The organism is Gracilibacillus dipsosauri, assembly GCF_003176895.1.
GTDB classification, from domain to species: domain Bacteria; phylum Bacillota; class Bacilli; order Bacillales; family Amphibacillaceae; genus Gracilibacillus; species Gracilibacillus dipsosauri.
Genome location: NZ_QGTD01000011.1, coordinates 230,686 through 274,427 on the forward strand (window position 1 = coordinate 230,686; position 43,742 = coordinate 274,427).

At 37.6% G+C, this 43,742-nt stretch carries 49 protein-coding genes, 10 tRNA genes and 1 riboswitch (1 of these 60 running past the window's edge); of the genes, 48 read left to right on the forward strand and 11 right to left on the reverse strand.

What is annotated here, in order from left to right:
* The 7 genes from DLJ74_RS13125 to DLJ74_RS20490 form a co-directional block, all read left to right on the forward strand.
* Positions 1 to 73 carry the final stretch of a PadR family transcriptional regulator gene (locus DLJ74_RS13125; RefSeq protein WP_054861632.1) on the forward strand. It extends 260 nt beyond the left edge of the window, so only the last 73 of its 333 coding nucleotides appear in the window; its start codon lies off the left edge, out of view; it ends in the stop codon at positions 71 to 73.
* Complete coding sequence (locus DLJ74_RS13130) at positions 73 to 1,050, forward strand: permease prefix domain 1-containing protein (protein WP_109984812.1); 978 nt, start codon at positions 73 to 75, stop codon at positions 1,048 to 1,050. The genes DLJ74_RS13125 and DLJ74_RS13130 overlap by 1 nt, the downstream gene beginning before the upstream one ends.
* 476 nt (positions 1,051 to 1,526) lie before the next feature.
* Positions 1,527 to 1,678, forward strand: a riboswitch (FMN riboswitch).
* Positions 1,679 to 1,840: 162 nt separating this feature from the next.
* Positions 1,841 to 2,929, forward strand: a complete 1,089-nt coding sequence (gene ribD / locus DLJ74_RS13135; protein WP_281269929.1) for a bifunctional diaminohydroxyphosphoribosylaminopyrimidine deaminase/5-amino-6-(5-phosphoribosylamino)uracil reductase RibD — start codon at positions 1,841 to 1,843, stop codon at positions 2,927 to 2,929.
* Complete coding sequence (gene ribE / locus DLJ74_RS13140) at positions 2,929 to 3,564, forward strand: riboflavin synthase (RefSeq protein ID WP_054788203.1); 636 nt, start codon at positions 2,929 to 2,931, stop codon at positions 3,562 to 3,564. The genes ribD and ribE overlap by 1 nt, the downstream gene beginning before the upstream one ends.
* A 10-nt stretch (positions 3,565 to 3,574) precedes the next feature.
* Positions 3,575 to 4,795: a bifunctional 3,4-dihydroxy-2-butanone-4-phosphate synthase/GTP cyclohydrolase II gene (locus DLJ74_RS13145; RefSeq protein ID WP_109984813.1), complete on the forward strand. Its 1,221-nt coding sequence runs from the start codon at positions 3,575 to 3,577 to the stop codon at positions 4,793 to 4,795.
* Position 4,796: 1 nt separating this feature from the next.
* Entirely contained in the window at positions 4,797 to 5,264 is a 468-nt protein-coding gene (ribH, locus tag DLJ74_RS13150) for a 6,7-dimethyl-8-ribityllumazine synthase (RefSeq protein ID WP_109984814.1), read from the forward strand.
* Between the two features lie 70 nt (positions 5,265 to 5,334).
* Positions 5,335 to 5,484: a hypothetical protein gene (locus DLJ74_RS20490; protein WP_181397565.1), complete on the forward strand. Its 150-nt coding sequence runs from the start codon at positions 5,335 to 5,337 to the stop codon at positions 5,482 to 5,484.
* Positions 5,485 to 5,641: 157 nt separating this feature from the next.
* Here the strand turns inward: DLJ74_RS20490 and DLJ74_RS13155 are convergent, their stop codons facing one another.
* The 4 genes from DLJ74_RS13155 to DLJ74_RS13170 form a co-directional block, all read right to left on the reverse strand.
* Positions 5,642 to 6,121: a glutathione peroxidase gene (locus DLJ74_RS13155; protein ID WP_054788202.1), complete on the reverse strand. Its 480-nt coding sequence runs from the start codon at positions 6,119 to 6,121 to the stop codon at positions 5,642 to 5,644.
* A 48-nt stretch (positions 6,122 to 6,169) separates the two neighbouring features.
* A complete protein-coding gene (locus DLJ74_RS13160) occupies positions 6,170 to 6,820 on the reverse strand; it encodes a hypothetical protein (RefSeq protein ID WP_109984815.1) in 651 nt (216 codons plus the stop codon).
* 97 nt (positions 6,821 to 6,917) lie between these two features.
* Positions 6,918 to 7,892, reverse strand: coding sequence for an oxygen-dependent tRNA uridine(34) hydroxylase TrhO (gene trhO, locus DLJ74_RS13165; RefSeq protein WP_109984816.1), 975 nt, complete (start codon positions 7,890 to 7,892; stop codon positions 6,918 to 6,920).
* Positions 7,893 to 8,031: 139 nt separating this feature from the next.
* A complete protein-coding gene (locus DLJ74_RS13170) occupies positions 8,032 to 8,913 on the reverse strand; it encodes an NAD(P)-dependent oxidoreductase (RefSeq protein WP_281269931.1) in 882 nt (293 codons plus the stop codon).
* A 97-nt stretch (positions 8,914 to 9,010) separates the two neighbouring features.
* On the opposite strand from DLJ74_RS13170, the gene DLJ74_RS13175 reads away from it, so the two are divergent.
* A complete protein-coding gene (locus DLJ74_RS13175) occupies positions 9,011 to 9,355 on the forward strand; it encodes a TraR/DksA C4-type zinc finger protein (protein ID WP_054861489.1) in 345 nt (114 codons plus the stop codon).
* 32 nt (positions 9,356 to 9,387) lie between these two features.
* Here DLJ74_RS13175 and DLJ74_RS13180 read toward each other — a convergent pair whose 3' ends face one another.
* Positions 9,388 to 10,644, reverse strand: coding sequence for a S1C family serine protease (locus DLJ74_RS13180; RefSeq protein ID WP_109984818.1), 1,257 nt, complete (start codon positions 10,642 to 10,644; stop codon positions 9,388 to 9,390).
* 242 nt (positions 10,645 to 10,886) lie between these two features.
* Between DLJ74_RS13180 and DLJ74_RS13185 the strand changes: the two genes are divergently transcribed.
* The 4 genes from DLJ74_RS13185 to DLJ74_RS13200 all read left to right on the forward strand — a co-directional run bounded on the left by DLJ74_RS13185 (position 10,887) and on the right by DLJ74_RS13200 (position 15,224).
* Complete coding sequence (locus DLJ74_RS13185; protein ID WP_109984819.1) at positions 10,887 to 11,576, forward strand: response regulator transcription factor; 690 nt, start codon at positions 10,887 to 10,889, stop codon at positions 11,574 to 11,576.
* A complete protein-coding gene (locus DLJ74_RS13190) occupies positions 11,573 to 12,928 on the forward strand; it encodes a sensor histidine kinase (RefSeq protein ID WP_109984820.1) in 1,356 nt (451 codons plus the stop codon). The genes DLJ74_RS13185 and DLJ74_RS13190 overlap by 4 nt, the downstream gene beginning before the upstream one ends.
* An 80-nt stretch (positions 12,929 to 13,008) precedes the next feature.
* The gene (gene typA / locus DLJ74_RS13195; protein WP_109984821.1) at positions 13,009 to 14,838 is read left to right on the forward strand and encodes a translational GTPase TypA; all 1,830 of its coding nucleotides are present in this window, start codon (positions 13,009 to 13,011) and stop codon (positions 14,836 to 14,838) included.
* 107 nt (positions 14,839 to 14,945) lie between these two features.
* Positions 14,946 to 15,224: a YkvA family protein gene (locus DLJ74_RS13200; protein ID WP_109984822.1), complete on the forward strand. Its 279-nt coding sequence runs from the start codon at positions 14,946 to 14,948 to the stop codon at positions 15,222 to 15,224.
* Between the two features lie 22 nt (positions 15,225 to 15,246).
* Here DLJ74_RS13200 and DLJ74_RS13205 read toward each other — a convergent pair whose 3' ends face one another.
* Both DLJ74_RS13205 and DLJ74_RS13210 read right to left on the reverse strand, forming a co-directional pair.
* Positions 15,247 to 16,584 (reverse strand): ABC transporter permease, encoded by a 1,338-nt coding sequence (locus DLJ74_RS13205; RefSeq protein WP_054788954.1) that lies wholly within the window; start codon positions 16,582 to 16,584, stop codon positions 15,247 to 15,249.
* Positions 16,581 to 17,273 carry an ABC transporter ATP-binding protein gene (locus tag DLJ74_RS13210; protein WP_054788953.1) on the reverse strand — a complete coding sequence of 231 codons (693 nt, stop codon included), beginning with the start codon at positions 17,271 to 17,273 and terminating at the stop codon, positions 16,581 to 16,583. The genes DLJ74_RS13205 and DLJ74_RS13210 overlap by 4 nt, the downstream gene beginning before the upstream one ends.
* A 183-nt stretch (positions 17,274 to 17,456) precedes the next feature.
* Here DLJ74_RS13210 and DLJ74_RS13215 point away from each other — a divergent pair, with 183 nt between their 5' ends.
* From DLJ74_RS13215 to DLJ74_RS13255, 9 genes are all read left to right on the forward strand, one after another.
* Entirely contained in the window at positions 17,457 to 18,632 is a 1,176-nt protein-coding gene (locus tag DLJ74_RS13215; protein ID WP_109984823.1) for a CapA family protein, read from the forward strand.
* A gap of 48 nt (positions 18,633 to 18,680) precedes the next feature.
* Complete coding sequence (locus tag DLJ74_RS13220; protein ID WP_109984824.1) at positions 18,681 to 19,493, forward strand: DUF368 domain-containing protein; 813 nt, start codon at positions 18,681 to 18,683, stop codon at positions 19,491 to 19,493.
* Positions 19,494 to 19,563: 70 nt separating this feature from the next.
* The gene (locus DLJ74_RS13225) at positions 19,564 to 19,884 is read left to right on the forward strand and encodes a thioredoxin family protein (RefSeq protein ID WP_109984825.1); all 321 of its coding nucleotides are present in this window, start codon (positions 19,564 to 19,566) and stop codon (positions 19,882 to 19,884) included.
* A gap of 101 nt (positions 19,885 to 19,985) precedes the next feature.
* Positions 19,986 to 20,678: an ABC transporter ATP-binding protein gene (locus DLJ74_RS13230; protein WP_109984826.1), complete on the forward strand. Its 693-nt coding sequence runs from the start codon at positions 19,986 to 19,988 to the stop codon at positions 20,676 to 20,678.
* Positions 20,675 to 22,072 carry a hypothetical protein gene (locus tag DLJ74_RS13235; protein WP_054861496.1) on the forward strand — a complete coding sequence of 466 codons (1,398 nt, stop codon included), beginning with the start codon at positions 20,675 to 20,677 and terminating at the stop codon, positions 22,070 to 22,072. The genes DLJ74_RS13230 and DLJ74_RS13235 overlap by 4 nt, the downstream gene beginning before the upstream one ends.
* A gap of 110 nt (positions 22,073 to 22,182) precedes the next feature.
* Positions 22,183 to 22,647: a MarR family winged helix-turn-helix transcriptional regulator gene (locus tag DLJ74_RS13240; protein ID WP_054861497.1), complete on the forward strand. Its 465-nt coding sequence runs from the start codon at positions 22,183 to 22,185 to the stop codon at positions 22,645 to 22,647.
* A gap of 101 nt (positions 22,648 to 22,748) precedes the next feature.
* Entirely contained in the window at positions 22,749 to 22,988 is a 240-nt protein-coding gene (locus DLJ74_RS13245; RefSeq protein WP_109984827.1) for a glutaredoxin family protein, read from the forward strand.
* A 69-nt stretch (positions 22,989 to 23,057) separates the two neighbouring features.
* The gene (locus tag DLJ74_RS13250; RefSeq protein WP_054788948.1) at positions 23,058 to 23,399 is read left to right on the forward strand and encodes a YppG family protein; all 342 of its coding nucleotides are present in this window, start codon (positions 23,058 to 23,060) and stop codon (positions 23,397 to 23,399) included.
* A 217-nt stretch (positions 23,400 to 23,616) separates the two neighbouring features.
* On the forward strand, positions 23,617 to 24,348 hold the full coding sequence (locus DLJ74_RS13255; protein WP_109984829.1) for an alpha/beta hydrolase: 732 nt from the start codon (positions 23,617 to 23,619) through the stop codon (positions 24,346 to 24,348).
* Here DLJ74_RS13255 and DLJ74_RS13260 read toward each other — a convergent pair.
* Entirely contained in the window at positions 24,345 to 25,250 is a 906-nt protein-coding gene (locus DLJ74_RS13260) for a DMT family transporter (RefSeq protein ID WP_109984830.1), read from the reverse strand. The two genes, DLJ74_RS13255 and DLJ74_RS13260, sit on opposite strands and share 4 nt — an antisense overlap.
* Positions 25,251 to 25,884: 634 nt before the next feature.
* Between DLJ74_RS13260 and cshA the strand changes: the two genes are divergently transcribed.
* Positions 25,885 to 27,351 carry a degradosome RNA helicase CshA gene (gene cshA / locus DLJ74_RS13265; protein ID WP_109984831.1) on the forward strand — a complete coding sequence of 489 codons (1,467 nt, stop codon included), beginning with the start codon at positions 25,885 to 25,887 and terminating at the stop codon, positions 27,349 to 27,351.
* Positions 27,352 to 27,394: 43 nt separating this feature from the next.
* Here cshA and DLJ74_RS13270 read toward each other — a convergent pair whose 3' ends face one another.
* Entirely contained in the window at positions 27,395 to 27,841 is a 447-nt protein-coding gene (locus DLJ74_RS13270) for a hypothetical protein (protein WP_109984832.1), read from the reverse strand.
* 47 nt (positions 27,842 to 27,888) lie between these two features.
* Positions 27,889 to 28,653, reverse strand: coding sequence for a rhomboid family intramembrane serine protease (locus DLJ74_RS13275; protein ID WP_109984833.1), 765 nt, complete (start codon positions 28,651 to 28,653; stop codon positions 27,889 to 27,891).
* Between the two features lie 150 nt (positions 28,654 to 28,803).
* Here DLJ74_RS13275 and acpS point away from each other — a divergent pair, with 150 nt between their 5' ends.
* The 15 genes from acpS to DLJ74_RS13350 all read left to right on the forward strand — a co-directional run bounded on the left by acpS (position 28,804) and on the right by DLJ74_RS13350 (position 41,527).
* Positions 28,804 to 29,172 carry a holo-ACP synthase gene (acpS, locus tag DLJ74_RS13280; protein WP_054788946.1) on the forward strand — a complete coding sequence of 123 codons (369 nt, stop codon included), beginning with the start codon at positions 28,804 to 28,806 and terminating at the stop codon, positions 29,170 to 29,172.
* 45 nt (positions 29,173 to 29,217) lie between these two features.
* A complete protein-coding gene (locus tag DLJ74_RS13285; protein ID WP_109984834.1) occupies positions 29,218 to 30,717 on the forward strand; it encodes an NAD(P)H-hydrate dehydratase in 1,500 nt (499 codons plus the stop codon).
* 54 nt (positions 30,718 to 30,771) lie between these two features.
* Positions 30,772 to 31,788 (forward strand): LolA family protein, encoded by a 1,017-nt coding sequence (locus DLJ74_RS13290; protein ID WP_054861504.1) that lies wholly within the window; start codon positions 30,772 to 30,774, stop codon positions 31,786 to 31,788.
* Between the two features lie 145 nt (positions 31,789 to 31,933).
* Positions 31,934 to 33,049: an alanine racemase gene (alr, locus tag DLJ74_RS13295; protein WP_109984835.1), complete on the forward strand. Its 1,116-nt coding sequence runs from the start codon at positions 31,934 to 31,936 to the stop codon at positions 33,047 to 33,049.
* A 126-nt stretch (positions 33,050 to 33,175) separates the two neighbouring features.
* Complete coding sequence (locus DLJ74_RS13300; protein WP_054788944.1) at positions 33,176 to 33,457, forward strand: CopG family ribbon-helix-helix protein; 282 nt, start codon at positions 33,176 to 33,178, stop codon at positions 33,455 to 33,457.
* A gap of 3 nt (positions 33,458 to 33,460) precedes the next feature.
* Entirely contained in the window at positions 33,461 to 33,811 is a 351-nt protein-coding gene (locus tag DLJ74_RS13305; protein WP_109984836.1) for a type II toxin-antitoxin system PemK/MazF family toxin, read from the forward strand.
* A gap of 328 nt (positions 33,812 to 34,139) precedes the next feature.
* Positions 34,140 to 35,006 carry an RsbT co-antagonist protein RsbRA gene (locus tag DLJ74_RS13310; RefSeq protein ID WP_054861506.1) on the forward strand — a complete coding sequence of 289 codons (867 nt, stop codon included), beginning with the start codon at positions 34,140 to 34,142 and terminating at the stop codon, positions 35,004 to 35,006.
* Between the two features lie 13 nt (positions 35,007 to 35,019).
* Positions 35,020 to 35,376 carry an STAS domain-containing protein gene (locus DLJ74_RS13315; protein ID WP_109984837.1) on the forward strand — a complete coding sequence of 119 codons (357 nt, stop codon included), beginning with the start codon at positions 35,020 to 35,022 and terminating at the stop codon, positions 35,374 to 35,376.
* 2 nt (positions 35,377 to 35,378) lie between these two features.
* Positions 35,379 to 35,783: an anti-sigma regulatory factor gene (locus tag DLJ74_RS13320; RefSeq protein WP_054788943.1), complete on the forward strand. Its 405-nt coding sequence runs from the start codon at positions 35,379 to 35,381 to the stop codon at positions 35,781 to 35,783.
* A gap of 134 nt (positions 35,784 to 35,917) precedes the next feature.
* On the forward strand, positions 35,918 to 36,928 hold the full coding sequence (locus DLJ74_RS13325; RefSeq protein WP_109984838.1) for a PP2C family protein-serine/threonine phosphatase: 1,011 nt from the start codon (positions 35,918 to 35,920) through the stop codon (positions 36,926 to 36,928).
* Positions 36,929 to 37,097: 169 nt separating this feature from the next.
* Complete coding sequence (locus tag DLJ74_RS13330; protein ID WP_054788941.1) at positions 37,098 to 37,433, forward strand: STAS domain-containing protein; 336 nt, start codon at positions 37,098 to 37,100, stop codon at positions 37,431 to 37,433.
* Between the two features lie 2 nt (positions 37,434 to 37,435).
* Complete coding sequence (rsbW, locus tag DLJ74_RS13335) at positions 37,436 to 37,912, forward strand: anti-sigma B factor RsbW (protein ID WP_054788940.1); 477 nt, start codon at positions 37,436 to 37,438, stop codon at positions 37,910 to 37,912.
* A complete protein-coding gene (gene sigB / locus DLJ74_RS13340; RefSeq protein ID WP_109984839.1) occupies positions 37,884 to 38,675 on the forward strand; it encodes an RNA polymerase sigma factor SigB in 792 nt (263 codons plus the stop codon). Before rsbW ends, sigB begins: the two co-directional genes overlap by 29 nt.
* Positions 38,675 to 39,280 carry a SpoIIE family protein phosphatase gene (locus tag DLJ74_RS13345; protein WP_109984840.1) on the forward strand — a complete coding sequence of 202 codons (606 nt, stop codon included), beginning with the start codon at positions 38,675 to 38,677 and terminating at the stop codon, positions 39,278 to 39,280. The genes sigB and DLJ74_RS13345 overlap by 1 nt, the downstream gene beginning before the upstream one ends.
* A gap of 78 nt (positions 39,281 to 39,358) precedes the next feature.
* Entirely contained in the window at positions 39,359 to 41,527 is a 2,169-nt protein-coding gene (locus tag DLJ74_RS13350; protein ID WP_109984841.1) for a Tex family protein, read from the forward strand.
* A gap of 85 nt (positions 41,528 to 41,612) precedes the next feature.
* Here DLJ74_RS13350 and cmpA read toward each other — a convergent pair whose 3' ends face one another.
* On the reverse strand, positions 41,613 to 41,726 hold the full coding sequence (gene cmpA, locus DLJ74_RS13355) for a cortex morphogenetic protein CmpA (RefSeq protein ID WP_109984842.1): 114 nt from the start codon (positions 41,724 to 41,726) through the stop codon (positions 41,613 to 41,615).
* Between the two features lie 102 nt (positions 41,727 to 41,828).
* Between cmpA and DLJ74_RS13360 the strand changes: the two genes are divergently transcribed.
* From DLJ74_RS13360 to DLJ74_RS13410, 11 genes are all read left to right on the forward strand, one after another.
* A complete protein-coding gene (locus tag DLJ74_RS13360) occupies positions 41,829 to 42,284 on the forward strand; it encodes a SprT family protein (protein ID WP_054788939.1) in 456 nt (151 codons plus the stop codon).
* A 169-nt stretch (positions 42,285 to 42,453) separates the two neighbouring features.
* A tRNA-Asn gene (locus tag DLJ74_RS13365) sits at positions 42,454 to 42,528 on the forward strand.
* 1 nt (position 42,529) lies between these two features.
* Positions 42,530 to 42,620 (forward strand) — tRNA-Ser (locus tag DLJ74_RS13370).
* A gap of 10 nt (positions 42,621 to 42,630) precedes the next feature.
* Positions 42,631 to 42,702, forward strand: a tRNA-Glu gene (locus tag DLJ74_RS13375).
* A gap of 76 nt (positions 42,703 to 42,778) precedes the next feature.
* Positions 42,779 to 42,855, forward strand: a tRNA-Asp gene (locus tag DLJ74_RS13380).
* 4 nt (positions 42,856 to 42,859) lie between these two features.
* Positions 42,860 to 42,934 (forward strand) — tRNA-Gln (locus DLJ74_RS13385).
* A 111-nt stretch (positions 42,935 to 43,045) separates the two neighbouring features.
* Positions 43,046 to 43,121, forward strand: a tRNA-Lys gene (locus DLJ74_RS13390).
* A gap of 21 nt (positions 43,122 to 43,142) precedes the next feature.
* Positions 43,143 to 43,226: transfer RNA gene (locus tag DLJ74_RS13395), tRNA-Leu, on the forward strand.
* A 69-nt stretch (positions 43,227 to 43,295) separates the two neighbouring features.
* Positions 43,296 to 43,372 (forward strand) — tRNA-Arg (locus DLJ74_RS13400).
* A gap of 4 nt (positions 43,373 to 43,376) precedes the next feature.
* Positions 43,377 to 43,453: transfer RNA gene (locus DLJ74_RS13405), tRNA-Pro, on the forward strand.
* A 214-nt stretch (positions 43,454 to 43,667) separates the two neighbouring features.
* Positions 43,668 to 43,741 (forward strand) — tRNA-Gly (locus DLJ74_RS13410).
* Position 43,742: the final 1 nt, after the last annotated feature.

Below are 43,742 nucleotides of genomic sequence, written 5' to 3' on the forward strand. Positions count from 1 at the left end.
TAAAGAGAAATGTCGCGAATGGGAGCTAACAAAAGAAGTGATGAATCGATTTATTAAGGAGGAGTTTCGATAATGGACACCATTATGAATTATTTAGAAAACATGTTTGCTTCAATGCCAAAATCTAAACAGATGCAGCAATTAAAAGATGATTTGCTAGTGCATATGGAGGATAAATATCAAGAATTAAAACGAGCTGGAAAATCAGAAAATGAAGCAATCGGTGTAGTGATTGGAGAGTTCGGAAACATGGAAGAAATTATGGACGAATTTGGTATTGATTTAGATGATGATAGAGCTAATGAGCCTTTTTTAATGGATGAAGAAATAGAAGAATATTTACATGTGAGTAAAAAAACAAGCATTTGGATTGGTATAGGTGTCGGTTTGTGTATAATAAGTGCTGCGATGTTTGTGTTTATAGCAGGATTACAAAACAATGGTTTTTTAAATGAAATTCCAGTAAAAACAGCTAATATTATTGGAGTTATTTGTTTAATTGTATTTGTTGCCATTGCTGTTGGTTTGTTCATTTATAATGGCATGAAGATTGAAAAATATGATTATATTCATACAGAGCATGCCTTTCAATTATCGTTTGAACAGAAAAATAGTATTCAAACCCGTAAAGAAGCTCATCAACCAAAGTATCTTGCAGCCCTAATTTGTGGGATTGCCCTTATTATTCTTTCACCAGTTGTCCTTTTCACCACTCTAGCAATAAACGAGCAATTCACTCATTTTGGTGTTGTTGGACTATTATGGATAGTAGCTATAGGAATATTCCTATTAATTTTTTTCACTACGGAGATGGACGCATATAAAAATCTGTTAAAGGAAGGGGTAGCCTCCAAGTCTAAAAAGAATGAGAAGCGAGACAGAATAACAGGAGCAGTAGCTGTAATCATTTGGTCATTAGCTACTATCATCTTCCTAATAAGTGGTTTCCTCTACAATCAATGGCATATAAATTGGCTCGTATTTGCGATTGCTGGTATTTTTATCGGAATGTTCAATGCAGCTTATTCCATTCTAACAAAAAATGAATGAAAAGGAACTGGCATTCAGAGCACGATAAGTTCTAAAATGCTGGCGATCTCTATTAGTATGGCAGTAATAATGAGGATAAGTACCAAAATGCCAGAGTCAGCATCTCAAAATGGCACTTATAACAAGGATAAATGCCAAAATGCCAGAGATCCCGCTCGAAATGGTACTTAAAATGAGAATAAGTACCAAAATGCCAGAGTCAGCATCTCAAAATGGCACTTATAACAAGGATAAATGCCAAAATGCCAGAGATCCCGCTCGAAATGGTACTTAAAATGAGAATAAGTACCAAAATGCCAGAGTCAGCGCCTCAAAATGGCACTTATCAAACGGATAAAGCCCAAAATACCGGTGATCCCGCTCAAAACGGTAGAACAAGCGATTAAAATGCTCGCACAAATGACCATGTATAAGCTAATTTTTTGCAAATCATTTCAAGATTCTATATAATAAAATCACTAACTAAATAAACGCATGTATTCCTTTGGGGCAGGGTGTAATTCCCGACCGACGGTGATAAGCTAAGGAGCTTTTAGTCCGTGACCCGGATCATTTTTCATTAAATGTGAAGGTGGATTTGGTGAAATTCCAAAGCCGACAGTGAAAGTCTGGATGGGAAAAGGAATGGTGGAGAAGTGGTTATTTTTTCTATGGAATAAGCATTGTTTATTGCTGATTCTGTCGAAAATTTCTTGATTAATTCAAGGCTTCTTTGCTATGAATGAAAGACTATCCAGCCCTAGGGTCATTATCCTAGGGCTTTTCTTATTTTAATATAGAAGGTGATGAAGTGAGAACAAAGGAAGAATGGATGGAGCTCGCTTTAACGATGGCCGAAGCTACTACTGGTCAAACTAGCCCAAATCCGTCTGTTGGGGCGGTTGTCGTCAAGGATGGTGTACTGCTTGGGGTTGGTACACATTTAAAGGCAGGAGAACCGCATGCAGAGGTCCATGCTATCGCGCAGGCTGGTGAAAAGGCAAAAGGTGCTGATATCTATGTAACGTTAGAGCCTTGTGCCCATTATGGCAAAACTCCTCCATGTGCGGAATTACTAGTAGAGAAGGGAATTAAAAAGGCTTATATCGCATCGGTTGATCCAAACCCAAAGGTAGCTGGAAAAGGGGTAGCAATTCTTGAAGCAGCAGGAATCGAAGTGGAAGTAGGATTATATGAAGAAAGAGCGCTCCAATTGAATAAGCACTTCTTTCATTTTATGAATAAAAAACGACCATTTATCACCTTAAAAGCAGCGATGACATTGGATGGGAAGACAGCGACAGTGACAGGGGATAGTAAATGGATCACATCAGCCGAAGCTAGACTAGATGTGCATAAGGAAAGACATAAGCATGATGCGATATTAGTTGGCAAGGGAACGGTCGGGGCTGATAATCCAAGCCTGACAACTCGCTTACCTCAAGGTGGAAAAAATCCAATTCGGATTATCCTTGATACTAAGCTATCATTGCAAGAGGAATTTGCGATCTATGATAAAGAAGCAACTACCTGGGTTTTTTGCGGAAATGAAGCAGATCCGATTACTTTTCAAGAAAAACATCCTCACATCAAGGTGGTTCAGTTAAAAACAGAAGATATTCAATTAGAAGATGTCATGAACGAATTAGCACAAAATAAAATTCAATCATTATATGTCGAAGGTGGCGGAACCATCCATCAAGCCTTTCTACGGGAGAACCTCGTAGATGAATGTCATTGGTATATTGCACCAAAGCTTTTAGGTGGCCAGGATGCTAGATCTGTTATAGCAGGGAATTCGCCACACTGGATGGAAGATGCAAAGGAATTAACTTTCATTGATTTTGAGAAGCTGGGACCAGATCTGAAGATTATTGCAAAACCAAAAGGGGGATTCTAATGTTTACTGGTATTGTCGAAGAAAAGGGTAAAATTGAAATGATTAAACAATCCAATCAAGCATTACAACTGAAGATTCAAGGCGAAAAAGTGACAGAGGATGTGGCGATTGGCGATAGTATTTCCGTAAATGGTGTTTGCTTAACCGTGACTAACTTCACTAAGGAGTGGTTTACAGTAGACGTCATACCTGAAACATTTCGTAGCTCCTCTTTATCCACACTAAAAGCACAGTCCATGGTTAATTTAGAGCGCGCCATGCATGCAAACGGAAGATTTGGTGGTCACTTTGTGTCAGGACATGTCGATGCAGTTGGTACAATCGAACGAACTTGGATCGAAGATAATGCAAAATATTATTACATCACTGTCCCGGAAACACATTATGTGACTCTAAAGGGATCAGTAGCCGTAGACGGCACTTCATTAACTGTATTTGGAGTAGACGATAATGGGTTCACTATCTCCTTAATTCCAGAAACACAAGCAGCGACCATTCTAGGTGATAAAAAACAAGGGGATATCGTGAATGTGGAATATGATATGTTAGCAAAATATATGGAGCGATTACTTCGTTCCTCCCATCAACAGCCACAAGGAATAACAGAAGAGAAATTGACGCAATTGGGTTTTTAGGGGGCCAATAATGAAACATTCAGTAGATGAAGCAATAGAAGCATTAAAAAAAGGTGAAATTGTGATCGTTGTAGATGATGAAGACCGTGAGAATGAAGGAGATTTTGTTGCACTAGCGGAAAAAGTAACACCTGAAATTATTAATTTTATGGCAAAAGAAGGACGTGGATTGATTTGCACACCTATGTCCCAAAATTATGCCGATCGTTTCCAATTAGGTGCAATGGTAGCACGTAATACAGATGATCATGGCACCAATTTTACAGTGAGCATTGATTATCATACCACTCATACAGGGATTAGCGCTCATGAAAGATCGTTAACGATTGAAAAGTTAGTCGATGAAACAACGACTGCTTATGACTTCAAACGTCCAGGGCATGTATTTCCTTTAATTGCAAAAAATGCAGGAGTTTTGGAACGATCTGGACATACCGAGGCAGCCATTGACTTAGCCCGTTTATCCAATTCAAAACCGGTTGCAGTTATTTGCGAAATTATGAATGAAGATGGCACTATGGCTAGACAGGATGATTTAGAAAAAATTGCTGAAATCCACAGTATGCCAATGGTCTCCATTCAAGAGTTGATTCAATACCGAAAGAGATATGATAAATTAATCACGAAAGAAACAGAAGTAAATATGCCAACAGCTTATGGTGGATTTAAGCTTGTTGCTTATACAGAAAAATATACTGGTAAGGAGCATGTCGCCTTATATAAAGGGGAATTAACACCTGATGAGCCAACCCTTGTCCGTGTCCACTCTGAATGTTTAACAGGTGATGCATTTGGTTCGCAGCGATGTGACTGTGGCCCACAGCTTAAAAAAGCGTTAGAAGAAATCGAAAAAGCAGGACGCGGTGTGTTAGTGTATATGCGCCAAGAGGGCCGAGGCATTGGGTTAATTAATAAAATGAAGGCATACAAGCTTCAAGAGGAAGGCTACGATACAGTGGAAGCAAACCATCAGCTAGGCTTTCCAGATGATCTTCGCGATTATGCCATAAGTGTTCAAATTTTAAGAGATTTAGGTGTCGGGAAAATTCATTTATTAACAAATAATCCTCGCAAGCTTTCAAGCATGAAGGAATATGGTTTAGAATTAGTAGCACGAAAAGCGATTGAAATCCCCGCTAATAAGAATAATGAAAAATATTTACAAACGAAAGTAGAAAAGCTTGATCATTTATTACACATTGAAAGTAACCGAGATGGGGGAGGAATTTAACATGGGGAAAATATATGAAGGTAATTTAGTTGGTACAGGTTTAAAGGTTGGTATCGTTGTAGGAAGATTTAATGAATTTATTACCGGGAAACTGCTAAATGGTGCAGAAGATACATTTAGAAGACACGGTGTTGCTGAAGAAGATGTAGAAGTAGCTTGGGTTCCAGGAGCATTTGAGATTCCGCTTGTCGCGAAAAAAATGGTAGAAACGGGTAAATATGATGCCGTAGTTACATTAGGAACGGTTATTCGGGGCTCTACGCCACACTTTGATTATGTGAGCAATGAAGTGTCAAAAGGGGTAGCAAGTGTTTCTATGGATGCAGGAATCCCAGTCATTTTTGGTGTTCTAACTACTGACACCATCGAGCAAGCAATCGAACGTGCAGGAACAAAAGCAGGAAACAAAGGAGCAGAAGCAGCGATATCAGCAATTGAAATGGCTAATCTGTTGAAAGATATTGAATAGAGCACAATGGCAGTGTGGCGGGTAAATCAATCTCGTCACACTTTTTTATACGTTTGAAAAAACGCACATTTTGGATATCGGAGAAAATGGAGGTATCGCATCTAGAGGTGTCGAATATAATCGGATATCAGACAAAATGCGTGGTGCTGCATCTAGAGGTGTCGAATATAATCGGATATCGAACAAAATGCGTGGTGCTGCATCTAGAAGTGTCCAATAAAATCAGATAAAGGACAGAATAAATGGTGACGAACCCATATCTGTCCAATATATAATTGGTTCACCCCAATCACTTTACATCTGCTTTCACTTTCGATATGAAATTTACAGCGCCAAAGAGGAATCACCAATTCCCCTTTGACAAAAACTCATACAACTCACTTATTAAGTAATGTTTTAATATCATCTTCTATCTTCTCTGGTTCTGTTTTTGGAGCATATCGTTTTACTACATTGCCATCTTGATCGATGAGAAATTTTGTGAAATTCCATTTGATTTGGTCAGACACGATGCCTGGAGCCTCTTTCGTTAAATACTTATATAATGGATGTGCATCTTTGCCGCGAACATTAATTTTGGCAAACATCGGGAAGGAAACTCCAAAGTTTAATCGACAGAATTCCTCTGCCTCTTCACTCGAACCAGGCTCTTGATTCATGAATTGATTGCAAGGAAAGCCTAGTATCTCTAATCCTTCTTCCTTATACTTCTGATATAGCTTTTCTAGACCATCGAACTGAGGGGTGAAGCCACACTTACTTGCTGTATTGACGATAAGTACTGCCTTCGCTTGAAACTCAGCTAATTCCTTTTCTTTTCCCTTTACTGTTTCAACCTTGAAATCATATATAGACATAAAAAAAGCCTCCTTACTATAAGATTAGCATAAGGAAGCAAAAATTGTTTAATCAGAAGTTCTAAACAGATAGTAATTCGTTAAAACGAGAGAAAGTAGCAATATTGCTTCACCTATATTCGTCATTGCCTTTGTGGGGATAGGTAATTGAACAATGCTGGTAACACTAATAATCAAGCAACCAACAAAGAAAAGATAGAATCCAGTTTTTCGCCAAACAATAATAGAGGTTAAAAGTAGGATGATACTAATTGCAATAACCATAATCGGCAATCGATCCTCTGTCTCTTGATAACTGAGAATGCCATATTCCCATACTGGCTCTAAATCAATCGTTAGTATACCAATTATTTCCGCTAAAATTAAACAAGCTGTGATCAGAAAAGTCGCTAATTTGGCAAGGGAATGTTGAGCAAAATGAACGTTTATCCTTTTTAAAACGGCATATGAATATAACACAAGAAGTGGTGTAAAGAATGCATGGAGCCAATATCTTAATTCATTCCATTTCTCCAACCAACTACTTTCTCCAATGAAACGCCCTACTGTTAGTATTCCATTGTCATAGATTAAACCAACAATAACTAGAAGAATAACATTTAGCAGCGATCCCCATCCAATCCATTGCGCTTGACGTATCACAACAATCCATAACACTACATAAAAAAACGTTAGTAATGCATATAAATAGAGCTCCATCATATCACCACTTTTCTTATTTCGTTACTGTCATTATTATAACCAAATAAGAAAAAAGATGCTTCCTTTCATTAAAAAGGAAACATCTTTCAGACTATTATTCTTGTGTAACCCCATCTTCTTCGGCAATACGATCAAGGCGTGCTTGGATTTCTTCCTCTGTTAGGTTATGTTCCGCGATATATAAATTACGAGGATGGGTACGGCATTCATGAGAACAGCCGCGCATATATTTGTGTTCATTTTCTTCTGAGCATAGCATTTGTCGATTACATTCAGGATTTGCGCAATTCACATAGCGTTCACAAGGTTCCCCGTCAAAATAATCCTTTCCAACAACGACATGTTCTTTGCGATTTACTGGTACAGAAATACGTTCATCAAATACGTAAAGCTGTCCATCCCAAAGCTCCCCTTGAACTTCTGGATCTTTACCATACGTTACGATACCGCCATGTAATTGTCCGACATCCTCAAATCCTTGTTTTACAAGCCAACCAGAGAACTTTTCACAACGGATTCCACCAGTACAATAGGTTAGAACCTTTTTACCTTCTAATTTATCTTTGTTTTCCTCCACCCATTTAGGAAGCTCTCGAAATGTTTCGATATCAGGTCTAATCGCTCCACGGAAATGACCTAGCTCATATTCATAATCGTTACGAGCATCTAAGACTACTGTATTCTCATCACGCATAGCTTCATAAAATTCTTGTGGTGACAAATATTTTCCAGTTGTCTCTCTTGGATTAATATCCTCTTCAAGACGTAGGGTAACTAACTCTGGGCGAGGTCTAACGTGCATTTTTTTGAAGGCATGTCCATCTGCTTCATCTACTTTAAACACCATGTCCTTAAATCGAGGATCATTATGCATTGTCTCCATATACGTATTCGTTTGCTCGACGGTACCGGAAACTGTTCCATTAATACCTTCATGTGCAATGAGAATACGGCCTTTAAGTCCTAATTCTTTACAGAACTTTAAGTGCTCATTTGCATAGCCTTCTGGATCCTCCAAATCTACATAGTGATAGTACAATAATACTTGGTACTTTTCCTTTTTTTCCATTCTTTCTACCACCTATCAATTCATATTTGCAAGATATAAATGTGTTTAGGTTGGTTTATACTTTTATTATCTTGCAACACTTTATTCTATCATGTTTTTTCTCTCTTCACAATGCTAGTAGGAGGAGTCATACTCCACATTATCCTTGCTCAAACCACTTCATCAATGCTTGCGTTCCTTTGTCGCCTTCTCCAGCTTGCTCTAGCTCTGTATACAGCTTTAACGATAATTCAAGTCCTGGAGTGGTTAAATCCATTTCCTTAGCAGACTCAAGCGCAATTTTCATATCTTTAATAAAATGCTTGATGTAAAATCCTGGTTGATCATCCCCGTTAATCATTCGAGGTGCTAGGTTGGATAACGACCAGCTCCCTGCTGCCCCTGTTGAAATACTTTCTAATACTCGAGTAGGATCTAGTCCAGCTTTTTTCGCGTACATTATCGCTTCTGTTACACCAATCATGTTGGAAGCAATTGTGATTTGATTAGCCATTTTCGTATGCTGGCCAGCACCTGCTGGACCTTGAAGAACAATGTTTTCTCCCATTATTTCAAAAATAGGTAGCATGGCATCAAAGTCTTTCTGTTTCCCACCTACCATAATCGCTAGTGAGCCATTCCTTGCGCCGATATCACCACCAGAGACAGGTGCATCTAGAGCGTGTAACCCTTTTTCCTCTGCAGCTTCCGCAATCCTTTTGGCAAGCTTTGGATTAGAAGTTGTCATATCAATTATATAGGTGTCGGTGCTTGCATTTTGGATAATCCCATTTTCTCCGAAGTAAATTTCTTCTACATCAGAAGGGTAGCCAACAATGGAAATAATGATATCTGATGATGTAGATAATGCTGTTACACTGTTCTTCCAGATCGCTCCTTGTTCTACTAGATCACTGGCTTTTTCTTTTGTTCTTGTGAAAATCTGTACATGGTAGCCTTCCTGCATTAAATTCCTCGCCATACTTTTTCCCATCACACCAATACCAATAAAACCAATCGTTTTGTTCATTGAGCATTCCATCTCCTTTTTCTTCTACTTTATCATGGTGGGATGGCCGCTACAATAATGTTTTTTATGATAGCGAAAGTGGAATATATGCAATAGGAGGAGATAAATCATGACACAAGATATTTGGAAGGAATGTAAAAGCATGCTGGAAAAAAGGAAGAAGGAGCTACTTGAAAATAAAGATGATGGCCTCGAGCAATCATTAGAGGATACTGTTGGAGAATTGTCCACCTTCGACAACCATCCAGCAGATATGGGAACAGAATTGTTTGAAAGAGAAAAAGAAATTACGTTAAATGAACGGAAGAAGCAAGAATTAGAGGAAATTGACCAAGCGCTACAAGCTATGAAAGACGGGACATATGACCTTTGTCAGGAATGCGGGAGAAAGATCAAGGAAGAAAGACTTCTTGCAGCACCAACTACTCGTTATTGCTTTGAGCATGGAAAATAAAAAATCCGAGCACTGCTCGGATTTTTCTTTGATTACTGTTGCTCTTCTTGTTCGGCTAGCTTCAGTGTAGTCGTATCCTCTTTACCATCACGATAGTACGTTATGTTAATTTCTTCACCAATGTTTGTATTGTTATACAAATAGGTTTTTAATTCAAGCATGGACGTAATTTCTTTATCATTAATTTTCGTAATGACATCATATTTTTGTAAGCCTGCTTCTTCTGCTGGCGATCCAACTTGAACCTTTGCTAAGACTACTCCATTTTCGACATCTTCATCTAAATTCAATGTTCCCTGTTTATGTTGTTCTGGCACGGTATTTAAATCAACGGCACTAATACCGATGAATGGGCGAGTAACCTCTCCATCTGTTTCTAATTGCTCGATTACTGGCTTAGCATCATCAATTGGGATCGCAAATCCAATCCCTTCCACAGCATCTAAGGCGATTTTCATTGAATTAATACCAATCACTTCACCATCGGAATTAATCAAAGCACCACCACTGTTTCCTGGATTGATGGCAGCATCTGTTTGAATAACCTGAGTTGTCCAATCTGGAGAACCATCCTGGTTTAAGTCAACATCAACGGCACGTTCTAGTCCACTAATGATACCCCTTGTTACAGAGCCCGCGAATTCTGTTCCTAATGGGTTACCGATTGCAATAGCTGTTTCCCCAACTGTTAGTTCTCCTGATGAGCCGAGTGGGGCAACAGTTTCTACTTGCTCACTGGATATTCGTAGTACCGCCAAATCTGTTAGAGAGTCTTTACCGAGAACATCTGCTGGAACCTTCTCCCCATTAGTAAGAATAACCTCTACTTCTTGAGCTCCTTCGACAACATGATTATTGGTAACGACGTATGCATATTCTCCTTCTTTTTTATAGACTACTCCAGAACCAGTACCAGCTGCATCCGTTTCTTCCCACAAACTCGTTTGTTGTATATTAGATACCCCTACGACAGCATCTGATACTCGATTAATTGCTTCACTCAAGGAGTCGATGTTTTCATTTGATACATTGGATGTTGGAACAGATTCTTTATTCTCGTTCGTTTCCTGTTGTGTTTCTTCACTTATATCTTGTTCTGTTTGTGCAGATTGTGCTTGGTTATCCTCATCATTTAGTATAGATAGGAAGATACCACCACTAAAAAGGGCAACAATTAATCCCCCTGCAATACCACTGAGTAGCATGCCGCCAAAATTTTTATCCTTCGATTTATGATTGCTATTTTCGGTTTTTACTTCATTTATTTCTTGCTTTTCGTTTTCATCCATTGTGTTCCCACCTTTCTGTTCAGTTGATTATTTTTGGATTGTAACCTTATTATAAAAGAGAGTTACGGAACAATCATGTGACAAATGTAGAAAATCTGTGTAAGAATAGCAGAAAACCGTCACTTAATTTTTTTTAGAGAATGTGCGAAAATAAGTTAATGATATATTCCTTTATAGGGGCTCTATGTACTTTATACCCCAAAACCAAAAAATTAATCTGTTATTAGAAAGGTGGTTGCATCTTGAACCAGCATATATATATCGTGGAGGATGATCCTAATATTCGGGATATCGTAAAAGCGTATTTAATAAAAGAAGGCTATCAAGTAACCATGATGGAAACAGCAGAGGACGCATGGGAAAATGCGAAAAAGCAACAGCCTAACATGTGGATATTGGATATTATGCTACCAGGGATGGATGGTTATGAATTATGTAAGAAAATTCGTGCAAGAAGTGAAGTACCTATTATCATTATTTCAGCAAAAGATGAAGAGGTTGATAAGATTCTTGGATTGGAGCTAGGAAGTGATGATTATCTCACGAAACCATTTAGTCCAAGGGAATTAGTTGCTCGAGTAAAGCGATTATTTAAACGCTTAGAGAATAGTCCTATGGTTCAGAAAAAAACGAATACTGTGGAGATCGATGATTTGAAGATGGACCAAGCTGCAAGACAGGTGTTCTGGAGGGATCAAGAAATAGATGTAACCACAAAGGAATTTGATATGCTTGAAATCTTTGCTAAAAGGCCTAATCGTGCTTTTGCACGAGAAGAGCTGCTCTCCTTAGTTTGGGGAGAGGATTATTTTGGCAGTGATAGAGCCGTCGATGATCTTGTAAAAAGGCTTAGAAAAAAATTAGAAGGGCTACCAGTGGAAACCGTCTGGGGCTATGGTTATCGATTGCATATTGATGAGGAGCAATCATGAAGCTTCAATACCAATTAACGATAGCATTTACAACTCTTTTAATTGTCATCATGACGGTAACGGGAATCACCCTCTATTCTCAAATGCTTCAAATGTTAATTCAGGATGAACAACGCCAATTAGAGGATAAAGGGGAATTAATCGTAAATTTTTTACTATATGAAGATTTAAACAGTACGTATAATGTACAGCGTTTAGCAGAAATGTTAGATAAATATAGCCTGCAGGTTTTTGCGTATGACGAAGGTTCAGACCAAATCATTTTTACTTCAATAGCAGATCTTCAAGTGATTGAAAAATGGGTGGACCGCTATGATATGGACAAGGCGGAACAACCATTATGGCAAAACGGTAACGAAAAATACGTTGTATCGATCATCCCCTTTTATGGTGCTGTATCTACTCAGCACTTGGTATTATTAACACCATTGGATGACCTACAAGAAGTTAGACAAATTATAATGGAAAGGCTGCTCTTAATCTTTTTCATTGGAATCGCGGTCGCTGTGCTTCTTAGTCACTATTTAACAACGAAGTTAGTCACACCATTGACAAAGTTAAGGCATCAGTTAAAGAAAATCGAAAAGAGAAATTTTAGTGAGATGGAAGAAATCAAAGCCACTGGAGAAATTAAAGAAGTAGAGCAGAGCCTCAGAGATATGGCGAATGAATTGAATAGCTTTATACAGACACAACGACACTTTTTCCAGAATGCTAGTCATGAGCTGAAAACCCCTTTAATGACCATCCAAGGATATGCTGAAGGGATTAAGGACGGCATATTTGAAGGAGAGGAAGCAAAGCGCGGTTTAAATGTCATGATTGAAGAAATAAACCGTTTGAAAAAAATTATTAATGAAATTATATTGCTAGCAAAGCTCGATAGTGAGGCCAATATTTATGAGGAAGAGCAAGTTAACTTACAGGAATTCATTGAGCAAGTCATGGCCCGAGCAGTTCCGATTGCCAATGAAAAAAATATATCAATAGAACTAAAGAATTCTGTTCCATATATGGTCTATTTTGATTATGATAAAATGCTGCAAGCAGTAATGAATATTGTAGCAAATGGAATTAGGCATGCGACTCATAAAGTAGAAGTTAGTGTTTATGCTAAGAATAAACAGGTTATTATGGAAGTAAGAGATGACGGAGAGGGTATTGAAGAGGAACTGTTAACCAAACTATTTCATCGCTTTGTAAAAGGAGAAGATGGAGAAACAGGGCTTGGTTTAGCGATTGCTAGAGCAATTGTAGAACGCTCTGGTGGAAGTATTCGAGCAACTAATCATGAGGAAGGTGGAGCTGTATTCCAAATTCGGTTCGTAAATTTTCAAAAAAATACCGATTAAATTGTAGTATTTACTTCCTTTTATGTTATAATCATTAAGTTGTTAAACTATTGAACGCATCATTAAGAGGAGAGAATGAGATGACGCAGGTAAGAGAAGATCTTCGCAATATTGCAATCATTGCCCACGTAGACCATGGAAAAACAACTTTGGTAGACCAATTGCTCCATTATTCTGGAACCTTCCGTGAAAATGAGCAAGTAGCGGAGCGAGCAATGGATTCGAATGATATTGAAAAAGAACGCGGAATTACAATCTTAGCTAAAAATACAGCCATTAATTATAAGGATACACATATAAATATTTTAGATACGCCTGGACATGCGGATTTTGGTGGTGAAGTGGAACGAATCATGAAAATGGTGGATGGGGTGTTGTTAGTTGTCGATGCCTTTGAAGGCTGTATGCCCCAAACCCGTTTTGTTTTAAAGAAAGCACTTGAACAAAAGCTACGTCCAGTTGTTGTATTAAACAAGATTGATCGACCAAATGCACGACCTAGTGAAGTAGTAGATGAGGTGTTAGATTTATTCATTGAGCTTGGTGCAGACGATGATCAGCTAGAGTTTCCTGTTGTCTATGCCTCTGCATTGAACGGAACATCCAGCTATGAACCTGATGCTCAAGAGGAAACAATGCAGCCGATTTTTGATACGATACTAGAGCATATTCCTGCACCGATAGATAATCAAAATGACCCACTACAGTTTCAAGTAACCTTACTCGACTATAACGATTATTTAGGACGTATCGGTATTGGCCGTGTATTCCGAGGAACGATTCAAGTGGGGCAACAGGTAGCTTTAATGAAAACAGATGGAACGGTCAAAAACTTCCGTGTGTCAAAACTGTTTGGCTTTATTGGTCTAAAGCGCGTAGAGATAGAAGAAGCAAAGGCGGGAGATATTATAGCAGTTGCCGGGATGGAGGACATTAACGTCGGGGAAACGGTTTGTCCAATAGAGAACCAGGAAGCACTACCAACCCTTCGTATTGACGAACCGACCCTGCAAATGACGTTTGTTGTAAACAATAGTCCTTTCGCTGGAAGAGAAGGTAAGCATATTACTTCAAGAAAAATCGAAGAGCGTTTAATGTCCCAATTAGAAACAGATGTAAGCTTAAGAGTAGATCCAACCGCTTCTCCTGATGCATGGATAGTTTCTGGACGTGGCGAGCTTCACTTATCTATTTTGGTAGAAAATATGCGTAGAGAAGGCTATGAGATTCAGCTATCCAAGCCAGAGGTCATTATTAAAGAAATAGATGGAGTAAAATGTGAGCCGATTGAACGCGTTCAGATTGATGTTCCTGAGGATTATACTGGCCCTGTCATGGAATCTCTTGGTACTCGTAAAGGAGAAATGGTTGATATGATCAACCATGGGAATGGACAAGTTCGAATGGAATTTCGAGTACCATCTCGTGGGCTGATTGGATATGCAACAGAGTTTATGACCCAAACTAGAGGATATGGAATTATCAACCATACCTTTGAAGAATATGCGCCATTTGTAAAAGGTCAGGTTGGCGGAAGACGTGAAGGTGTTCTGGTCGCATTAGAAAATGGTAAAGCATCCACTTATGGAATTATGAACTTAGAGGATCGCGGCATTATCTTCGTCGATCCTGGGACAGAAGTGTATGCAGGTATGATTGTTGGGGAGCATAATCGCGAGAATGATCTTACGGTTAATATTACAAAAGAGAAGCATTTAACGAATGTTCGATCCGCAACAAAGGATCAAACGGCAACGATACGAAAAACACGCACGTTATCATTAGAAGAGGCTATCCAGTACTTAAATGATGATGAGTATTGTGAAGTAACACCTGAATCTATTCGTCTCCGTAAGAAAATTTTAAATAAGAGTGAACGGGAAAAGGCAGCAAAAAGAAAAACTAATTAAACAAAAACCAGCGGATTGTTAAGATCTCCGCTGGTTTTTTCGCTAGAGTAGATAGATACCAATAAATTAAGCTATCATTTATAATACAAGAAGGAGGAGGAAATATCATGCGTTTTTGGCGTCGTTTAATGTTTATATTTAAGTTTCATCGGTCCATTCCATTTTTTAAGGATTTTTTCATTTCAAATGAGATTACAATAGGAAAGAAGCTGATTTCTATTCTATTGATCGTAGGTTATATTATATTTCCATTTGATGCAATCCCTGATTTTCTACTCTTTTTTGGCGTGCTCGATGATGTAATGGTAGCTACGCTAATTTTACAGCAAATCGTCAAAATGGCCCCAGCTTCTTTAAAGGAAAAATATAAAGTGAATCTTCCATAAATAGAGATCACAGGTGATCATTTTAAATCTCGCGGCGCATAGCTTTTAATACATCTATCTTTGTTGCTCGTTTTGCTGGTTTTAAGCCAGAAACAATGGTAACTAACAAACAAATAGCAACAGATATGGCAATCAGACTCCAAGGGATTGCTGAGAACTGAAAGCCTTCTGGTAGTTGTTCATCAAAGGCGTTCTCTACAATCACAGGAAGGAATAGATTCACTAAGAAGCTAATTAGATAAGCTACAGCTATTCCTACAACGGCACCAAGAATACCGATATACCCACTTTCTAATAAGAAAATTTGTTTAATTTTCTTTGGATGTGCACCAAGAGCCTTCATGATACCTATGTCAGGGGTTCTTTCCGTAACGGCCATTGTCATCGTATTATAAATACCAATGGAAGCAATAATAATGGCAATTGTACCAATAAAAATGAGTCCTGCCTTGGCAATAGTGAAAACAACATCCATACTTTTTAGTTCATCCGCTGCTGAATAGACTAAATAACCTTGATCCTTTAATTGCTCGGAAATATCGCTCACCTCTTCCATATTATGAGCATATCCCCTTACCTCGTCATAGCCTTCTGGTTCTTCTATCCCTTGCATGTCAGGTTGAGTAATCATACCTCTAGCGGTTTTAGTAAATGCTTCGACCTCTTTTAATATAGAATCAGATATAAAGACGGTTTGATCCATCATCCAATCACGTGCAGGCTTCTCGGTAATACCAGTGATGATTAAAGGGATCGTATGCTCCTTCTGTTCTCCATCAACGGTTTGCATGACCGTCATCTTAAGTTCTTTGCCAATCACTTCTCCATCATATTGAAATTCCTTTTTTAACATTCCATCTTCACCATACATATCCTCTGTTTCTTGTTGCTCACTAGAGACGAGGGTTTTCACAAAGTCATGGCCAACTATAATTTCATTTTCTTTTTCTGGTAAACGTCCTTCTGAAAGCTCAAGACCCGCATCTATCTCTGAGGGGAAATGGGCCATCACTGTTTGAACACTTCCTTCATATTGATCCAATTGAAATAAAGGAGTTTGTTGCAGGTTGATTCTTCTTGTCACTGCCTTCATACCATCTTTTTTTTCTAATTCTTCTATCTCTTTATCTGTTATTGGTTGGTATTTTCCGTCTACTTCCATCCCGCCAATCTGTAGCTGGGTAACAGAACGAGATTCTAGAATATCCTTTGCAAGAGATTTATGTAGTCCAAATCCTACCGATGCTAATACAATAAGGAATGTAACCCCCATAGCAGTAGCTAAAACAGTCATAAAAATCCTTGATTTACTTCGTTTCATATTGCGGCGGACGAAACGCCATCTATCCTTCATATTCATATTGCAATATCTCCTTTCAATACTTCACCATCATGTAAGTGGATCTGTTGATGACCAATACTGGCAACCTCATTGTCATGTGTAATAATGACGAATGTAATGCCATATTTTTGATTCAATGATTGAATGAAATCTAATATTTCCTTTTCCGTTTCACTGTCTAAACTACCAGTAGGTTCATCTGCTAGAATAATGGGTGGTTCAATAACTAATGCTCTTGCAATACTTACTCTCTGTTGTTGTCCACCTGATAACTCGCTTGGATAATGATTTTTATAATCGATTAAACCAACACGCCCAAGAGTTTGATTGGTTAATTCTTCTCTTTTCTTTTCAGCTACCCCTTTTAAAACTAAAGGAAGTTCAATGTTCTCATATGCTGTCATTGTAGGAATTAACTGAAAGTTTTGAAAGATAAATCCGATGTGCTGTAATCGAAAATCTGCAAATTCTCCTTCACTAAAGCTTGTAACCTCTGTACCATCGATGAATATCCTACCGTGTGTAGGTTTCATAAAGCCACCGATAAGGTTGAGCAAGGTCGATTTCCCTGACCCACTCCTACCTGTGATAACAGCAATATCTCCTTTTTTAACCTCAAAGGAAATATCCTTAAGTACATTAAGCTCTGTTTGATTATTTTTCTTTCCTAATAAAAATGTTTGGTGTAATGATTGTACTTTGATCATATAGATCCCCCTTCTTTTTGCTTTTCAATAATATGGACGAATTGTATTCGAAAAGTATTACATTTTTTTTAAAAAAGATTTTATTGTCTATGAAAAGGTGGAGACCAATTAGCTGGCATTACGAAAAAAATTTAGGAATATGGTAAAATAGTAAAGAATTGAACAAAAAAGGAGATTTACAGCATGAGAAAGCGACTTATACCCATTATTGTGGTACTTATTTTACTGGTTGGCTGTATGGGAATATCCCAATCTGAAAGTGCTTCTCATTCCAAACATAAAAGCTTATTAACAGAAAAAAATCAAAACGGAGAGCTATTCACCTCGTTAGCACCTGTATTGACAGAAATTGATATTACTGCAATTGGTGATTTGTTAATTCACTCACGGGTTTATGAAGATGCAGAAGTGGATGGGGGCTATGATTTTAGGCCAATGCTTCAATCCGTCGAGAGCTACTTGAAAAGTTCGACCATTACGATCGCCAATCAAGAAACTATTACAGGTGGTGCTGAAATAGGTTTGTCCACTTATCCTTCTTTTAACAGCCCTTATGAATTAGCGGATAATCTGAAGGAAGTCGGTGTGGATTTAGTAACAATGGCAAATAACCATACACTTGATCGTGGGGAAGAAGCGATTCAAAATGCTATTACGCACTATGAGGAAATTGGAATGAAGTACACAGGAAGCTTCAAAGATAAAGAAGACAGAGAGAAAATTCGTGTAATCGAGACTGATGAGAATATATCTGTTGCATTTCTGAGCTATACATATGGCACAAATGGCATCCCTGTTCCAGAAGGGAAGGATTATTTAGTCAATCTTATCGACGAACAACGAATCAAAGCAGATGTGAAAAAGGCAGAAAAGCTAGCCGACGTAACCGTGTTAAGCTATCACTTTGGTAATGAATATGAACGGATGCCTAACGGTTATCAAAAAGAGCTAGCACAATTTGCTTCAGATTTAGGGGTCGAGGTGGTTATAGGACATCATCCACATGTACTGCAGCCAATTGATTGGATCGAAGGCAAAAATGGTAACCACACATTAGTAGCCTATTCTTTGGGAAATTTCCTTTCTGGACAGGATAAGCTCTACCGACGTATTGGTGGAATATTCCAGTTCAAGGTGGAAAAGAAAGTAGATCAAAAGTCTGAATCGATCCGAATACATACTCCTGCCTTTTTACCAACCTTCGTACAGTATGAGATGAATGGTGGTAGAATGACAAACTTCGCTGTGTTACCATTTCATGAAGTGACAGAGGAACAATTACCTGATCATCAAGTGAAATGGGATGAAATAAAAGCCCATATGTCCCAATGGGTTCCTGACTTAACCATATTAAAATAATGAGATTACGAGGATAGGTAAAATTTTAAGATAGAGGAGAATAGTTGAATGGAATGGAAGAATATTTATAGAGGATTGTTAATGGGTGCAAGTGATGTAATTCCTGGAGTTAGTGGTGGTACAATAGCTGTATTGCTCGGGATTTATGATCGTTTGATTGAGGCGATTAACGGTTTTTTTAGTAAGGATTTAAAAAAGCATTTGATGTTTTTAATCCCGCTTGGAATAGGGATCTTAACAGCCATTTTTCTATTAGCGGGCGTGATTGAATGGCTTTTTGAACATTATCCAAAACAGACACAATTTGCTTTTCTTGGGCTCATTATAGGGGTTTTACCTTTCTTATTCCAAAAATCAAATGCAAAGGTAAATTTTAAAGTTCCCCATTATTTATTTATTATAGTTGGGGTAATAGTGGTCGCTTCGATGGCTTTTTTTAATACTGGTGAGCCTGAAGCAGTAACTCATTTTACTACATCTACCTATCTCTGGCTTTTTGCATCTGGCTTCATAGCGAGCTCTGCCATGATTCTACCAGGTATAAGTGGTTCCTTTATGCTCTATGTAATTGGTTCCTATACAACGATTATAAGTGCGATCAAGAACCTAGATATAGTAGTCATTGGCGTAGTTGGTGTGGCCATTCTATTAGGAATAATAGTGATGAGTAAGATTATTCATTATTTCTTAGACCATTTTCCATTTGCCACCTATGCGGTTGTTATTGGCATGGTAATCGGCTCTATCTTCGTCATGTTCCCAGGTTGGCCAGTGAATACGGGTGAGATGATTTTCTGTATCCTCACTTTTGCAGGAGGTTTACTTTTTGCTTATTTATTAGGCAGAGTAGAATATAAGTAAAACAAATGATTTGCGAAAATAATATAAACATGCTAGATTTCACATATAGAGCAAAAAAGGAGACTTTCATATGGAAGCAATTCAAACAGTGGAACAATTTAATGAAGTGATCCAATCAGATAAGCCAGTCATCATTAAATTCTATGCAGACTGGTGTCCTGATTGTAAACGAATGGATATGTTTATCGGAGATATTATGGAACAATATAATCAATATGATTGGTATCAAGTTAATAGTGATGAAGTAGAAGGATTAGCGCAAAAGTATGAAGTGATGGGGATTCCGAGTTTATTAATTTTTGAAAATGGTGAAAAAACCGCCCACCGCCACAGTGCTTATACTAAAACACCAGATGATGTCATAGAATTTCTCCAGCAGGAATTAGATTAATTCAAACGCCAAGGCCTAAAAGCTTTGGCGTTTTTTACTTTTCTTTAAAATAAGAAACCTATTTAACTGCTCAATCGTACTTCTTTTAGGGGTGATCTCACATGAGTCAATTAGTTGTTGAAAATGTTACGGTAGCCATTGGACAAGAATCGATTTTGAAGAATATTCACTTTACGGTTGAAACTGGCCAATTAATTGCGTTAATTGGCCATAATGGTGCAGGGAAATCTACGTTGATGAAAACGATTATGGGGTGGCAAGAAAAACAAGAGGGTAATATTTCTGTACAGGGTATCGACCAAGATCAGGAATTTCTACACTATAAGAGGCAAATAGCTTACATACCTGAAGAACCTTTTTTGCTTTCTGAGTTAACTGCGATGCAGCATTTTCAATTATACGGAAAAAGCTACCAACTATCCGAAGAGAAGCTTAATCAAAAGGTAGAGGAACTTACTAATCTTTTTGAAATTAAAGATAAATTAAACGTATATCCTGAATCACTTTCCAAAGGAATGCGACAAAAGGTACAAACGATTTGCGCTTTATTGCCAGAGGTAGATTTACTACTTATTGATGAACCATTTATGGGCCTAGATATTCATGCAGCAGCAGCTTTACAGCAATTATTATTAGAAAAGACACAGGGTGGTACTAGTATTTTACTAACTTCCCACCAGCTTGATAGGATAAATCAAGTTGCGGACAAGTATATTTTACTCGATAAAGGCGAAATCAGGGAATATGATGAAATGGCCAATTTTGATACGATTACGAGGAGAACATCTCAATGAGTCAAGCGTGGAGTGTATTTCTATTTTTGCGGAAAAACCGTATAAAGAAAAAGCAAAAGCTTTATAACCTTGCCCTCGGTGTTGCCTTTGATTGGACAATAAGTATTTATGTAGGTTTTTATATCGTTGTCTTAATGGCAATGGTCTATGATGCAGTTAGCCAATTCGAGAATTGGTTTTACTCTATAGAACAGTTAGCCGATCAATGGATACCGTTAATGGTGGTAGCACTTATGGTTCGTACTATTATACTTTCCTTTCACTCTCCTGGTATATCCTTTTCAAGTGCAGATTGGAAGGCAGCAACATTACCTATATTACGCCAATATGTTTGGCTTTTTACCTATTTCGAAGCGATCCTAAAGACGGTTATATGGAGTTTCGGTTTATTCTTGCTAGCATTTATTTTAACACCTTTATCAACCGGATTCTTATTAAAATGTTTGATGATCTTGATTCTAACAAACTGTTTACTCCTTTTACCTCAATGGTATTTATATCAAATAGAAGGAAAGAAAAAAGTCATTATCTTTCTACTTGTTACGGTTATGCTTGCTATTATTCGTTTTGTCTATTTATTTGTCTTACCATTTGAAGGCTTTTTATATAGCTTGCTTGCTATTATCTTTTCCTTTAATTTGGTAATTTGGAATAAAAGGTTGGAAAAGATAAACTGGCAAAGCGTTATCGAAGTCGTTGATACAAAAATTTGGAGTATGTTTTTTATTCAAAAAATGAGTAAGACAGAAACGAAACCAGTACAAAAACCTATTCTTCCAGCTCTTTTTCGGTCCGCAAAAGAGAAATTACCATTTCCGTATCATCATGAGACAATGATTTATCGTAAGCTATGGAAGATTAATTTTCGTCAGGAGAAGGCATATTTTGTTCAAACATTAGGTGTTAGCATCATTTGCTTAGTGCTCTTGAGCTTTAGAGGAGACTTGGTCCAAGGCGTTTCAGTAGCGATCGCTATATTTTTGTTCAATAAAATGTCTACAAGTTATTTTCAAGCAGGATTTAAAGATCGTCTACTGCACGCTATACCATGGGATATGAAAGCTATAAAAAAAGCCTACCTACAACGCATGACAGTGTTCATGGGCTTGATCATGGTAGTACTTGCGACCCTGTTAGTTATAACCGAGCACTTAAGTATTTGGGTGTTTTTACAGCTGTTACTTTATGGTACTTCATTATATGTATTGTTGGAGTTGAAGCTTCATATAACTGTGAAAAAAATGAATGATAAATGGTATACTCCGACCATATTAGAGCAACTAATCAGTCCCATTATTTATATCTTGCTTATTAGTAGTTTTGCCTACAATTTAGTAAGCATATTTGTTATAATTCTTTTGTTATATTTCTTTCTACCTAAGAAAGCGATATAAGTGATGTCTTTTCGTTATACAAAAATGGGGATTATTTCCTTTTGTGTTGACGAATGTGAAATCTTTCCATATAATACGTGCATATACATAAAGAGGAGAGGATGAAAGGGATGGATGATCGAACACGATATTTAGAAAAAAAACAAGACCCTTCCCTAAAGCTGTTTGTTGTCTTATCAAAAGCTTATCGAGCCTTGATGGATCAAGTAGCCGAAGATATTAGAGGTCATGGCTTGAATATAACAGATTTTGGTGTAATGGAATTACTATACCACCAAGGAGAACAGCCCTTACAAAAAATAGGAGATAAAATTCTCTTAGCTAGTGGAAGTATTACATATGTTGTTGATAAACTAGAGAAAAAAAATTACGTAAAGCGCATACCGAGTCCGACTGACCGAAGGATAACATATGCATCTCTAACGGAAGCTGGTGAACAGCTACTCAACGATATTTTTCCAGAGCATTGGAAACAAATTGAGGCTGTTACAGCAGGCTTATCGAAAGAAGAAAAATTAGAGGCAATAGATTTATTAAAAAAATTAGGTCTTTATGCGAATGCTCTTTCATCCTAATATTGACTAGTATCTCCTTATCATATTTTATTTCGTTTATCCAAACCGAAAAAAGGGTATAAATGACTAGGAAATGATTTTTGAAGTTTGGAGGAGCAACTATGAGGAAGCAGCATGTGATAGTCTATATTAGTGATGATTGTGAAGCCTGCGATCATCTCGTGGAGTTTTTAAGAAACCACAAGGTAAATTTCACATTGAAAAATACTTCAGAGGATAAAGTTTTTTTAAAAGAACTCCAGCAGAAAAATATTTATGTTACACCTGCAGTATTAATTGGTGACAGCCATAAGATATTGGGGTTTGATAAAGAAAAACTAAGAAGGATACTCGGGTTCTGATTTGAACCGATTTCCCCCTATTTGCATAGCCTATATTAGAAAACATAGATGGAGAAATGGGGGAATAGTATGTATAATTGGCAGAATCAACAGCATTCCACGTATTATCCTAATTATTATGGTGCCACACCGTTCCAATCAGTACCTAATACTTCTCAAAATTCTTATACACCATATCAATTTTATCAAAAACCATTATTGCCTGTGCCGCAGCAAAATAATTCACAAATGCCACCATTTTCTTTTGGCAAACAAACAAACCCAATGTTGAGCTATTTCCAGGATAAAAACGGTGAGATGGATTTTGATAAAATTTTCAAAACCGTTAATCAGTTAGCGAATACTTATCAGCAGGTTTCACCATTAGTTAAAAATGTTGGAAGCATTGTGAAATCATTTAAGGGGTTATAATATCCGTCAAACCGAAATCCTTGTCATTCGCTTGACAGGGATGTTTCATTTTAACAACATACTGTCGGTTTGAAGGCTTGATTAATTTTTGCGAATCATAAGCGGGATGAGGCCTGTTGTTGGAAGTCTCCTTAGTGATAGTGGATAATAGTGTAAAAGGAGTAAAGATCCTTCATATGGGTAAACTAACGGCATATTAATAGAAGGAGGATTCACGATGAGTGGCTGTCTTATCATTCATGGCTTTACAGGAGGGCCATATGAGGTGGAGCCATTAGCAGATCACTTACATCAAGTGACAGATTGGGAAATTGTTTCTCCAAGATTACCTGGTCATGGTTTAGGTGAAAACGGGAAGGAATTAGAATTGACAAAAGTCACCTACCAAGAGTGGATTCAAACATGTGAACAAGCCTATTTAGATTTAAAGAAAAGACATGAGAAAATTTATTTAATTGGGTTTTCCATGGGAGGGATGATCTCTGCTTTTTTAGCTGGAAAGTATTCTTGCGAGAAGCTTGTACTTTTGTCGACTTCAAGGAAGTACATAAGCATCCCGCGAATGGCGTTAGATATCATTGGCTTTGGACAGAAAGCTTTACAAAGAAAGCTAAAAACAGACCCACTATTCGTTCACTATATGGGAAAGTATGGTTCTGTACCAATTAGGGCAACTCTTGAATTTTTGAAGTGTATGAGGTTTACGAAGCCATACTTGAAGAAGGTTCATTGCCCAGTCTTTATCGCACAAGGAATGCAGGACGGTTTAGTTCCATATAAAACGGTTCATTATTTAGATAAGGAAATTCCGGGTGAAACAGAGATCATCTATTATTACGACTCCAAGCATCTTATCTGCCTAGGGGAGGATAAAGAAGTGGTAATTGATGGAGTCCACCGTTTTTTAATGCGTCCTACTACTACCAAAAACGCCTTAGCAATGAGCTAAGGCGTTATTGTCATTTTCATTTTGCGTTTTCTCCTTGTACTAGCAATAAAAAGTAGTAAGCCAAAAATAATAATCGTACCACCTAACCATTGAGACCATGTGATAGTCTCCTCTAGAAGGAAATAGGCTAGAATAGCTGCACCTACAGGTTCAAACACAATTCCCATAGAAATGACAGAGGAGCTCACCCATTTTAGTGACCAGTTCAGCAGATTCAACCCAAAAATGGTTGGAATGATAGCAATGAAAACAAATATACTCCATTCAAAGCTAGTATAGTGAAAAAACGAATTTTTTAGAATCATATTATACATAATAAGCATAATCGCCCCGATAGAGTATGCGATACAGGTATAAGTCATCATTGATACTTTTTTTCTGACCCTTTGTCCAAATAAGAAATATGCTGTGATAAATATAGCGCCTAATATTGCTAAAAGATCACCATACAATGCTTTACCAGCTATTTGAACGTCTCCCCATGCGATAATAATACTGCCAAATATCGCGATAAACATACTAATAATGGTACCTGATGAGAAACGCTCATGAAAGAAAAAGTAAGTGCCAATAAAGGCGAAAATCGGTTGTAAGGTTACTAAAACGACCGAACTGGCAACAGAGGTATACTGTAATGATTCAAACCAGACAATGAAATGGATCGCAAGGCTGATTCCTGCTAAAATCGTTAGAATCCATTCCTTCTTTTTTAGCATTTTTATTTCCTGTCTTTTTTTAACCACAACATAGGGGAGCATTAAGAACGCCGCCAATAGTAGGCGGTAGTTGGCGATAATGGAAGGTGGTACATCCCCAGCTAACTTAACAAATACTGCAGCAGTTGATAGAGATATGACGCCAATCACAATTGCAATATATGGATAAATTTGATTGTCTCCCATTCTGACACCTTCCGATATACAGATTTTTTATAGATAATCATAGTATAACAATATTTATGGAAAATAAAAAAAGAATCCATGTATTATTGTTATGTTTTTGTTATCCGAAACAGCAATGTTTGAAACAAAAGGAAAATTTTTATAGAATAAAAAAGAAGAGTGTGTTATGATATAATAATCCATTGAATGGTCATTATAAGCCTCTTCCAAATGTGGAGGAAGGCTTTTTTCATTGTTATTTATTACAGCTCTAAAGTCGTTCGTGCATCTACTTGAAGATTGAATAAATCAAGAAGCTAAATGCAATTGGCGGACGAATATCCTAAGATGTTCCGTTATCCATCTTTATACTGAGGAGACTTTTATAGGCATAGCACAATAATCAAAAGCGGTTATTGGGAAATGTAGTATGATTGAATCCTTATCGGGCAATTTAAGAATAGATAGCTACCTCTTAATAATCGAAATGCGTCCTAATTTAATTTATATAAAAGTTCCCTAAGAACGATTTTACTACCACTTTTACTATAAGTGGGATTCGTTTCTATTTGTGAATTATAGGGTACACTGTAGATAACGAAGAAAAATGATAATTGATGAGATTTTTAAAAGAAAAAAGGAGTAGAAAAAAATAGTGACAAATTTTAGTGAACTAGGTATTTCAGAATCAATCATGAAAGCATTAGAAAAAATGGGATTTGAAGAGGCTACACCAATTCAAGCACAAACGATCCCATTAGGAATTACAGGGAAGGATGTAATCGGTCAAGCACAGACTGGTACAGGTAAAACGGCAGCATTTGGTATTCCAATGATCGAAAAGATAGATCCAGGTCTTCGCAAAATACAAGGATTAGTAGTAGCTCCGACGAGAGAGCTTGCTATTCAAGTCTCAGAGGAGCTTCACAAATTAGCGAAGTTTAAAGGTGTGCGTACACTGCCTGTCTATGGTGGACAGCATATGGAGCGCCAAATTCGTGCATTAAAGGATCGCCCACATATCGTGGTTGCAACTCCAGGTCGTTTATTAGATCACCTTCGTCGCCGTACGATTCGTGTCGGAGATGTGCATACAGCAGTACTGGACGAAGCAGATGAAATGTTAAATATGGGCTTTATTGATGACATTAGAGATATATTAAAGGCGATTCCAGAAGACAGACAAACCCTACTATTCTCCGCTACCATGCCAAAGGAAATTCGTAATATTGCCGCAACCTTAATGAAAGAACCTGCAGAGGTTAAGGTAAAAGCGAAGGAGATGACAGTTTCCAACATTGATCAATTTTTTGTGGAAGTACATGAGAAGCAGAAATTTGATACATTAACTAATTTGTTAGATGTTCATGTTCCTGAGCTTGCGATTATATTTGGTCGTACGAAAAAACGTGTCGACGAATTAACGGATGGACTACAAGCAAGGGGATTCCGTGCAGAAGGCATACACGGTGATTTAACGCAAGGAAAACGAACCTCTGTCTTAAACAAGTTTAAGTTTGGTCGGATTGAGATTCTAGTAGCGACAGACGTTGCGGCACGTGGGCTCGATATTTCAGGTGTAACCCATGTTTATAATTTTGATATTCCTCAAGATCCGGAAAGCTATGTTCACCGCATAGGTCGTACAGGACGTGCTGGAAAAACTGGTGAGGCAGTCTCCTTTATCACACCAAGAGAATTGCCACATTTGAACTTGATTGAAAAAGTAACAAAAAGCAAAATGAAGCGCATGACACCACCTAGCTATGATGAAGCAAAGCGTGGTCAACAACAGGTAACAGTACAGAAGCTTACATCTACCATTAAGAATAAGGATTTAAAGGATTACAGAGAAACAGCGACAGAACTATTAGATGAATATGATTCTGTAACGATTGTTTCGGCTGCTTTGAAGCTTTTGACGAAAGAACGTCGTCAAACACCAGTTACATTGTCCTCTGTTCAGCCAGTTAGTGTAAAACAAGCAAATAAAGGTAAGAATAGTAACAAAAAGTTTAGAAATGATAATAAACGAGGATATGGTGGACGAAAAGGAAAGCCGAGCGGAAGAAACCGTAAATTCCAAAATAAACGTTCGAATACTAAGCAAGGTCGTCGATAGACATAAAAAAACTGCGTTCCCTATATTAGGGATGCAGTTTTTTCTAATTGATCAAGAGGATAATTCCGACAATGGAAATAACGGGGATACATAATATCGTGGAAAAACCGATTAACACAATTGTATTGATGTAGCTTTTCTCTGACTTTCCAATATCAGGATGAGACAATACTTCTTGTTTCGATGACCAAATCTGACTGATACAAATCAAAATAATTCCAAGTATCACAATCAATGGAATGCTTAAAGAAACGAGGCTTGCTTCATTATCCTCCATAAACATAAACCCGAGCACGAGTAAGAAAATCGGTATTGCTTCAAATAGTGCCACTTGGATAAAGTATCTTGTTTGATCCTTTTGTAATCCTTGTTGATTAAATTCCTTCCGCTCCATTCGATAAGATAACCCTCTTAGTAATTGTTTGAATGCAAATAAAATACCAAGACCTGCAATAATTGCTGCAGAAGTAAATAGCCATGCTGCTGTCATTTTCCCACTCCCTTTTCTCTATCTTTTTCACAGCGATGAAGGGCATTTTATAAGATGGAAGATAGTAAACCTAATAGAACAAGTATAATCAAAATTGCTGTAATAATAGGTTTTAGGTATGGCTTCCATTTATATCTCTTTTTATTCCATCGATTAGGATCGAAGCCGATATCATCATTTCCGTGACTCACTCTTCTTGTATTTTTCCATGGTGAAAAAGGCTGAACATTTTTTAAGATGATTGGACCTAAAGCAAACCCAGCAATAAAGCCGAATATATGTGCCTCGACATTTATATTTGCTCTTATCAACGTCATGATTAGTCCAAGTATAGAAACAATTAATATTAACCTTGCATTATTAGGATCAATTAATCTTTTTTCAAAAAACACCATGAATAAATAGAGTCCTAATAATCCATAAATCGCACCAGATGCTCCAAGATGGGTATAACCAAGACTAGGTTCTACGACAAATGTTAGAATATTTGCCACAATACCAGCAAAAAAATAGGTGAAGATAAATTTCCCTTTACCGAGCATTTGTTCAAGTGCTGGAGCAAAGATAACAAGTGCAAAGGAATTAAATAAAATGTGTCCGACACCACCGTGTAAGAAAATTGGTGTAACGAAACGCCAATACTCTCCCATACTGATAGCATAATGAAAACCAATGCCAAAATCAATGATCATTTGACCGAGAGGTGGGATGATCCAGTTGAGGAGCCAAATACCAATTTGCAGTCCAACAATACAAGCGGTCACGGGGTAAAAAGAAAGAAAATCTTTAAAGCTTTCTGTTCGTAAAAACATCTCACACTTCCTCTGAAAAATTGATGCCTATATTTTAGCATAAATCCCTTACTATATATAGTTAGATATATGACCATTAGCTTCTTCTTTAAAAATAGGGTAGTAGTAGGCTATACTAAAAAAAAGACTAAAAAGAGGTTGAAGACGAAGATGATAAAAGGGATTGGTATCGATATAGTGGAACTAGACCGTATTAGAGAAATGGCAACAAAGCAACCGAGATTCATTAGTAGAATTTTAACAAAGAAGGAACGGGACCTATACGAAAATCTAAGCTCTGATAAAAGGAAAATAGAATTTTTAGCAGGTAGATTTGCAGCAAAGGAGGCATTCTCCAAAGCAATTGGAACAGGGATAGGAAAGGTAAGTTTTCAAGACATAGAAATATTAACAAATTTAGAAGGTGCGCCTATTTTCTATTCTAATATTACTGAAAAAGATAAAATCTTTGTTTCGATCTCTCATAGTAAGGCTTATGCAACTGCACAGGTAATAATTGAAGCAGATTCGGCATATTAAGAGAGGTTGTCTCATACTATTTTAATGCGGGTAGGAGGGAACAAGATGTACATCGTAACCGCGGAGGACATGTACGAAATCGATCGATTTGCTATCGACCAGGGGGGAATAGATGGAACGATTTTAATGGAGAACGCAGGTCAGGCAATTGCTAAGGAAATGATGATCGCTGAAGAAAAGAGTTGTCATATGGCTATTTTAGTAGGCAGTGGAAACAATGGTGGAGATGGCTTCGTTATAGCTAGATATTTAAAAAATGAAGGCTATCCAGTGAAGGTTTTGCAATTAGTCCCAAATGAAAAAATAAAAGGTGATGCCGCATACCATAAACAGCTATTGATTCACCAAAAAGTTCCTATCCAAGAGGTGTTAACTACCGATAAGTTACTGGAATGCTTAGTGAATGTCGATATCGTGATTGATGCGATCTTAGGTATTGGTGTAACCGGAGAGATTCGTGAACCATTAAGAGGGATGATTTCTATTATAAATGAACAAAATGCACGTATCTACTCTGTTGACATTCCAAGCGGATTACCTGCCAATGAGAATCATACCATCGATATCGCGATAAAAGCAGATAGAACCTATATTGTAGAAGCACCAAAGCAATCCTTATTCTTGGAGAATACAGCTCCTTACTACGGAGAATGGAAGGTAATCCCTATCGGAATTCCGATTGAGGCGTATGGGATGATACCAAAAGTGAGAAGCTGGAATTTAAAGGATGTTAAAGTATCCTTTCCAAAGAGAGCAACTTTCTCTCATAAAGGATCTCATGGAAAAGGACTAGTTATTGGTGGACAGGAGCTAATGCCAGGCTCCGTTGCACTTAGTTCACGGGCTGCCCTAAAAGCAGGTGCAGGTTTAGTAACGGTTGCTACAATGGAACGGAATATTCCAGTTATCGCTAATTACTGCATGGAAGCTATGTACCAGAACCTAAGCAATTTCGGTCATATAGATTTAGCTGGTTTTGATGGTGTAGCAATAGGGATGGGAATGGGTAGGAATCGTACTGCCAAAACCTTCGTAGAAGATGTGTTGGCACAGGAAGATGTACCAGTCATTATCGATGCCGATGGATTATACCATCTGAAAGAGCTTCTGGGTATGCTACAAGAGCGAAGATCTCCTACCATCTTAACACCACATTATGGTGAAATGGCAATGCTGACAAATCAAGAGATAGAGACAATTAAAAAAGCCCCATTTACTATGGCAAAAGAGTTTGCACAGGAGCATCAAGTTTATCTAATTCTAAAAGGCAAATATACGATTATAACAGCTCCAGATGGCACGCAAATGGTAAATGCCACGGGCAATGCCGGTCTTGCCAAAGGGGGAACTGGAGATGTTTTATCCGGAATCCTTTTAGCCTTCATTATGCAGCATGAATCTGTGTTAGAGGCGATGAATAATGCTTGTTTTATTCATGGTATGTCGGCTGATTTGCGTATAGAAAGTGGACAAAATACGGTAATTGACCTGCTTGCTTCTGATGTGATTGATGGTCTTACAAATGTTTTTCGTACAATGTCCTAGCGCGTAATCGTGTTCCCTTTGTCCTCTTATTTGAGACAAAGGAGAGTTGTCGCGATGAAGAAATATATCATCTTTTTTATGAGTGTTTTGTTTGTTGTGTTTTTAGCTGCATGTGGGGAAAAGTCAAAGGACGATGTTTTAGAAAAGCTTGAAAGCACTGCTGATAAGATGAATGCTTATCAAACACAAGCATTAATGACATTACAAACCGGTAACGAGGACCAGGCTTATCGTATTGAAGTAACACATAAGAAAAAGGACTTTTACCGTGTTTTGTTGAAAAATGAGCAAGACGAGGAGAGTAGTCAAATTATTCTTCGAAATAAAGAAGGAGTATTTGTACTCACACCAGCATTAAATAAAAGCTTTAAGTTCCAAAGTGAGTGGCCAGATAATAAGAGCCAGCCATACTTATACCAGTCATTAATCCAAGACATTAAGGATGACAGTGAAGCAACCTTTACCTCAACGGATGATTATTTTGTTTTTGAAACACGGACAAACTATGAAAGTAATAGTAACTTACCATACCAAACGATTTATTTCGATAAAAAGACTTATGCACCAGTCCTTGTTAAAGTACTAGATAATGATAAAAAATCAATGGTGGAAGTAGAATTTACCTCCTTTGAATTCGATCCAGAGCTACCTGAAGATACTTTTAACATGGAAAAAAATATGACAAGCAGTATTTTTGGTGTGCCAACAATGGCACAAGAGGACTTACCTAGTGAGTTACAGATTTTTTATCCAGCGGAACAGTTAGGTGCAGAGCTAGTCGAAGAGAATAGGATGGAAACAGAGAATGGTGATCGAGTGATGCTGTCCTATGAAGGAGAGAGAAATTTCACGATTATTCAGGAAATGGTGACAAGCTATCCAACTAGTGCCCAATCTCCAGAGCTAGTGAACGGTGATCCAGTTGATCTAGGCTTTACGATGGGAGCCATGTCTGAAACAACGTTAGAATGGCAATATAATGGAATTAATTATTATTTGGCAAGTGAAGATTTAACGAAGCAAGAAATGATTGATGTCGCAACTTCGATACACCAAACAGCAGAAAAATAATAGAGAAAAAGCTTTAGCTAATAGGCTAGGGCTTTTTTGTTTGTTCTCAAGAAATACACAGTCTTTGTTCCACCAATGTTTATAAGTTATAATGAAGTGTAGTCATTCAAAAGATAAGTAGTTCACTGAGGAGATTAAGGACATAATGAAAGAATTTTATCGGGATTCATGGGTAGAAATAAAATTAGCGCATATTGATTATAATATAAAGCAGTTGACGAAAAGACTGCGAAAAGAAACCAATATATATGCAGTGGTCAAGGCAAATGGTTATGGACATGGTGATATCGAAGTAGCGAGAACAGCGATCGATGCTGGCGCAAAACGACTTGCGGTAGCTTTGTTAGATGAGGCTATTAAGCTAAGGGAGGCAGGAATCCATGTTCCGATTTTAGTAATGGGAAGGGTTCGCCCAGCCGATGTCCCTGTTGCAGTAAAGTATGAGATTACCTTGACGTGTTATCAAAAAGAATGGTTAGAGGAGGTCCGGCAGCTTGAGCTCGAAAAGCCGGTTACCGTCCATTTGAAATGGGATACAGGCATGGGGAGAATTGGGATAAGAAGTACAACCGAGCTTTTAGACAATTTGAAATTATTAAAACATAAAGCTTTTTATTTAGAAGGAATTTTCACTCACTTTGCCACTGCAGACGAAGAAAACCTCGGACATTTTGAATCACAGTTAGTCCATTTTCAAAGGCTTCGAGAGGTTTTTGAGAAAAACTGGCAGGAAAAAGTATTATTCCATACGGGTAACAGTGCTGCTAGTATGCGATTTCCAGATAAAATGTTTGATTTCGTTCGATTTGGAATTAGTATGTACGGACTTTACCCTTCGCCAACCGTTAAGTTAGAACAACCAATAGACTTAAAGCCAGCCCTATCATTGCAGAGTAGATTGATCCATGTTAAAAAGGTGGAGCCTGGTACAACGATTAGCTATGGAGCGACCTATACCGCGCAGACCGAGGAATGGATTGGTACTGTCCCATTAGGATATGCAGATGGGATCAGGAGAGGATTGCAAGGCTCAGAAGTATTAGTCAATGGCAAGAGATGTGAAATAGTTGGTCGAATTTGTATGGATCAATTTATGTTAAGATTAACAGAACAAGCGAAAGTAGGAGATTTAGTTACCGTAATAGGTAAGCAAGATCAAGAAGAAATTGAAATGGATGAGCTTGCAGAAAAGCTAGAAACCATTAATTATGAGATTGCTTGCATGATTAGTTCAAGGGTTCCCCGTATATATGTTGACTAATTGTGACATAATTTATAAGGACAGGAAAAATTCAAAAAATCGTTAAAACCCCTTTGCAAGCATGTTAGAGAATGGTATGATATTAGTGGATAATTATTTTAGGCTTGTCAATGTTGGTGGAGGTGTATGGTTTTGTCTGAAGACTTACAAGAAGTTGCGGTGAGATTACCAAAAAACCTACTGAATGAGGTGGATGGCTTGATGAAGAATGAGGATAGTAATTTAAGTGATTTTATTTGTCAAGCAACAAAAACATATTTGCGTGAGAAGAAGAAACGTCATATTCAGGAATCCATGCAAAGAGGATATCTCGAAATGGCAAATATCAACTTAAACATTGCTTCAGAAGCTTTTCAAGCTGAAGAGGAGGCTGAAAATACCCTTGGTCGCTTAGTGAGCGGGGTGTAGGTTTTGATTGTAAAAAGGGGCGATGTTTACTTCGCCGATCTTTCTCCTGTAGTTGGCTCTGAGCAGGGAGGGGTTAGACCAGTACTTGTTCTCCAAAATGATATTGGGAACCGCTTTAGCCCCACCGTTATTGTAGCGGCGATCACTGCACAAATTCAAAAAGCTAAGTTGCCAACACATGTCGAAATTGATGCCAAAAAATATGGATTTGAACGGAACTCTGTTATTTTATTAGAGCAGATTCGCACAATAGACAAACAAAGATTAACAGACAAGATTACTCATCTAGATGGCTATATGATGGAGCGAATTAATAAAGGATTAGAAATTAGTTTAGGCTTAACTGATTTTTAGCGCCTTTACTCCAATTTAATGACAGATATTTAATGGGAGAAACCCAAGAATAGATCCTCAAGGAAAAAGCACCCTGTCTAATGTGGAGGCAATGGGTGTTTTTATATCTCATGACCTATTGTCATATTGCAAATTTTGTCAAATAAGTCATAAACAATAGAAAATAATCGTAAAAATAAGTATTATCATGTAGAATTATGATAATACTTATTTTTTACATGTTAGGAAAATATAAAATTTTCACATGGATTAGTGAAAATTTTGAAGTCCTAAGTACATAAGAAGAGCTAATGCGAGTTTTTCTAAAAATAATATCGGAGGGGTAAGTATGCCTGAAACCATGCGCAGAATTGTGATTGAAAATAGTGATGAAATCTCAAAGAAATGGCTAGAGGAAGTGGCGAAAAAAAAGAATGAGGATTATACCTCTACTATATCCGAAGAACTCTATGAATCGACAAACCGAGAATTTGTCAATGTTATTTTTGCGAGTATTAATAAGCAGCAAAACCTTAAGGTATTAACAGAATTCTCTGATCGATTAATTAATTTAGGGTGGCCACTTAGCTATATAACAGATGGTTTACAGACATTTCGCCGTGTAACTATTGATTTCATTCTGAATCAGTCTGAAAAAGTTGATTCTGACTATTTGTCAAGAATATTAAATGTTGTCGATGATTGGGTAGAGCCAATTATCAAACAACTAGTTCGTGAATACTCTGGTAGCTGGGAACATACTGTTTCTCTTCAACGATTAGCTTTACAAGAATTATCAGCACCATTAATTCCTGTAATGGAAAATATAACGATCATGCCACTTATCGGTACGATTGATACTGAAAGAGCCAAGCTCATCATGGAAAACTTATTAGATGGTGTGATTAAAAATAATGCAGAAGTGGTACTTATTGATATAACCGGTGTACCAGTAGTAGATACAATGGTAGCACACCACATCATACAAGCAGCTGAAGCTGTTCGTTTAATCGGAGCAACTTGTATATTAGTTGGTATTCGACCAGAAATTGCACAAACGATTGTCAATTTAGGTATTGATTTAAGCAAATTCCCTACAAAAAGTTCCTTGCGTAAAGGATTTAACACAGCATTGAAGTTGACTAATCGTGATATTGTTAGCTTGTCTGATGATAAGGATCAAGATATTAGTAATCTACTAGATTCGTTAAAATAAGGGGGTGCTAGGAATGAGAATACCAATTCTAAAACTTCACAATTACTTGTTGGTATCCATTCAAGTAGATTTAGACGATCAAACAGCAATTGAGTTTCAGGAAGATTTATTGAGCAAAATCCACAAAAGTGGTGCAACAGGAGTTGTTATCGATCTTACTTCTGTAGATATTATTGATTCCTTTATAGCAAAGGTACTCGGTGATGTCGTATCTATGTCAGATTTAATGGGGGCAAAAGTCGTCTTAACAGGAATTCAGCCTGCTGTTGCGATGACATTAATTGATTTAGGAATTCATCTACAAAATGTACCAACAGCACTTGATTTAGAGCAAGGGTTGATTAAACTTCGCCAGGAATTGGAGGAGTGATTATGAAGGCTCAATCCTCTGTGCAAATTAATAAAGAATGGGATATTGTCGGGGCAAGACAAATGGGACGTGAAAAAGCGAAAGAATTGGGATTTGGTAGCGTCGATCAAGCACGGATTGCCACTGCGATTTCAGAACTAGCACGAAACATCTATCTATACGCTCAAAGAGGTAGAATTCATGTTGAAGTGATCAATGATTTAAATAAAAAAGGCCTAAAGATTATCGCGCAAGATGAAGGACCCGGAATAGCAGATATTAGTAAAGTGATGGAGGATGGTTACTCAACATCAGGTGGTCTGGGAGCTGGTTTGCCAGGTGTGAAAAGATTAATGGATGAATTTGATATCCTTTCTGACAAAGAAAAAGGAACGACAATTAGTGCGATCAAATGGGTAAGATCATAATGGAAGGCTGCTTTAAATAGATTTCGATTTCAAAATAGGAGAACAGCCTTGTTTATACATATTGCTTCCTAAAATTAATCGCCTGAATTATATGATGTATGGAAATGTTAAAGTCATAATTAGGAGGTAATTCAGTGGAGCTAAATAAATTCGATTTTAATAATTACCGTGATTTATTAGATCGTTATATTCTTAAACAAGATGAAAGTGCGTTATACCAAGCAGAGCAATTTACCAAATTATCAATGCAGAATAACATTTTGCCAGAAGAGTTTATTAACATCCACATCCAAGCATTGAAGGAATTGTATCCGGATCTTCCCAAAGAAATATGTGCATCTCTAAACTTCTTATTAGAGACAATGATTTCGTATGGTTTAGCATACCAAGAATTTCAAACATTAAGAGAAAAGCAAGGAGAATTAGAGTCAGAAATTTCTGTTGCTGCAAGTATGCAACAAACATTACTATCGACAACAAAGCCAGAAATTTCTGGTTTAGATATAGGAGCAATTAGTGTCCCGGCTAACAGAATGAATGGGGATTATCATCACTTTGTGAAGGATGAATCAAATAATCTTGGGATTGCCATAGCTGATGTGATTGGGAAAGGCATTCCAGCAGCGTTAGCGATGTCCATGATTAAATATGCGTTAGATAGCTTTCCTGAATCCCAGCTTAGCCCGAGCGTAATCTTAGAGAACTTAAACAGGGTAGTAGAAAGAAATGTCGATACCAATATGTTTATTACGATGTTTTATGGATTTTTCGATTCGAAAAACAGTGTGTTACAATATGCCTCAGCAGGTCATGAACCTGGCTTCTATTACTGTGCGAAAGAAGACAAATTTATTGAAATAAAAGCAAAAGGCTTAGTATTAGGAGTAACACCTGACGCTATTTATGAACAATTCGAGCTAAAGCTAGAAAAAGATGATATTGTTATTCTTCTAACAGATGGAGTTACAGAGTGTAGAATTGGAGAACGTTTTATTGAAAGTGAAGAAGTGCTCCATGTTATTCGTCAATATATCCACCTACCTGCACAAGAGGCTGTCGAAAAAGTGTTCAAGTATTTTGAGAGAATCCAGGATTTTCACCTAAGGGATGACTTCACCTTAATATTTTTGAAAAAAGAGGTTTAACGATAAGTGAATGAGGGTAAATCTGTAGCATACCCCCTGTATTCATATAGATCGTTTTCATTCACTTTATTTACACTTACTTATATTCGTTTATTACTGGTATTAGCAAAGGGCTGATGCCAGTATAATTTCCATAACAGGGATAGGTTTTTTAAGGAGGAATAGCACGGTGGATTTAAATATTAACATTCTGGGAAATGTCGAAGGTACGAAGCAGATTTTGAAATTAACTGGTGAGATTGATGCATACACAGCACCTAAACTGAAAGAAGCTTTACTACCGTTAGTGAAAAAAGATGGGGAGCTTGTCATCGTTGATTTAGAAAATGTGTCTTATATGGATAGTACTGGATTAGGTGTTTTTATTAGTGCGCTAAAAGCAACAAAGGAACATAACAGTGAATTACGACTCGTATCGCTACAAGACCGTGTCGAACGATTGTTTGAAATAACAGGTTTAAATAGTATCATTAATATCGATTCAACTGTACAAGGTGGGAATTAAAAATGGAATCCTTTGACTTCATTGAAATGAAAGTGCCAGCAAAAGCAGAATATGTAGGTGTCGTCAGACTAAGTACATCTGGAATAGCAAATCGTATGGGATTTAGCTATGAGGAAATAGAAGACTTAAAAGTAGCCATTTCGGAGGCTATGTCTAATGCTACGACTCATGCCTATGATGAAAAAGATGGTGGAGAGGTTACTGTTGGCTTCGGATTATATCCAGATCGTCTCGAGGTCATGGTCGCAGATCGAGGTGGAAGCTTTGATTTAAATAAAATCAAGGCAGATATAGGTCCATATCAGAATAATCAATCGATAGAAGATTTGCGAGAAGGAGGGTTTGGACTTTTTCTGATCGAAGCATTAATGGATAAAGTCGAAATTAAGAATGATTATGGCGTAATCGTCCTAATGACAAAATACCTCCGCGAAAATGAGGTGGATATCAATGACGACCAAATCTCAACCACACAGTAATCGTGAGGATGAGATTTACCAGTGGATAAGAACTTTTCAACAAAATCCTGATGATAAAGATACCCAGGAAAAAATCGTTATGACCTATCAAAAACTTGTAAAATCCTTAGCAAGGAAATATGCTAAAAACAGTATGATATACGAGGATCTAGAACAGGTAGGCATGCTCGGTTTGCTAGCAGCGATCAGAAGATATGATCCTGACATTGGTAAATCCTTTGAATCTTTTGCTATTCCCACGATCATTGGTGAAATCAAACGATTTATTCGTGATAAAACATGGAGTGTTCATGTTCCTCGAAGAATTAAAGAACTTGGACCTAAAATCAAAAATGCCATAGATCGGTTAACACAAGAGAATCAAAAATCTCCATCTATTAAAGAAATTGCCAATTATCTAGAAGTTTCCGAAGAAGAAATCCTAGAAACCATGGAGATGGGGCAAAGCTATAATGCCCTTTCTGTTGATAGAAAAATTGAAGCAGATTCAGATGGTAGTGAGGTTTCAATACTAGATATCATCGGAAAAAGTGATAAAGGCTATGAGGACATTGATCGAGAACTATTACTGGAAAAGATTTTGCCAATACTGAGTGAAAGAGAGCAACAAATATTACGGCATACCTATTTCGAGAACAGAAGTCAAAAAGAAACTGGTGAATTATTAGGTATTTCCCAAATGCATGTATCAAGAATCCAAAGAAATGCGCTTAAGAAACTAAGAGAAGCGTTGCATGCAGAGAATCTGGAGGCCATTCGCTAATGCAAAAAAGTCAACAAGTAGAAGTTTCGGTTTTTCAAAAAGCAAAAGATGATAACTATTATTGTGGTGATAGTTATTTCTATAAAGAAGTAGATGGAACCTTTATTTGTGCATTGGCGGATGGGCTTGGAAGTGGTAAATATGCTAATGAATCTTCCCAGCTTGTAGTAGATATTATTAGAGAGTATAGTACCCTTCCTTTAAAATTAATAATGAAAAAGTGTAACGAAAGCTTATTTGGGAAGCGTGGTGTAGTGTTAGGAATTCTACAAATTGATTTAGAAACACAGGAGTATGCCTACACCTCGATTGGGAATATAGGTTTGATGACAATTACTGCTGATTCGATCAAAAAAAGAACCATTCCACAAGCAGGATATTTAAGCGGATATGAACGTCCGGTTAAGATAGTCAAGGATCGAGTGGAGGATGGAATGATTTTTGTGATGTTCTCAGATGGAGTAACGTCTAAAGAAATTTCCAATTCCTACTTTTTACATAAAGAAGTAAACCACATCACAGATACTTTTGCCTATTTATACCAGAATAAATTAAATGATGATACAACCTTAATAGCAATGAAATTTGTAGCTGGGACCTCTTGATTCAATTCAAGGGGTTCTTTTTACGAATGCGCATTGTTTTGATAAAATGATAAGGATGAGTACGAAGGAGGAAATAGTGTGTCGGATAAAGAGTCGAAACAATTATTAGTTCAAACGGTAGCGGATAAGACGAAGCTTGGAACGAAGTCGATTACCAGTGTTATTGCATTATTAGAAGAAGGTAATACAGTTCCTTTCATCGCAAGATATCGAAAGGAGCAAACAGGTTCATTAGATGAAGTTCAAATAAAGGATATACAAGAGGCATGGAATTACGCAAAGGCCCTATCTGATAGAAAGCAAGAAGTCATACGCCTTATTGAAGAGCAAGGAAAAATGACCACAGAACTAAAAGCGGATATTGAGAAGGCTACGCAATTACAAAAAGTAGAGGATTTATATAGACCTTATAAGCAAAAGAGAAGAACAAGAGCTACAATTGCAAAAGAGAAAGGATTAGAGCCACTAGCAAAAGAAATCTATCAACAGCAGAATATCTCTTCTATAGAAACAATAGCAGGAGACTATCTATCAGAGGAACATGAATTACATACAACGGAGGATGTCCTATCAGGAGTGAAGGACATTATTGCTGAGTGGATAGCAGATGAGCCTACCTATCGAGAAATGATTAGACAGCAAATTTCTCAAAAAGGATTAATTCAATCATCTGTGAAAAAAGCAGAATTAGATGAGAAGAAAGTATATGAAATGTACTATGAGTACAGTGAAGCAATTCGATCGATTGTTTCTCACCGGATTCTAGCATTAAACCGTGGTGAAAAGGAGAAAATACTTAAGATATCAGTGGAAACACCAATCGAAGCAATTATTTCATATTTAGAGAACCAAGTAATTAAGAAAAATGCCACCTCGCTTGTAAAAGAGCTTTTGCAGCAGACCATCGAAGATAGTTATAGTCGGCTGATTCAACCATCTGTTGAGAGAGAGATTCGATCAACTCTTACAGAAAAAGCGGAAGCTCAGGCAATTGAGATATTTTCTAAAAATCTTAAAAATTTACTGCTACAGCCGCCACTTAAAGGGAAATATGTTTTAGGAGTGGATCCAGCATTTCGAACGGGCTGTAAGCTTGCTGTTATTGATGAAACGGGCCAAGTGAAAGCAATAGATGTGATGTACCCAACAGCTCCTAGAAATGATGTAATAGGTGCGGAGAAAAAGGTGCGAAAGCTGTTAGCGGAATTTCCTGTTGAGCTCATTGCTATTGGGAATGGTACGGCATCAAGAGAAACAGAACAATTCATTGCTGATACGATTAAAAAGAATGAATTAAATATTGCTTATATAATCGTTAATGAAGCAGGAGCGAGTGTTTACTCTGCTTCGAAGCTAGCAAGAGAGGAGTTTCCTGATTTACAAGTAGAGGAACGAAGTGCTGTTTCGATTGCTAGAAGGGTTCAAGATCCATTAGCAGAGCTCGTAAAAATCGATCCGAAATCGATCGGTGTTGGGCAGTATCAACATGATGTTAGTCAGAAACAATTAAATGAATCCTTGGTATTTGTTGTAGAAACGGCAGTGAACCAGGTTGGAGTGAATGTTAATACTGCTTCCTCCTCCTTATTGCAACATGTATCGGGATTAAATAAGACCGTTGCGAACAATATCGTAAAATATCGCAATGAGAATGGTAAGTTTAAGAACCGAAAAACATTGAAGGATATACCAAGACTTGGTAATAAAACCTATGAGCAAAGTATTGGGTTTTTGCGTGTGATAGAAGGGGATGAACCATTAGATAGAACACCAATTCACCCCGAGAGTTACCTGGCAGCTAAGCAGTTGTTAACAGAATTAAATTTATCTACTGAAGACCTTGGAACTGCTCCGTTAAAGACAGAGTTGAATCATATAGATAAGAAGCGAATGGCAGAAAAGCTAGGAATAGGTTTACCTACATTAGATGACATGGTAAAAGCTTTAATTAGTCCTAATCGAGATCCACGTGATGATTTGCCACAACCACTATTGAAGAAAAGTGTATTATCCATGGAGGATCTAACAGAAGGAATGGAATTGCAAGGTACGGTGCGAAATGTAGTTGACTTTGGTGTATTTGTCGATATCGGCGTCAAACAGGACGGGCTTGTTCATATTTCAAAAATGTCTAATCAATATGTGAAGCATCCTATGGATTTAGTATCTGTCGGAGATGTGGTCACCGTATGGGTGGATAGTGTTGATCAACATAAGCAAAGAATTGCCTTGACGATGATAAAATGAAATGACCTTTAGTGGGGATTTTAACTTCCCCGCTTATGAATGACAAATAAGGCTTTTCGCTTTACAAAATATGTAGTGAAAAGCCTTAATCATTTTCTCGTGTACAATAGAAAAACCAACATTGATTAAGCAAGCGTATTTGATATTTATCCTTTTGTAAAAAGGCACCTGTCAATTGTTTTTTTAGCCATGTAGGCATCGGATCTCCCTCCAGGTTTATTTTATACTATACTATGTTTATCCATTGAAGGTGTGAATGTTTGTTAGTTGCAGATACATAATCGTGAAAAGGTGAGGACAGATGGATCTTTTAAATGAACAGGAGCTAGTAACCATGGTGGAACAGTTATCCAAAAAGTATTTCAACAAACCTTTTGTAGATACTGTTACTTATAATCCCAGATTAAGGACTACTGGCGGAAGGTATATACCGAGCAAAAGAAGAATTGAGTTAAATCCGAAATATGCGCTTGAATTTGAAAAAGAAGAGCTTATCGGTATAATAAAACATGAATTGTGTCATTATCACCTTCATATAGAAGGTAAAGGTTATAAGCATCGTGACAAGGACTTTAGGGAATTATTGAAGAAAACAGGTTCCCCTAGACATTGTCGACCACTGCCATCTTTAGAAAGTACTTATCGATATCATTACGAATGTAAAGATTGTCAGCAATCTTTTCCGAGAAAAAGAAAAATCAATCTTTCACGTTATCGTTGCGGTAAATGTCATGGTAAGCTACAATTAATAGAATAGAAGAAATATGCTGCATTCTATTGACGAATATGCTTTTTCTATGTTAAATTATATAAGCCTTATACAGCGAAGTGATTTTTCGTGTATACATATTAAAAAAGTTGCGAAATCTATTGACAAACATTCTTGTTTGTAGTAATATTTTTAACGTCGCTGATAAAAAGATTATTCCACAGTAGCTCAGTGGTAGAGCAATCGGCTGTTAACCGATCGGTCGTAGGTTCGAATCCTACCTGTGGAGCCATGGAGAAGTACTCAAGTGGCTGAAGAGGCGCCCCTGCTAAGGGTGTAGGTCGTGTAAGCGGCGCGAGGGTTCAAATCCCTCCTTCTCCGCCATTTTTTAATTGGCCCGTTGGTCAAGTGGTTAAGACACCGCCCTTTCACGGCGGTAACACGGGTTCGAATCCCGTACGGGTCATTTCTTTAGTTGATTAGATACTTGGCGCTATGCCAAGTTTTTCTATCACATTTAAAAGAGAATATGTAGATGAGTTGGTCCGGTAGTTCAGTTGGTTAGAATGCCTGCCTGTCACGCAGGAGGTCGCGGGTTCGAGTCCCGTCCGGACCGCCATTGTTGGGCTATAGCCAAGCGGTAAGGCAACGGTTTTTGGTACCGTCATGCGCTGGTTCGAATCCAGCTAGCCCAGCCATTTTGTTTTTTGTTTTCTATTCGTTTATTAGAATATTACTGCACGACAAAGTTTGATCGTCTTTTCACAAGCTATTCTATTATTTAATGTTTAGTTCAGATGCGATCAGAAGAGCCATTAGCTCAGTTGGTAGAGCATCTGACTTTTAATCAGAGGGTCGGAGGTTCGAATCCTCCATGGCTCACCATTTCATATACTGTGTGTTTATGCGGTCGTGGCGGAATGGCAGACGCGCTAGGTTGAGGGCCTAGTGGGAGGTAATCCCGTGGAGGTTCAAGTCCTCTCGACCGCATTTAAAATAAATATCTCATTGACAGAGTCATTCGCTTTATGATATAATGATAGATGTCGCTTTTGTTGAGCGCCCGTAGCTCAATTGGATAGAGCGTTTGACTACGGATCAAAAGGTTAGGGGTTCGACTCCTCTCGGGCGCGCCATTTCCGGGAAGTAGCTCAGCTTGGTAGAGCACTTGGTTTGGGACCAAGGGGTCGCAGGTTCAAATCCTGTCTTCCCGACCAGTCGATATTTATTACTAGATTGTGAAGAACACATTTTATAAACTTTCATATATTATTTGCGGGTGTAGTTTAGTGGTAAAACCTCAGCCACGAGCGAAACATCTTCCGATTAAACATCGAGTTGTTCCGAAGCATCCATCATCTTTGAATTAACAAGGAGATGCAGGAACATGTCTTGCGTCAGAGGTTATTTTATAAAATTTATATTTCACATGCGGGTGTAGTTTAGTGGTAAAACCTCAGCCTTCCAAGCTGATGTCGAGGGTTCGATTCCCTTCACCCGCTCCAT

What these genes read in the sequence shown, in the direction of transcription:
- DLJ74_RS13130 (WP_109984812.1), top strand. Translation starts at nt 73, where the DNA reads ATGGACACCATTATGAATTATTTAGAAAACATGTTTGCTTCAATGCCA.
- ribE (WP_054788203.1), top strand. Translation starts at nt 2,929, where the DNA reads ATGTTTACTGGTATTGTCGAAGAAAAGGGTAAAATTGAAATGATTAAA.
- DLJ74_RS13145 (WP_109984813.1), top strand. Translation starts at nt 3,575, where the DNA reads ATGAAACATTCAGTAGATGAAGCAATAGAAGCATTAAAAAAAGGTGAA.
- ribH (WP_109984814.1), top strand. Translation starts at nt 4,797, where the DNA reads ATGGGGAAAATATATGAAGGTAATTTAGTTGGTACAGGTTTAAAGGTT.
- DLJ74_RS13155 (WP_054788202.1), bottom strand. Translation starts at nt 6,121, where the DNA reads ATGTCTATATATGATTTCAAGGTTGAAACAGTAAAGGGAAAAGAAAAG.
- DLJ74_RS13160 (WP_109984815.1), bottom strand. Translation starts at nt 6,820, where the DNA reads ATGGAGCTCTATTTATATGCATTACTAACGTTTTTTTATGTAGTGTTA.
- trhO (WP_109984816.1), bottom strand. Translation starts at nt 7,892, where the DNA reads ATGGAAAAAAAGGAAAAGTACCAAGTATTATTGTACTATCACTATGTA.
- DLJ74_RS13170 (WP_281269931.1), bottom strand. Translation starts at nt 8,913, where the DNA reads ATGGAATGCTCAATGAACAAAACGATTGGTTTTATTGGTATTGGTGTG.
- DLJ74_RS13175 (WP_054861489.1), top strand. Translation starts at nt 9,011, where the DNA reads ATGACACAAGATATTTGGAAGGAATGTAAAAGCATGCTGGAAAAAAGG.
- DLJ74_RS13180 (WP_109984818.1), bottom strand. Translation starts at nt 10,644, where the DNA reads ATGGATGAAAACGAAAAGCAAGAAATAAATGAAGTAAAAACCGAAAAT.
- DLJ74_RS13190 (WP_109984820.1), top strand. Translation starts at nt 11,573, where the DNA reads ATGAAGCTTCAATACCAATTAACGATAGCATTTACAACTCTTTTAATT.
- typA (WP_109984821.1), top strand. Translation starts at nt 13,009, where the DNA reads ATGACGCAGGTAAGAGAAGATCTTCGCAATATTGCAATCATTGCCCAC.
- DLJ74_RS13200 (WP_109984822.1), top strand. Translation starts at nt 14,946, where the DNA reads ATGCGTTTTTGGCGTCGTTTAATGTTTATATTTAAGTTTCATCGGTCC.
- DLJ74_RS13205 (WP_054788954.1), bottom strand. Translation starts at nt 16,584, where the DNA reads ATGAATATGAAGGATAGATGGCGTTTCGTCCGCCGCAATATGAAACGA.
- DLJ74_RS13210 (WP_054788953.1), bottom strand. Translation starts at nt 17,273, where the DNA reads ATGATCAAAGTACAATCATTACACCAAACATTTTTATTAGGAAAGAAA.
- DLJ74_RS13215 (WP_109984823.1), top strand. Translation starts at nt 17,457, where the DNA reads ATGAGAAAGCGACTTATACCCATTATTGTGGTACTTATTTTACTGGTT.
- DLJ74_RS13220 (WP_109984824.1), top strand. Translation starts at nt 18,681, where the DNA reads ATGGAATGGAAGAATATTTATAGAGGATTGTTAATGGGTGCAAGTGAT.
- DLJ74_RS13225 (WP_109984825.1), top strand. Translation starts at nt 19,564, where the DNA reads ATGGAAGCAATTCAAACAGTGGAACAATTTAATGAAGTGATCCAATCA.
- DLJ74_RS13230 (WP_109984826.1), top strand. Translation starts at nt 19,986, where the DNA reads ATGAGTCAATTAGTTGTTGAAAATGTTACGGTAGCCATTGGACAAGAA.
- DLJ74_RS13235 (WP_054861496.1), top strand. Translation starts at nt 20,675, where the DNA reads ATGAGTCAAGCGTGGAGTGTATTTCTATTTTTGCGGAAAAACCGTATA.
- DLJ74_RS13240 (WP_054861497.1), top strand. Translation starts at nt 22,183, where the DNA reads ATGGATGATCGAACACGATATTTAGAAAAAAAACAAGACCCTTCCCTA.
- DLJ74_RS13245 (WP_109984827.1), top strand. Translation starts at nt 22,749, where the DNA reads ATGAGGAAGCAGCATGTGATAGTCTATATTAGTGATGATTGTGAAGCC.
- DLJ74_RS13250 (WP_054788948.1), top strand. Translation starts at nt 23,058, where the DNA reads ATGTATAATTGGCAGAATCAACAGCATTCCACGTATTATCCTAATTAT.
- DLJ74_RS13255 (WP_109984829.1), top strand. Translation starts at nt 23,617, where the DNA reads ATGAGTGGCTGTCTTATCATTCATGGCTTTACAGGAGGGCCATATGAG.
- DLJ74_RS13260 (WP_109984830.1), bottom strand. Translation starts at nt 25,250, where the DNA reads ATGGGAGACAATCAAATTTATCCATATATTGCAATTGTGATTGGCGTC.
- DLJ74_RS13270 (WP_109984832.1), bottom strand. Translation starts at nt 27,841, where the DNA reads ATGACAGCAGCATGGCTATTTACTTCTGCAGCAATTATTGCAGGTCTT.
- DLJ74_RS13275 (WP_109984833.1), bottom strand. Translation starts at nt 28,653, where the DNA reads ATGTTTTTACGAACAGAAAGCTTTAAAGATTTTCTTTCTTTTTACCCC.
- acpS (WP_054788946.1), top strand. Translation starts at nt 28,804, where the DNA reads ATGATAAAAGGGATTGGTATCGATATAGTGGAACTAGACCGTATTAGA.
- DLJ74_RS13285 (WP_109984834.1), top strand. Translation starts at nt 29,218, where the DNA reads ATGTACATCGTAACCGCGGAGGACATGTACGAAATCGATCGATTTGCT.
- DLJ74_RS13290 (WP_054861504.1), top strand. Translation starts at nt 30,772, where the DNA reads ATGAAGAAATATATCATCTTTTTTATGAGTGTTTTGTTTGTTGTGTTT.
- alr (WP_109984835.1), top strand. Translation starts at nt 31,934, where the DNA reads ATGAAAGAATTTTATCGGGATTCATGGGTAGAAATAAAATTAGCGCAT.
- DLJ74_RS13300 (WP_054788944.1), top strand. Translation starts at nt 33,176, where the DNA reads ATGGTTTTGTCTGAAGACTTACAAGAAGTTGCGGTGAGATTACCAAAA.
- DLJ74_RS13310 (WP_054861506.1), top strand. Translation starts at nt 34,140, where the DNA reads ATGCCTGAAACCATGCGCAGAATTGTGATTGAAAATAGTGATGAAATC.
- DLJ74_RS13315 (WP_109984837.1), top strand. Translation starts at nt 35,020, where the DNA reads ATGAGAATACCAATTCTAAAACTTCACAATTACTTGTTGGTATCCATT.
- DLJ74_RS13320 (WP_054788943.1), top strand. Translation starts at nt 35,379, where the DNA reads ATGAAGGCTCAATCCTCTGTGCAAATTAATAAAGAATGGGATATTGTC.
- rsbW (WP_054788940.1), top strand. Translation starts at nt 37,436, where the DNA reads ATGGAATCCTTTGACTTCATTGAAATGAAAGTGCCAGCAAAAGCAGAA.
- sigB (WP_109984839.1), top strand. Translation starts at nt 37,884, where the DNA reads ATGACGACCAAATCTCAACCACACAGTAATCGTGAGGATGAGATTTAC.
- DLJ74_RS13345 (WP_109984840.1), top strand. Translation starts at nt 38,675, where the DNA reads ATGCAAAAAAGTCAACAAGTAGAAGTTTCGGTTTTTCAAAAAGCAAAA.
- cmpA (WP_109984842.1), bottom strand. Translation starts at nt 41,726, where the DNA reads ATGCCTACATGGCTAAAAAAACAATTGACAGGTGCCTTTTTACAAAAG.
- DLJ74_RS13360 (WP_054788939.1), top strand. Translation starts at nt 41,829, where the DNA reads ATGGATCTTTTAAATGAACAGGAGCTAGTAACCATGGTGGAACAGTTA.